The sequence below is a fragment of the Rhizobium sp. BK538 genome (genome assembly GCF_014197575.1).
Taxonomy (GTDB): domain Bacteria; phylum Pseudomonadota; class Alphaproteobacteria; order Rhizobiales; family Rhizobiaceae; genus Rhizobium.
The window spans coordinates 1-56,256 of the sequence record NZ_JACIFT010000003.1; the positions used below are offsets into that span (position 1 = coordinate 1).

The 56,256-nt window shown below is 61.4% G+C and carries 52 protein-coding genes and 2 pseudogenes (1 of these 54 only partly in view); 30 read left to right on the top strand and 24 right to left on the bottom strand.

The features are described from left to right. Positions 1-734 precede the first annotated feature (734 nt). Genes FHX09_RS30275 through FHX09_RS29630 form a run of 3 tightly spaced genes read left to right on the top strand, consistent with a single transcriptional unit; the run spans position 735 to position 1,944 of the window. A complete protein-coding gene (locus tag FHX09_RS30275; RefSeq protein WP_281040973.1) occupies positions 735-1,181 on the top strand; it encodes a reverse transcriptase domain-containing protein in 447 nt (148 codons plus the stop codon). Between the two features lie 26 nt (positions 1,182-1,207). Then, entirely contained in the window at positions 1,208-1,663 is a 456-nt protein-coding gene (locus tag FHX09_RS30280) for a reverse transcriptase domain-containing protein (protein ID WP_281414860.1), read from the top strand. Further along, positions 1,660-1,944 carry a group II intron maturase-specific domain-containing protein gene (locus FHX09_RS29630; RefSeq protein ID WP_246699390.1) on the top strand — a complete coding sequence of 95 codons (285 nt, stop codon included), beginning with the start codon at positions 1,660-1,662 and terminating at the stop codon, positions 1,942-1,944. The genes FHX09_RS30280 and FHX09_RS29630 overlap by 4 nt, the downstream gene beginning before the upstream one ends. A gap of 71 nt (positions 1,945-2,015) precedes the next feature. On the opposite strand, the gene FHX09_RS04155 is transcribed toward FHX09_RS29630, so the two are convergent. Further along, a complete protein-coding gene (locus tag FHX09_RS04155; RefSeq protein ID WP_183722892.1) occupies positions 2,016-2,852 on the bottom strand; it encodes an amidohydrolase in 837 nt (278 codons plus the stop codon). Positions 2,853-3,064: 212 nt separating this feature from the next. On the opposite strand from FHX09_RS04155, the gene FHX09_RS04160 reads away from it, so the two are divergent. The 3 genes from FHX09_RS04160 to FHX09_RS04170 all read left to right on the top strand — a co-directional run bounded on the left by FHX09_RS04160 (position 3,065) and on the right by FHX09_RS04170 (position 5,813). Next, positions 3,065-3,796, top strand: a complete 732-nt coding sequence (locus tag FHX09_RS04160; RefSeq protein WP_007802780.1) for an SDR family oxidoreductase — start codon at positions 3,065-3,067, stop codon at positions 3,794-3,796. A gap of 65 nt (positions 3,797-3,861) precedes the next feature. Further along, positions 3,862-4,536, top strand: coding sequence for a DUF1345 domain-containing protein (locus FHX09_RS04165; protein ID WP_132595271.1), 675 nt, complete (start codon positions 3,862-3,864; stop codon positions 4,534-4,536). 71 nt (positions 4,537-4,607) lie between these two features. Beyond that, the gene (locus tag FHX09_RS04170; RefSeq protein WP_184449316.1) at positions 4,608-5,813 is read left to right on the top strand and encodes an adenylate/guanylate cyclase domain-containing protein; all 1,206 of its coding nucleotides are present in this window, start codon (positions 4,608-4,610) and stop codon (positions 5,811-5,813) included. On the opposite strand, the gene FHX09_RS04175 is transcribed toward FHX09_RS04170, so the two are convergent. The 8 genes and pseudogenes from FHX09_RS04175 to FHX09_RS04210 all read right to left on the bottom strand — a co-directional run bounded on the left by FHX09_RS04175 (position 5,810) and on the right by FHX09_RS04210 (position 14,192). Continuing rightward, complete coding sequence (locus tag FHX09_RS04175; protein ID WP_007802774.1) at positions 5,810-5,983, bottom strand: DUF1328 domain-containing protein; 174 nt, start codon at positions 5,981-5,983, stop codon at positions 5,810-5,812. The genes FHX09_RS04170 and FHX09_RS04175 overlap by 4 nt on opposite strands. A 135-nt stretch (positions 5,984-6,118) precedes the next feature. Next, positions 6,119-7,546, bottom strand: a complete 1,428-nt coding sequence (locus FHX09_RS04180; protein WP_132595267.1) for a gamma-aminobutyraldehyde dehydrogenase — start codon at positions 7,544-7,546, stop codon at positions 6,119-6,121. 270 nt (positions 7,547-7,816) lie between these two features. Beyond that, positions 7,817-8,885 (bottom strand): annotated as a pseudogene (locus FHX09_RS04185) (IS110 family transposase). A gap of 141 nt (positions 8,886-9,026) precedes the next feature. After that, a complete protein-coding gene (locus FHX09_RS04190; protein WP_132589079.1) occupies positions 9,027-9,842 on the bottom strand; it encodes an ABC transporter permease in 816 nt (271 codons plus the stop codon). Beyond that, positions 9,832-10,806 (bottom strand): ABC transporter permease, encoded by a 975-nt coding sequence (locus FHX09_RS04195; RefSeq protein WP_184449320.1) that lies wholly within the window; start codon positions 10,804-10,806, stop codon positions 9,832-9,834. Before FHX09_RS04195 ends, FHX09_RS04190 begins: the two co-directional genes overlap by 11 nt. Continuing rightward, a complete protein-coding gene (locus FHX09_RS04200; protein WP_132589081.1) occupies positions 10,803-11,789 on the bottom strand; it encodes an ABC transporter ATP-binding protein in 987 nt (328 codons plus the stop codon). The genes FHX09_RS04195 and FHX09_RS04200 overlap by 4 nt, the downstream gene beginning before the upstream one ends. Before the next feature lie 201 nt (positions 11,790-11,990). After that, positions 11,991-13,151 (bottom strand): ABC transporter substrate-binding protein, encoded by a 1,161-nt coding sequence (locus tag FHX09_RS04205; RefSeq protein WP_132589225.1) that lies wholly within the window; start codon positions 13,149-13,151, stop codon positions 11,991-11,993. A 132-nt stretch (positions 13,152-13,283) separates the two neighbouring features. Beyond that, complete coding sequence (locus FHX09_RS04210) at positions 13,284-14,192, bottom strand: LysR family transcriptional regulator (protein ID WP_132589082.1); 909 nt, start codon at positions 14,190-14,192, stop codon at positions 13,284-13,286. 181 nt (positions 14,193-14,373) lie between these two features. Here FHX09_RS04210 and FHX09_RS04215 point away from each other — a divergent pair, with 181 nt between their 5' ends. Further along, complete coding sequence (locus FHX09_RS04215) at positions 14,374-15,078, top strand: hypothetical protein (protein WP_132589083.1); 705 nt, start codon at positions 14,374-14,376, stop codon at positions 15,076-15,078. A 64-nt stretch (positions 15,079-15,142) separates the two neighbouring features. Here FHX09_RS04215 and lysS read toward each other — a convergent pair whose 3' ends face one another. The 4 genes from lysS to FHX09_RS04235 all read right to left on the bottom strand — a co-directional run bounded on the left by lysS (position 15,143) and on the right by FHX09_RS04235 (position 20,735). After that, entirely contained in the window at positions 15,143-16,642 is a 1,500-nt protein-coding gene (lysS, locus tag FHX09_RS04220; protein ID WP_183722928.1) for a lysine--tRNA ligase, read from the bottom strand. Positions 16,643-16,655: 13 nt separating this feature from the next. Beyond that, positions 16,656-18,113: a glutamate--tRNA ligase gene (gene gltX / locus FHX09_RS04225; RefSeq protein ID WP_132589085.1), complete on the bottom strand. Its 1,458-nt coding sequence runs from the start codon at positions 18,111-18,113 to the stop codon at positions 16,656-16,658. 188 nt (positions 18,114-18,301) lie between these two features. Further along, positions 18,302-20,071, bottom strand: coding sequence for an SLC13 family permease (locus FHX09_RS04230; RefSeq protein WP_132589086.1), 1,770 nt, complete (start codon positions 20,069-20,071; stop codon positions 18,302-18,304). A 109-nt stretch (positions 20,072-20,180) separates the two neighbouring features. Beyond that, positions 20,181-20,735, bottom strand: coding sequence for a TetR/AcrR family transcriptional regulator (locus FHX09_RS04235; protein ID WP_007802747.1), 555 nt, complete (start codon positions 20,733-20,735; stop codon positions 20,181-20,183). A 99-nt stretch (positions 20,736-20,834) separates the two neighbouring features. Between FHX09_RS04235 and FHX09_RS04240 the strand changes: the two genes are divergently transcribed. Then, a complete protein-coding gene (locus tag FHX09_RS04240) occupies positions 20,835-21,875 on the top strand; it encodes an aldo/keto reductase (RefSeq protein ID WP_132589087.1) in 1,041 nt (346 codons plus the stop codon). 59 nt (positions 21,876-21,934) lie between these two features. Here FHX09_RS04240 and FHX09_RS04245 read toward each other — a convergent pair whose 3' ends face one another. Beyond that, positions 21,935-22,696 carry a DUF4239 domain-containing protein gene (locus tag FHX09_RS04245; RefSeq protein WP_132589088.1) on the bottom strand — a complete coding sequence of 254 codons (762 nt, stop codon included), beginning with the start codon at positions 22,694-22,696 and terminating at the stop codon, positions 21,935-21,937. 135 nt (positions 22,697-22,831) lie between these two features. On the opposite strand from FHX09_RS04245, the gene FHX09_RS04250 reads away from it, so the two are divergent. After that, positions 22,832-23,380: a glutathione peroxidase gene (locus FHX09_RS04250; protein WP_165933069.1), complete on the top strand. Its 549-nt coding sequence runs from the start codon at positions 22,832-22,834 to the stop codon at positions 23,378-23,380. Between the two features lie 158 nt (positions 23,381-23,538). Here FHX09_RS04250 and FHX09_RS04255 read toward each other — a convergent pair whose 3' ends face one another. After that, on the bottom strand, positions 23,539-24,288 hold the full coding sequence (locus FHX09_RS04255) for a TerC family protein (RefSeq protein WP_132589089.1): 750 nt from the start codon (positions 24,286-24,288) through the stop codon (positions 23,539-23,541). Between the two features lie 180 nt (positions 24,289-24,468). Next, positions 24,469-25,140 (bottom strand): TetR/AcrR family transcriptional regulator, encoded by a 672-nt coding sequence (locus FHX09_RS04260; protein ID WP_007802735.1) that lies wholly within the window; start codon positions 25,138-25,140, stop codon positions 24,469-24,471. 153 nt (positions 25,141-25,293) lie between these two features. Between FHX09_RS04260 and FHX09_RS04265 the strand changes: the two genes are divergently transcribed. The 8 genes from FHX09_RS04265 (at position 25,294) to FHX09_RS04300 (ending at position 34,066) form a co-directional block, all read left to right on the top strand. Next, positions 25,294-26,490 carry an HlyD family secretion protein gene (locus tag FHX09_RS04265; protein ID WP_007802733.1) on the top strand — a complete coding sequence of 399 codons (1,197 nt, stop codon included), beginning with the start codon at positions 25,294-25,296 and terminating at the stop codon, positions 26,488-26,490. A 19-nt stretch (positions 26,491-26,509) separates the two neighbouring features. Further along, complete coding sequence (locus FHX09_RS04270; protein WP_007802731.1) at positions 26,510-28,102, top strand: DHA2 family efflux MFS transporter permease subunit; 1,593 nt, start codon at positions 26,510-26,512, stop codon at positions 28,100-28,102. A 146-nt stretch (positions 28,103-28,248) separates the two neighbouring features. Beyond that, positions 28,249-29,274 (top strand): LacI family DNA-binding transcriptional regulator, encoded by a 1,026-nt coding sequence (locus FHX09_RS04275; RefSeq protein ID WP_132589091.1) that lies wholly within the window; start codon positions 28,249-28,251, stop codon positions 29,272-29,274. An 18-nt stretch (positions 29,275-29,292) separates the two neighbouring features. Then, entirely contained in the window at positions 29,293-30,747 is a 1,455-nt protein-coding gene (gene xylB / locus FHX09_RS04280) for a xylulokinase (protein WP_132589092.1), read from the top strand. Positions 30,748-30,784: 37 nt separating this feature from the next. Beyond that, positions 30,785-32,095 (top strand): xylose isomerase, encoded by a 1,311-nt coding sequence (gene xylA, locus FHX09_RS04285; protein WP_184449322.1) that lies wholly within the window; start codon positions 30,785-30,787, stop codon positions 32,093-32,095. Between the two features lie 170 nt (positions 32,096-32,265). After that, positions 32,266-33,042 (top strand): phosphodiester glycosidase family protein, encoded by a 777-nt coding sequence (locus FHX09_RS04290; RefSeq protein WP_007802723.1) that lies wholly within the window; start codon positions 32,266-32,268, stop codon positions 33,040-33,042. Positions 33,043-33,248: 206 nt separating this feature from the next. Then, positions 33,249-33,467 (top strand): hypothetical protein, encoded by a 219-nt coding sequence (locus FHX09_RS04295; protein WP_184449324.1) that lies wholly within the window; start codon positions 33,249-33,251, stop codon positions 33,465-33,467. Between the two features lie 128 nt (positions 33,468-33,595). Then, the gene (locus FHX09_RS04300) at positions 33,596-34,066 is read left to right on the top strand and encodes a cupin domain-containing protein (RefSeq protein ID WP_132589095.1); all 471 of its coding nucleotides are present in this window, start codon (positions 33,596-33,598) and stop codon (positions 34,064-34,066) included. A 90-nt stretch (positions 34,067-34,156) separates the two neighbouring features. On the opposite strand, the gene FHX09_RS04305 is transcribed toward FHX09_RS04300, so the two are convergent. After that, positions 34,157-35,188 carry a LacI family DNA-binding transcriptional regulator gene (locus FHX09_RS04305; protein ID WP_007802715.1) on the bottom strand — a complete coding sequence of 344 codons (1,032 nt, stop codon included), beginning with the start codon at positions 35,186-35,188 and terminating at the stop codon, positions 34,157-34,159. A 170-nt stretch (positions 35,189-35,358) separates the two neighbouring features. Between FHX09_RS04305 and FHX09_RS04310 the strand changes: the two genes are divergently transcribed. From FHX09_RS04310 to FHX09_RS04320, 3 genes are all read left to right on the top strand, one after another. Next, positions 35,359-36,882 carry a sugar ABC transporter ATP-binding protein gene (locus FHX09_RS04310; RefSeq protein WP_132589096.1) on the top strand — a complete coding sequence of 508 codons (1,524 nt, stop codon included), beginning with the start codon at positions 35,359-35,361 and terminating at the stop codon, positions 36,880-36,882. 78 nt (positions 36,883-36,960) lie between these two features. Continuing rightward, positions 36,961-37,965, top strand: coding sequence for an ABC transporter permease (locus FHX09_RS04315; RefSeq protein ID WP_132589097.1), 1,005 nt, complete (start codon positions 36,961-36,963; stop codon positions 37,963-37,965). An 89-nt stretch (positions 37,966-38,054) separates the two neighbouring features. Beyond that, complete coding sequence (locus tag FHX09_RS04320; RefSeq protein ID WP_132589098.1) at positions 38,055-39,002, top strand: substrate-binding domain-containing protein; 948 nt, start codon at positions 38,055-38,057, stop codon at positions 39,000-39,002. 64 nt (positions 39,003-39,066) lie between these two features. Here the strand turns inward: FHX09_RS04320 and FHX09_RS04325 are convergent, their stop codons facing one another. Further along, positions 39,067-40,842, bottom strand: coding sequence for a tetratricopeptide repeat protein (locus FHX09_RS04325; protein ID WP_184449326.1), 1,776 nt, complete (start codon positions 40,840-40,842; stop codon positions 39,067-39,069). Between the two features lie 293 nt (positions 40,843-41,135). Between FHX09_RS04325 and FHX09_RS04330 the strand changes: the two genes are divergently transcribed. The 4 genes and pseudogenes from FHX09_RS04330 to FHX09_RS04350 all read left to right on the top strand — a co-directional run. After that, the gene (locus tag FHX09_RS04330; protein WP_183722908.1) at positions 41,136-42,188 is read left to right on the top strand and encodes a sugar phosphate isomerase/epimerase; all 1,053 of its coding nucleotides are present in this window, start codon (positions 41,136-41,138) and stop codon (positions 42,186-42,188) included. A gap of 115 nt (positions 42,189-42,303) precedes the next feature. Then, on the top strand, positions 42,304-43,491 hold the full coding sequence (locus FHX09_RS04335) for a Gfo/Idh/MocA family oxidoreductase (protein WP_132589101.1): 1,188 nt from the start codon (positions 42,304-42,306) through the stop codon (positions 43,489-43,491). Between the two features lie 125 nt (positions 43,492-43,616). Next, positions 43,617-44,000 (top strand): hypothetical protein, encoded by a 384-nt coding sequence (locus tag FHX09_RS04340; protein ID WP_184449328.1) that lies wholly within the window; start codon positions 43,617-43,619, stop codon positions 43,998-44,000. 134 nt (positions 44,001-44,134) lie between these two features. Further along, positions 44,135-44,352, top strand: a pseudogene (locus FHX09_RS04350) (transposase); the annotation flags it as partial. Between the two features lie 13 nt (positions 44,353-44,365). On the opposite strand, the gene FHX09_RS04355 reads toward FHX09_RS04350, so the two are convergent. Beyond that, positions 44,366-44,659, bottom strand: coding sequence for a hypothetical protein (locus FHX09_RS04355; protein WP_184449330.1), 294 nt, complete (start codon positions 44,657-44,659; stop codon positions 44,366-44,368). Between FHX09_RS04355 and FHX09_RS04360 the strand changes: the two genes are divergently transcribed. Beyond that, positions 44,646-46,244 (top strand): ABC-F family ATP-binding cassette domain-containing protein, encoded by a 1,599-nt coding sequence (locus FHX09_RS04360; protein WP_184449333.1) that lies wholly within the window; start codon positions 44,646-44,648, stop codon positions 46,242-46,244. The two genes, FHX09_RS04355 and FHX09_RS04360, sit on opposite strands and share 14 nt — an antisense overlap. A gap of 15 nt (positions 46,245-46,259) precedes the next feature. On the opposite strand, the gene FHX09_RS04365 is transcribed toward FHX09_RS04360, so the two are convergent. Together FHX09_RS04365 and FHX09_RS04370 are read right to left on the bottom strand one after the other, a co-directional pair. Further along, entirely contained in the window at positions 46,260-46,988 is a 729-nt protein-coding gene (locus tag FHX09_RS04365; protein ID WP_132589104.1) for an alpha/beta hydrolase-fold protein, read from the bottom strand. Continuing rightward, a complete protein-coding gene (locus FHX09_RS04370) occupies positions 46,985-47,950 on the bottom strand; it encodes an acetylxylan esterase (RefSeq protein ID WP_132589105.1) in 966 nt (321 codons plus the stop codon). The genes FHX09_RS04365 and FHX09_RS04370 overlap by 4 nt, the downstream gene beginning before the upstream one ends. Before the next feature lie 167 nt (positions 47,951-48,117). Here FHX09_RS04370 and FHX09_RS04375 point away from each other — a divergent pair, with 167 nt between their 5' ends. The 3 genes from FHX09_RS04375 (at position 48,118) to FHX09_RS04385 (ending at position 52,450) form a co-directional block, all read left to right on the top strand. Then, positions 48,118-49,491 carry a GH1 family beta-glucosidase gene (locus FHX09_RS04375; RefSeq protein ID WP_132589106.1) on the top strand — a complete coding sequence of 458 codons (1,374 nt, stop codon included), beginning with the start codon at positions 48,118-48,120 and terminating at the stop codon, positions 49,489-49,491. Between the two features lie 43 nt (positions 49,492-49,534). Beyond that, positions 49,535-50,083 (top strand): NADPH-dependent FMN reductase, encoded by a 549-nt coding sequence (locus FHX09_RS04380; RefSeq protein WP_132589107.1) that lies wholly within the window; start codon positions 49,535-49,537, stop codon positions 50,081-50,083. Between the two features lie 156 nt (positions 50,084-50,239). Then, the gene (locus tag FHX09_RS04385; protein ID WP_132589108.1) at positions 50,240-52,450 is read left to right on the top strand and encodes an EAL domain-containing protein; all 2,211 of its coding nucleotides are present in this window, start codon (positions 50,240-50,242) and stop codon (positions 52,448-52,450) included. Here FHX09_RS04385 and FHX09_RS04390 read toward each other — a convergent pair whose 3' ends face one another. The 3 genes from FHX09_RS04390 to FHX09_RS04400 are packed head-to-tail and all read right to left on the bottom strand — an operon-like array spanning position 52,451 to position 54,813. Next, the gene (locus FHX09_RS04390; RefSeq protein ID WP_184449335.1) at positions 52,451-53,392 is read right to left on the bottom strand and encodes a rhodanese-related sulfurtransferase; all 942 of its coding nucleotides are present in this window, start codon (positions 53,390-53,392) and stop codon (positions 52,451-52,453) included. 46 nt (positions 53,393-53,438) lie between these two features. After that, complete coding sequence (locus tag FHX09_RS04395; protein WP_132589110.1) at positions 53,439-54,347, bottom strand: CHAD domain-containing protein; 909 nt, start codon at positions 54,345-54,347, stop codon at positions 53,439-53,441. Continuing rightward, complete coding sequence (locus tag FHX09_RS04400) at positions 54,325-54,813, bottom strand: CYTH domain-containing protein (protein ID WP_132589111.1); 489 nt, start codon at positions 54,811-54,813, stop codon at positions 54,325-54,327. Before FHX09_RS04400 ends, FHX09_RS04395 begins: the two co-directional genes overlap by 23 nt. A 155-nt stretch (positions 54,814-54,968) precedes the next feature. On the opposite strand from FHX09_RS04400, the gene FHX09_RS04405 reads away from it, so the two are divergent. After that, complete coding sequence (locus FHX09_RS04405; RefSeq protein ID WP_007802903.1) at positions 54,969-55,607, top strand: 2-dehydro-3-deoxy-phosphogluconate aldolase; 639 nt, start codon at positions 54,969-54,971, stop codon at positions 55,605-55,607. 108 nt (positions 55,608-55,715) lie between these two features. Then, positions 55,716-56,256, top strand: the 5' portion of a protein-coding gene (locus FHX09_RS04410) for a tellurite resistance TerB family protein (RefSeq protein ID WP_132589112.1). The gene runs 170 nt beyond the window's last position; 541 of the gene's 711 nt are visible here — the first part of the coding sequence; it begins with the start codon at positions 55,716-55,718; its stop codon lies off the right edge, out of view.

The following is a 56,256-nucleotide window of genomic DNA, read 5'->3' on the forward strand; positions in this document are numbered from 1 at the left end:
GGAACGACCCGACTTTCCTCCGCCAGAAATCCTGCAGCCAGAAAAATCCTATCCGAAAAACAAAACCCGCCGAAAAATCGACGGGTTTGTCAGCGCTCTGAGGGCGGCGCCATCGGCACCGCCCTTTTTCGTTGTGCGCCAGGCATGGCGCGTGGTGGGAGGGCACCGTTTGACCTGGATGGTATCCGGTCGATGACTTGGAGGTGCAAGTCCTCTGCGGGCCCTGGTGATGGGAACCGCTAGCCGAACAGCAAGGGCGTCGTCGCGAGGCGGGGTCTGAAGGAAGTTGTAAGCAAAGTGCCGGCCTGACGAACAGGAAGCGCATTGAGGCGTCCGCATCCGGGCGAGGGAGAAATGAAGCCCGAAGCCCGATATCACCCGGAGGGTGCGGCCGTAGATGCGCCAGGTATGTGGCACGAAGGTCACGCGTCTTACCCTGGGAGGTCTGCCGACCTGCCTCTGGCGGCAGATGTGCTACCGGCGTCGCCAGGCGCCGGGATGGGGCGGCAGGAGTCAGCAGATGCCGTAGTAGCCGGGCCAAGCGGCGAAGGGCTGAACATGGAGTGCCGGACGGAGGCCGGTCTGTCGATGATAAGAACAGACGCAGAAGACGGAGTTGGGATGCTCCTGCCCAAGCTGGGAGTAGCGGCCGGAAGTCGCGAGGGCAGGTCTTGGGTGCATCAGACACCACGGCAGGACCGTTATCCTCTCGACCGGAGGCGAATGAGCGACTGATGGAGATGATCCTCAGCCGCGAGAACATGATGGCGGCTTACCGCCGAGTGATGGCGAACAAGGGTGCGCCGGGCATCGATAAGATGTCTGTCGAGCAATTGAAGCCATACCTTGCGGAGCATTGGCCGCGCATCAGGGAAGACCTGCTGGTGGACGGCTACAGACCGGCGCCGGTGCGCGGGGTGGAAATCCCCAAGCCCGGCGGTAAAGGGATGCGGCAATTGGGCATCCCGACCTGTCTAGATCGGCTGATCCAGCAGGCGATGCATCAGGTGCTGATGCCGATCTTCGCCCCGGATTTCTCCCCCTCCTCCTACGGCTTCCGGCCGGGGCGGAGCGCTCACGACGCGGTTCTCGCCGCTCGGTCACATGTGGCCGACGGTCGCCGTTTCGTGGTCGATCTTGATCTGGAGAAGTTCTTTGACCGAGTGAACCACGATGACTGATCCGTCGCTACCTGCAGGCTGGGTTGATGACGGGTGGGATGGAAACGGCACGCCGTGAAGGGACCCCGCAAGGGGGTCCCCTTTCGCCGCTGATGTCAAATATCCTGCTTGACGATCTCGACAAGGAACTGGAACGGCGGGGCCACGCCTTCTGCCGCTACGCTGACGACTGTAATGTTTATGTGCAGTCCCAACGTGCCGGCGAGCGGGTCATGGCTTCGCTTACTCGTTTCCTTGCCGAACGGCTGAAGCTCACGGTCAATAGTGCCAAAAGCGCCGTCGACCGAGCGTGGAAGCGCACGTTCCTTGGCTATAGCATGACCTTCCACAAGGCGCCGCGTCTACGGATTGCGGCGTCGAGCGTGGCGAGGTTCAAGGGGAAGCTAAAGGCGGCCTTCCGGACGGGGCGCGGTCGCGCCCTGGTGCCACCATCAAAGACCTCACCCCGATCCTGCGTGGCTGGATTGCCTATTTCCGGCTGACCGAAGGCAAGGGGATCCTTGAGGAGCTGGATGGCTGGCTGCGGCGCAGGTTGCGCTGCATCCAGTGGCGGCAATGGAAGGAACCGGCCACGCGGGCCATGCGGTTGATGCAGCGGGGTCTGACGGAACAGCGCGCCCGTGAATCGGCCTGCAATGGCCGCGGCCCCTGGTGGAATGCCGGGGCCAGCCACATGAACGATGCCTTCCGCAAGGCCTTCTTTGACCAACTCGGGCTGATCTCTCTCCAGCAGGAACTCAGACGTCTAAACAACGCTTCATGAACCGCCGTGTACGGAACCGTTCGCACGGTGGTGTGGGAGGAGGGATGCCGAAAAGCTCCCTCCTACTCGATTCACATCGACCAGATGCGCTTGGCGTTGGCCTGATAGAGCTTGTCGCGCTCCTCAGGGCTGCAGCCTGCTGTCAGCGCATGGGTGGCAGCGACCCAGGGTGTCAACCCGCCGCCCAGCGTGCAAACCGGCCAGTCGCTGCCCCAGACGACGCGATCCCAGCCGAAGCTCTCGATCGTATGCTCGACATAGGGACGCAGGCTGTCGACCGACCAGTTTTCGAGATCGCCATACGCGATAACGCCAGAGATCTTTGCGGTCACATTCGAGCGGCGCGAGAATTCCGTGACACTCTTGCGCCACACTTCGCTCATGCCGTCCTTGATCGGCGGGTTGGCGCAATGGTCGAGAATGAAGCGAACATCCGGGCAATGATCGACAAGCGCGAGGATGGTTTCGAATTGATGCGGGAAGACACAGAGGTCGAACGTCATGCGCGTTGTGGATAGCCGCTTGATGTTTTCGCGGAACAGTGGCCGTACGGCTGTATCGTCGGGCGCCACATGCAGAACGCGGCGGAACCCCTTCACGAAGGGATCGGCAAGTGACCGTTCGAGACAAGCCGCAAATCCATGCTCCTCCGGCCGGCAGGCGGCGATGACGCCGCGCACCAGGCTGCCCGGGCGGCGACTGACCTCCCTGACATAATTGGTTTCGTCATCGATGCGCGCGGGTGCTACGTCGACTTCCATATGCAAGACATTGGTGATGCCGCAGCGCATCGCATCACGCGCGTAGTCCTCGTAGAGACTGTCCCGGTTGAGGTCGCCCGCGCCGGAGAGCCAGGGATAGTCGAGCGCCTGCCGATCGACGACGTGCAGGTGTGTATCGAAAAGCATGCGGTTCCTCCCATTCATGCCATGTTGTCTGCGCCGAATTGCGGTATCCGCGCGGTGATACCTTGATGGTCAGATTTCCCATGCCCGTCGGCACGAGATCGACTAGGGTTTCTCCGGCGAGCGAAGCGTGCTTATACAGGTTGACGCCAATTTGAATATATTGTTTGCATATGAATGAATGCGCCGCAAGCGCTGGAATTTTGGGAGGATGTATGAGCCACGGTCTGGAAGGCAAGAAGGTCGTCATCACGGCGGCAGGACAGGGTATCGGTCGAGCGAGCGCTGAGCGCTTCCTTTCGCTTGGCGCGCATGTCTATGCGACCGATATCAACGAAAAGACGCTTTCCACGCTGGAAGGCGCTGAGAAGCACGTTCTCAACGTGCTCGATGGTGATGCCGTCCGCGCCCTCGCAGCCGAGATCGGCCCGATCGACGTTCTCTTCAATTGCGCCGGCTTCGTTCATGCCGGCTCGATCCTCGAATGTGACGAGAAGGACTGGGACTTCTCCTTCAACCTGAACGCCAAGGCGATGTATACGACCTGCCGTACTTTCCTTCCCGGGATGCTGGAGAAGGGCAAGGGGTCCATCGTCAACATGGCCTCGGTTGCTTCCAGCGTGAAGGGCGTTCCCAATCGTTTCGCCTATAGTGCATCGAAGGCAGCCGTGATCGGTCTCACCAAGTCGATTGCCTCTGACTTTGTCGCCAAGGGCATCCGCGCCAACGCGATCTGCCCCGGCACGGTGGACAGCCCCTCTCTGCACGATCGCCTGCGCGCCACTGGCGACTACGAAAAGGCGCTGAAGGATTTCATCGCCCGCCAACCGATGGGACGCATCGCAACCCCAGAGGAAATTGCTGCTCTCGTGACCTATCTCGCTGGTGACGAATCCGGCTTCACGACAGGTCAGATCCATGTCGTCGACGGTGGCTGGACCGGCTGAGATCATATTGCTCCCGCTGCCATCAAGCTGATATCAAGGGGCGATCTTGCAGCGGTAGGACAGTGATGGCGGAAGGTGCGGGGGACCGGGAAAGTCGGCTCATGGGGCAAGTGCGCAAGCACATGGTGTTCGTCGTTGCCGTGGCCGCCGGGCTGGTGACGTTCCTGCTGCTCACCAGTCGCCAGGTCAACCCGCAGAACCTGATTTTCGGCTGGAACGTGAGCGCCATCGTGTTTACGGCGCTCACCTGGCGCCGGATGTTGCGTGCGAGCGTTGCCAGCATCCGCAAGCGGGCGGAGGATCTCGACTTTTCAGACGTCTTCCTGCTGGCACTCTCGATCCTGGCGGCGCTCGCCAGCATCGCCGGCATCGCCCTGGAGCTTCATACAGCCAAGGAGGCTGAGGCCGGCGAAGCACTCGTACGAGCGCTTGGTGCAATCGTCACGATTCTGATCTCCTGGGCATTCCTGCATACCTTGTTCACTGTACACTACGCGCATCGCTTCTATGGCGGGGAGGACAAGGGGGAAGGGCTGAAGTTTCCGGAAGGCAATGACGAGCCGGTCTATTGGGACTTCCTCTACTACTCCTTCACTATCGGCGTCGCCTCGCAGACGGCCGACGTCGTGACAACATCGGTGACCATGCGCAAGCTGACGCTGCTGCATTCCATCCTGTCGTTCCTTTTTAACACGACGATCCTGGCGCTTGCCATCAATGTCGGGGCGAGCCTCCTCTAGCCCATTTGGCTGCGTGGAGGGGCGCGTCAATCTGATGTATGAAGCAATCTCTGCCGCCAGAGGTTGCTGTCATGGAAGCGTTGCCGCGCGAGAGATTGTTGGTGCTTGCCGGCTGCGACGATGCCAGCCTCAGCGATCTCGAGCGCCTGCAGGTCATCACGCCTGGAGTCACCGGCTATGCGCCGAGCGAGGTCAGCCGGCTTCGGCTGATCCTCGCGCTGCGGGACGCTGGCATCGGCGTCGATGTTCTTGCCGAGGGATTGAAGCGGCAGATATTCTCGTTTGAGTTCGCAAGCCAGTTGATATTCGAGCCGGTGACGATGAGCGAGGCGGCGGTCTCGGTCGAGGTGACGGCGGGACAACTCAACCTCGACATGCTGAACGCTCTGAGGGCGAATGCCAGCCTGCCGCTTCAGGCGGATCAGCTGCTTCGCGAAGACGACGTGGAGTTCATCCAGCGTGTGGCGCAGTGCACGCAGCTCGGCGCCTCGGCCGCCGGGATGGAACGGGTGCTGCGCGTCTTCGGTCATTCGGTTCGCCGCTGCGTCGACACGATGCGCGACCTCTTCCGCGGTGAGGTCGAGGAGCCCATGCTGAATGCCGGCCTGAGCTACCACAAGCTTCTGGAGATCTCTGCCGCCAAGCGGCTGGCGCTGCAGCGGATCGGTTTGCGGATACTCTTCCCGCTGCAGCGACGGATGCTGGAAGAAGCGGTTTTCGACAATATTGTCGGGAGGCTGCACGACGCTCTGCGCGAGCACGGCTTGGAATCCGGTGACGAGGCGAGCTTGCCTGCTGTCGCCTTCGCCCATCTCTCCGGCTTCGCGGGGCTAACGCAGGAGATCGGCGATGTGCCGGCCGCCGAAAAGGCCGCACGGTTCGAGGCGATCGCACAACGCCTTTCACGCAGCTTCGACGGGCGCATCATCAAGCCACTGGGGGATGGCGTGATGATGCTGTTTCCGGATGCGGCCTCGGCCGTGGAAGCATCGCTCTCGTTGGTGGAGCAAAGTCGGTCGGATGAGTTACCTCCGGTGCCGGTTGGTGTCGCGACGGGACAGGTGGTGCCGCGCGACGGCGATATCTTCGGGCGGACAGTCAACCTTGCAGCGCGCGTTTCGGCCCTTGCGGGACCTTCGCAGACGCTTGTTTGCTTCAATACGCGTGCTGCGGCTGAAGCATCGGCGCGCGGGCTTGCCTTCCAGGGCCTTGGCGCGGTGTCCCTGAAAGGCTTCAGGGATTCGGTGCCTCTCTTTTCCGCACAACGCGCGGGCTAAAGCACCGCATTGCCGGCGATCAGCGCCAGGACGAGGAAGATCAGGAAGATCACCAGCGCAATGCCGAAGAGAACGCGAGCAATCGTCGCCGTTGCGGCCGATATGCCGGAGAAGCCGAAGAAACCGGCGATTAGCGAAACAACGAAGAATATAAGGGCCCATTTAAGCATTGGAATTTTCCTTTCTGCTCATCGCGTAGATGACGAAGTACGAGGAAAATTGTTCCACATCGCTTAAGGCGAGGTGTGGCCGAAACCGAAAGGACGCCGCCGCGTGTTGCAGCGGCGGCGCGAGGCAGCTCCGGCTCAGCCGTGATTGATCATCACGTGGCGGACGGCAGTGTAGTCCTCCAGCGCGTAGACCGACATGTCCTTGCCGTAGCCGGACTGCTTCAAGCCGCCATGCGGCATCTCGTTGACCAGCATGAAGTGGGTGTTGATCCAGGTGCAGCCATATTGCAGTCGGGCGGCCGTTTTCATGCCGCGGCTGACGTCCTTGGTCCAGACCGAGGAGGCGAGCCCATAATCGCTGTCGTTTGCCCAGGTGACGGCATCCTCGACATCAGTAAAGCGGGTGACCGAGACGACGGGGCCAAACACCTCGCGGCGAACGATTTCGTCGTCCTGCGTGGCGCCGGCGATGACCGTTGGTGTGTAGAAGAAGCCTTTCTCGCCCGAAGTCTTGCCGCCGGTAGTGATTTCCATGTGCTTGTGTTCGGCAGCGCGTGTGACGAAGCTCTCGACGCGGTCGCGCTGGCGCTTGGAAATCAGCGGGCCGATCTCGTTTTCGGTATCGTCGGCCTGGTTGAACCTGATCGAGGAGACGGCTGAGGAGAGGTCGGCGACGAACCTGTCGTAGACCTTGGCGTCGGCATAGATGCGGCAGGCGGCGGTGCAATCCTGGCCGGCATTGTAGTAGCCAAAGGTGCGAATGCCTGAGACGACGGCGTCGATATCGGCGTCGTCGAAGACGATGACCGGTGCCTTGCCGCCGAGCTCCAGATGCGTGCGCTTGACGGTCTTGGCGGCTGCCTGCAGCACCTTCTTGCCGGTGGCAACATCGCCGGTGATCGACACCATGCCGATCTTTGGATGGTTGATCAGGGCATTGCCGACGCTCTCGCCGCGGCCGAGGACGACGTTGACCACGCCTTCGGGCAGGATATCGGCAAGCAGCTTGGCCATCTTCAGCGCGGTCAGCGGCGTCTGCTCGGAGGGCTTGAAGACGACAGTGTTGCCGCCGGCGATCGCGGGCGCCAGCTTCCAGGCCATCATCATCAGCGGGTAGTTCCACGGTGCAATCGAACCAACGATGCCGACCGGATCGCGGCGGATCATCGAGGTATGGCCCGGCAGATACTCGCCGGCGACCGGACCGTGCAGGTTGCGGACGGCACCGGCAAAGAAGCGGTAACAATCGACGATCGCAGGTATTTCATCGTTCAGCACGGCGTTGATCGGTTTGCCGCAGTTCAGCGCTTCGAGTGCGGCAAACCCTTGCGCGTCCTTCTCGATCGCATCTGCGATCCTCAAGAGGTAGCCCGAGCGTTCAGCGGGCGTCGTCTGCGACCAGCTCCTGAAGGCGCTTTCCGCGGCATCGACGGCGGCGTCGATCTGGCCAAGCGAGGCTTCCGGCAGGTCAAGCACCGTCTCGCCCGTCTTCGGGTTCAGGATGTGCTCTTCCGTTTCCGTGCCCGCTTCGAAGCGGGATCCAATCAGCATCGCGGTGTCCATGATGTTCTCCAATGAAAGAACACAAGGGGCAAGACGCCTCGAACTGGCGGCTTTTCCTTGGGTTCGGTTACGTTTCGACCGGCATTCGTGCCGATCGGCAAAGTCCTTCTTTCCGCCGGACAAATAGCTTTTGCTGTCCTGCGGTTTTCGAACCAATCTCCAATGCGTGACCTGATGCGTTGGCTTCGGTCACAGAATGGCGTTCGGCTCCCGGTTTCCCATTCTCCTTGAGGAGCGCAGCCCAGTCCTGCCGGGCTCGCTAGGCTGTCATCAGGACAACCGGGATATCGCCGACCGCGCCTTCCATGGGGCTGGTGCCGCGCGGCTCGTCAGCGCGCTGATCACGCAGGATCTGGAAGGCGATCGTCAAAAGCTTGCGCGCGAGGGCCACACGCGCCTTGTTAACTCCCCTGATCTTCAGGTGTTCGTATTGGGCGCGAAGCTGCGCATTGCTGACGATGGCAGGTGTGACGGCCTCGACGAAAGCCCAACGCAGCCACTTGTTGCCCTGCCGGATGATCTTGCCGTGGAAGGTCTTGCCGCCACTCGAATAGGTCGACGGCACCAGCCCGGCATAGGCGGCGAGCTTCTTCGGGTTGCGGAACCGCGAGATGTCGTCGATCTCCGCATCGATCAACCTTGCAAAGAACTCGCCAATGCCGGGGATCGTCCTCAATAGCTTCACATTGGCATTGGCCTTGGTCATTGCCCGGATCGTCGCCTCCGACTGCTTGATCCGCCCATCGATGTCGCCGATGAAGGCGAGACCGCGGTCGATCTGGATGCGGTCGATCTCAGAGACCTTGACCTGGGCAAGCTGGACGCGGCCGGCCTTGCCGAACAGGTCACCGAGCTTTTTCAACTGCGCCGTCTGCTCCGGATAGCGGTCGAACACCGTGACGATCCGGTTCTTTGTCATCGTCCGCAGCCGCACGTAAAACATCCGCTCGCGCAGCGCGACACGCAGCTCGCGGGCCTTGTCGCTCGGTGCCCAGGCCTGCGGCACCAGGTCGGCTCTGAGCAGATGCGCCAGCACCGTCGCGTCGATCTTGTCGGTCTTGATCTTGGCGTCGGCAATTGCCTTGACCTTCCATGGATGGGCGAGAACGACATCATCACAAATGTCGTCGAGCCAGTCATACATCACCATCCAGTTGCGCGTCGCCTCGACCACCGCGTGGCTGTTCTCCCGGTAGCGCTCGAGAAAGCCGCCGAGCGACTGGCGGTCGTTCTTCACCCGGCCGGATCTGAGCGTCTTGCCGCCCGAATCCTGCACCACCAGGTGGCTGTAGGATTTGTGGTAGTCGACGCCGATATGGTAATCATATGAGGCAGTCATGCTTCCAACTCCCTTGTTGAGATCTGCAAAACCCCAACAGGATAAGCCGAAAGGCCGGAAGCGTGACTGTCCCTCAATCATCACCTGCATCTCAGTGATCCGTTCTCTCCGGAGGCGACCTCTTTCATGTCACCTCCCTCATTATTTGCCGGCTCCGGCGACCTGATCGCCGTCGCGGGTGAGGTAGTAGGCTGCCAGGATCGGCAGGAAAGTGACGAGCACGACGACCATTGCGACCACGTTGGTGACCGGGCGCTGGCGCGGGCGGATGAGTTCTTCGAGCATCCAGATTGGCAGTGTGGATTGCTGACCGCCGGTGAAGGTGGTGACGATGACTTCGTCGAACGACAGCGCAAAGGCGAGCATGCCGCCGGCTAGGAGCGCCGTGCCGATATTCGGCAGGATCACGTGGCGGAAGGTCTGGAAGCCGTCGGCGCCAAGATCCATCGACGCCTCGATCAGCGATCCGGAGGTGCGACGGAAGCGGGCGACGGCGTTGTTGTAAACGACCACGACGCAGAAGGTCGCGTGGCCGAGCACGATCGTCCAGACCGAGAAGGGGATGTCGAACAGGCTGAAGGCCGAGCGCAGCGAAATGCCGGTGATAATGCCGGGCAACGCGATCGGCAGGATGACCAGAAGCGAGATCGCTTCACGACCGAAGAACTTCGTCTGGCTGACAGCGGCGGCGCAAAGCGTGCCGAGCACCAGGGCGATGGCCGTGGCGATTACGGCGACCTGTACGGAGAGAGCGAGTGCTGCCCAGAGGTCGGGGCGGTTCCACGCGACGGCGAACCACTGCGTCGTCAGGCCCGGCGGCGGCCACTGATAGCTCTTCTCCTCGGTGGTGAAGGCGTAGACGAAGATCAGGAGGATCGGCAGGTGCAGGAAGAGCAGCCCGCCGGCGGCAGCGATCTTCAGAGGGAGCGGAGAGGACTGGTTACGATCAGAGCGCATCGAAGGCCCCCTGTTTCTTGGCTAGCCAGAGATAGATGGCCATGATGACGATCGGCACGACGGAGAAGGCGGCAGCCAGCGGGACGTTGCCCGCCGTTCCCTGCTGAGCATAGACTGCCTGGCCAATGAAGAGGCGCGATGAACCGATGATCTGCGGAATGATGTAGTCGCCCAACGTCAGCGAGAATGTGAAGATCGAGCCTGCGACGATACCGGGCAGCGCCAGCGGGAAGAGCACGGTGCGGAAGGTCTGGCTCGGCGTCGCGCCGAGGTCAGACGAGGCCTCGATGAGGTTGCCCGGGACGCGTTCGAGAGCTGCCTGCGTTGGCAGGATCATGTAGGGCAGCCAGACATAGACGAAGACGAGAAAGGTGCCGAGATAGCTGACCGACAGCGAATTGCCGCCGATAACGGGCAGGTTGAGGACACCGTCGAGCAGCCAGGAGAGGTGCAGCTTGGCGAAGATCCAGGTCAGGATGCCTTCCTTGGCAAGAATGAGTTTCCACGCGTAGATCTTCACGAGATAGCTCGACCAGAGCGGCAGCATGATACCGAGATAGAACAGCGCCTTCCATTTACCCTGCGCATAGCGGGCGGCGTAGTAGGCGATGGGAAAGGCGATGATGGCAGACGCCAGCGTCACGATCGCCGCCATGGCGATGGTTCGGATGATGATGTCGAAGTTCGTCGGACTGAACAGCTGCGCGTAGGTCGCGAGCGTGAACTCGTAGTTCACCACACCGGAGAAATCATCGATCGAGAAGAAACTCTGCAGGAGCAACGCAATCAGCGAGCCGATGTAGATGATGCCGAGCCACAGCAGCGGCGGTGTCAGCATCAGGAAGAGCAGCAGCTTTGGACGCCGCCAGAAGGCATCGGAGAGCCTGCCGAAGAAACCGCCGCGACCGGGAAGGATCGAGGTTTCGCGCAATTGGGCCGGCTTGGCGAGGGCAAGCGCTGTCATGCTGCGTCATCCATGTAATGCACGTCGACGGGCTGCCAGGCGAGGCGGACGCTTGTGCCGACATCCGGCACGTTGGCGCCGGCCGGCAGCATGACGTGCAGCCGGCTGCCGCGAATATCGACCGAGAGGCGGGTCGACGAGCCGAGGAAGCTTGCATGCTCGACGCGCGCCTCGACGCCTTCGCCGGCGAGGTGGATTGCTTCCGGGCGTAGGCTCGCCCAACGCTTCTCGCCGCCGAGCGAGGTCATCAGATCGGGTGCGATCACATTGGAGGACCCGACGAAATCGGCCACGAAGCGGGTCTTCGGGCGGCGATAGATGTCGTGCGGGGTGCCTTCCTGGACGATGCCGCCATTGTTGAAGACGGCGACGTGGTCGGCCATCGACAGGGCCTCGCCCTGGTCATGGGTGACGAAGATGAAGGTGATGCCAAGTGCGCGCTGCAGGCTCTTCAGCTCTTCCTGCATCTGCTCGCGCAGCTTCAGGTCGAGCGCGCCGAGCGGTTCGTCGAGGAGGAGGACCTTCGGCTTGTTGACGAGGGCGCGGGCGAGCGCCACGCGCTGCCGCTGGCCGCCGGAAAGCTGTCCGGGCCTGCGCGCGCCATAGCCGGGAAGCTTCACCAGTTCCAGCGCCTGTTCAGCGGCTTTGGTGCGTTCGGCCTTGCCGACGCCCTTGACCATCAACCCGTAAGCGACGTTGTCGAGGATATTGAGATGCGGGAAGAGCGCGTAGTCCTGGAAGACGGTATTGACGTTGCGGCGATAGGGCGGAATGCCCTCGGCCGTCTCGCCGAAGATTTCGATGTGACCGCCCGTCGGCTGCTCGAAGCCTGCGATCAGGCGCAGGCAGGTGGTCTTGCCGGATCCGGAAGGGCCAAGCATGGCGAAGAATTCGCCGGGCGCGATTTCGAGATCGACGCCGTCAACGGCGCGGACCTGCCCGAAATAGCGCGAGACCTTTTGGAAACGGACGGCGGGTGTCATGACAAGCTCCGGAATGTGGTGTCTGTTTTGTCTTCTTCGCAGCGGGAAGAAGGTGGCCCAGAAGGCTCCAACGAGGGGACAACTCGGCGTTCCGTCATCGCGCCCCCGCGCTGACGTCCGCTCTTTTGCACGGTTGCCCCCTCGTCTGCCCTCGCAGGGCGTTTCTCCCCGAGCGAGGAGAAGAAGAGGTTGCGGACGGGATTATCGTCCGCCGATCACGCCGATATAGTCCGAGACCCAGCGATGATAGGGCACGCATTCGTTCTGCGTCGTGCACTTCGCGGTCGGTGTCCTCCAGAACCTTATCTTCGCGAAGTTTTCGTAGCCGTTGGTGGCGCAACCGCCGTCGGTCAGCAGCTCGTTGCCCTTGCAGGCAGCGGGAACGGACGGTACGGCGCCGAACCAAGCAGCGGCGTCGCCCTGCACCTTGGCCTGCAGCGAGTGTTCCATCCACATGTAGGCGCAGTTCGGATGTTGACTGTCGGCGTGCAGCATGGTCGTGTCAGCCCAGCCGGTCACGCCTTCTTCCGGGAAGGTGGAGGCGATCTTCTGCTTGTCGGCCTGCATCAGGTTGACCTGGAACGGCCAGGACCCGGCGGCCACGACGCCTTCGTTCTTGAAGTCGTCGATCTGGATCATCGCGTCGTGCCAGTAGCGCGAAACGAGCTTGCGCTGGCCGCGCAGCAGGTCGAGGGCGGCCTTGTACTGGTCTTCGTTTAGCTCATAGGGATCCTTGATTCCAAGGTCCGGCTTGTGAGCCATCAGGTAGAGCGCGGCATCAGCGACATAGATCGGTCCATCATAGGCCTGAACGCGACCCTTGTTGGACTTGCCGTCCGGAAGGGTCTCCTCCTCGAAAACGACCTTCCAGCTGGTCGGTGCCTTACCCTTGAAGGCATCGGTGTTGTACATCAGCACGTTCGGGCCCCAGAGGTAGGGAACGCCGTAGTGAACGTCGTTGACCGTGTACCAAGCGCCCTTCTGCAAGCGCGGATCGACGTTCTTGAAGCTCGGGATTAGGTCGGTGTTGATGGGCTGCACGCGCTTGCCAGCGATCAGGCGAAGCGATGCATCGCCGGAGGCGGTGACGAGATCGAAGCCTCCTTCATTCATCAGCGAGACCATTTCGTCGGAGGTTGCCGCGGTCTTGACGGAGACCTTGCAGCCGGTTTCTTTTTCGAAGGCGGTGACCCAGTCGTAGCTCTTGTCGGTTTCGCCGCGTTCGATATAGCCCGCCCAGGCCACAATGCTGACCGCACCCTCACCCTTGCCCAATGCCTTCAGCGGTTCGGCGGCGGCAACCTGCGTCAGCAAGCTTAGGCTCGCTAGGGCAGTGGTGCACGATTTCAGAAGATATTTCATCATCTGTCTCCCGGTTGTGCCACTTTTCGTAGCGTTATGTTCCCGGTTGAAAAAATGCGCCGAATTTTCCGGTTTCGCAAATTCATTTATCAGAAAGGCGATATCGGAATTTCCGATATCGCGACTGAATGGCTAGCGAGGTCGGCCGGATCGCAGTGCTTCCGCAATGCCCACGAAGTCGCGCGCCGCCTGCGGCAGGCTGGAGCCCTTGCGCCAGACCATGCCGACCTGGACGACCGGCAGCGAGCCGGACACGTCGCGGCTCTCGATGCGATCGCCTTCCAGCGACCAGGGGCGGTAGACGAGATCGGGCAGAAGCGCCACGCCGGCGCCGGTGGCGACCAGGCTGCGCACTGCTTCGACGGAGCGGGTGCGGAAGGCGACATGCGGGCGCGCGCCCAGCGCCGACAGCAGCTTCCCGGTGTTCTCCTCGATTTCGTCAACCGTCAGCATGATCAGCGGCTCGCGAGCGATATCGGCGACGGAAATGATGTCGGCGGAGACGAGTGGATGGCCCATGGGCAGCCAAAGACGATAGGGCGAGGTCTCCAGGATTTCCGCCTGCAAGGCCATGCGATCGCGCAGGTTGGAGATGACCATGACCGCAACATCCAGCTCGCCGCCGACCAGCAGGTGCTCGAGATAGCCGCCATTGTCCTCGATGGCACTGACTTCGACGCCGGGGCAGGCGCGGCGATAGCGGGCCAAGAGGTCGGAGAGCACGTAGCCCGCGACGAGCGAGGTCACACCGATGTTGAGCGTGCCGGAGAGCTCGTTCTCCTTGCCCGAGAAACTGGTGCGCGCATCCGATACGCTCGCCAGGATTTTCGTCGCATGACGGAGGAACTGATGGCCATTGTGAGTGATCGTGAGGCCACGCGGATGGCGCTCGAAGAGCTCGACGCCGAGGTCGGTTTCCAGCTCCTTGAGGGCTTCCGTAACCGAGGATTGCGAGATCGAAAGGTTCTGCGCAGCGCGCGTTACGGAGCCCTGCTCGGCGACGGCGACGAAATACTGGATCTGGCGAAGCGTGAAGGCCATGCGTCGTTAGAGCATGGCCGCGAGGATATTGGCAAGCACAGGGAAAGCTTGGACCTTTTTTGGTACTAAGCCCATACTGACGCAAACTTGGAGGCCGCATTTAAGTATTCGGAAACGTCATTTCTCTAGCGTCGAAACCACTCGTATTGCGTTGGAGCTTGTTAATGGCGGAGCAGTTGGCGTGAAGGCCCTACTGCGCATCTTCCGGCCCTCCCGGAAATTGGTGTTTATCATCGCTGGAGTCGCTCTCCTTGGGGGCGTCTCCGGCGGTGCCGCGCTTTATATCGGCAAAGACAAGATCCTCGGCCTGTCCGCAGAAACGACGAACGGTCTCTCCTGCACCGATGTCAATCTCGTCACCATCAAGAAGCAGAACCGCGTCTGGATCCGCAAATATATCAAGACCGAGCCGACCGACGGCATGACGCGGGTCAAGACTGCGCTTCGCGTGGCCAAGGCGGTCTACGACGCGCAGAAGCCGGATCTGGTGCAGGTCGTCGTCCTCGATACCAATGGGCCGACGCTGCGATCCGACATTCGCGGCCGGGCGATAGGCGCCGACGTCGTCTACATTCCACATCCCGATCCCGTCCTCGAAAGCGCGGAGGCCAAGACGTACACCGCCCGCTATTACGACGGGTCGGCTGCCGCCAATGGGCTGTTCTTCGGCGAACGCGTCGATTTGCCTGAAGAAGAAATCACCGCCCTGAACGCATCCTTCAAGGAATACTCCGACTGTATCGATCTGATCGCTGTCGCTGCCACGAAGGGTGGCGAGAGCAAGGATGAGACGATAGAAGCGGCGAAGGAAGAAAAGCCGGCCGAGGGCGGCGGGCACGGCTCGGCGCCTGCGGCGGAGAAAGCGGCACCGGCTGCCGGTCACTAACGTTTCGAAAAAAAAGGCGGCGAGCCCAGCGGGCCGCCGCCTTTTCTATTCCATATGAGCCGGGTCAGTCAGCCTTGCTGCGGCGAGCCGGGAAAAGAATGACGTCGCGGATCGACGGGGCGTCGGTCAGGAGCATGATCAGACGGTCGACGCCGATGCCGAGGCCACCGGCCGGCGGCATGCCCTGGTCGATCGCATCGAGGAATTCGTCGTCCAGCTGCTTTTCCTTTTCACCGCGGGCATGAGCCTGCTCCAGCTGCTCGACCATGCGGCGGCGCTGTTCTTCCGGATCGTTGAGTTCCGAGAAGGCGTTGCCGAGTTCCCAGGCGTTGCAATAAGTCTCGAAGCGTTCGACGAGGCGCGGCTCCCCCGGCACTTCCTTGGCGAAGGGCGAGATGTCCTTCGGGAAATGCGTGACGTGCGATGGCTGGATGAGCGTTGCCTCGACCTTCTCCTCGAAGATGAAGGCAAGGCATTCGCCCCAGGTCCAATCCTTCTCGACCGCGAAGCCGGCAGCCTTGGCGGCGGCGCGGGCTTCCTCGTCGGTCTTGATGGCGAGGAAGTCGATGCCGGTGACTTCCTTGACGGCATCGGGCATCGGGACGCGCTTGAATGGCCCCTTGAAGGAGATCGTCTTGTCGCCGAAGGGGAATTCCGTCGTGCCGTGGATCGACAGCGCCAGGCTTTCGAACAGCCGCTCGACGAGGTCCATGATGTCCTCGTAGTCGGCATAGGCCCAGTAGCACTCCATCATCGTGAATTCAGGATTGTGCCGGGTCGAGACGCCTTCGTTGCGGAAGTTGCGGTTGATCTCGAACACCTTGTCGGTGAGGCCGGAAACCAGCGTACGCTTCAGGAACAGTTCCGGCGCGATGCGCAGGTACATGTCGAGCTTCAGCGTGTTGTGATGCGTCTTGAACGGCTCGGCGGTGGCGCCGCCATAGACCGAATGCAGCATCGGCGTCTCGACTTCCATGAAGCCGTCGTTTTCCATGAAGCGACGGATGCCGGAGACGATCTTCGAACGCTGCTGGAAGCGCAGTTTCGATTCCTCGTTGGTCATGATGTCGAGATGACGCTTGCGATAGCGGATTTCGACGTCGGAAACGCCGTGCCACTTCTCCGGCATCGGTAGCAGCGACTTCGTCAGCATGATGATTTCGCGGGCGTTGATCGACAACTCGCCGCGCTTGGTGCGGCGCACGGTGCCCGTCACGCCGATGATGTCGCCGATATCGATCATCGCAAGCATGTTGCGCGCTTCCTCGGGCGTCACATCCTTGTGGCTGAAGATCTGTATCTTGCCGGAGGCGTCATGAATATCCATGAACATGCCGGAGTTCCGGGAGGAATAGACGCGGCCGGCGACGGTCACGATATCCTGCGTCTCCACGTCTGATTCGAGGTCCTTGTACTTCTCCGCCAGTTCGGCATTGGTCATGGTCCGGTGGAAATGCGCCGGATAGACGTCGCCGATCTGCTCGCGCAGCAGCTTCAGCTTCTGGGCACGGACTTCGGTTGCGTCTGAGGAAAGGGTCGCTGTTTCGGTCTTTTCGGTCATGATGCAAACGTCCGGTTCAGTTCTTCGGGCCGACGAGGGAAGCGACTGCCTGGGCGGCTAGTTTCAGCCGCTGGCGCACGACGGAGCGACCAAGGATAGCCATAGAGTCGAAGAGCGGCAGCGAGCGCGACGAGCCGGAAACGGCAACGAAGAGCGGTGCTACAACGACCTTTAGCTTCTTGCCGATGCGCTCGGCAATCGCGCGCAGTTCAGCCTCGATCGTTTCGACGTTCCATTCGAGGATCTTTTCGAGGTCCGGCTGAACGGTGTTGAGAATCTCGAGGATCTCTTCCGGCGGCGACTTGATCTTGGCGAAGGCCGAAGGATCGACGCCGAGATCGGATTTCAGCAGGAAGCCGGCGAGATCGGGCAATTCGCCGAGCTTGGAGATACGCGACTGCGACAGGCGAAGACCGGCCTTCAGGCGGTCGTTCTCCATTGCCCAGTCGAGCACGCGGGCCTGGAATTCCTCTTCTGACAGCTTCTCGCGGATCCAGCGGCCGTTCAGCCAGTCGAGCTTCTGGATGTCGAAGATCGCGCCGGCCTTGGAGAGGTTCTCGGGGTCGAACTTCTCGGAGAGCTCGTCCATCGTCAACAGCTCTTCGCCTTCAGCGATCTGCACGAAGAACAGGCCGAGGAAGTTCATCAGCGCTTCCGGGATATAGCCGAGAGCGGAGTAATAGGAGATCGAGGTCGGGTTCTTGCGCTTCGACAGCTTCGACTTGTCGGCGTTGCGCATCAGCGACAGGTGCATGAACACCGGCTGTTCCCAGCCGAAATAGCGGTAAAGCAGGATGTGCTTTGGCACCGATGCCAGCCACTCTTCGCCGCGCGCGACGTGGGTGATCTTCATCAGATGGTCGTCGATGACGTTTGCCATGTGATAGGTCGGCATGCCGTCGCCCTTAATCAGGACCTGCATGTCGACCGAATCCCACGGAATGCTGACATCGCCATAGACGCCGTCGGTGAAGTCGCAGGAGCCCTCGGTCGGGATCTTCATGCGGATGACCGAGCCTTCGCCAGCTGCCATCTTGGCGCTGACTTCTTCGGCCGAGTATTTCAGGCAGAGACCGTCATACTTCGGTGCCTTGCCGGCGGCGCGCTGCTCTTCGCGCATCTTTTCCAGACGCTCGGGCGTGCAGAAACAGCGGAAGGCATGGCCCTTGTCCAGCAATTCCTGGCCGTAGGGGGTGTAGATGTCCTTGCGGTCGGACTGGCGGTAGGGGCCATAGGGGCCGCCGATATCCGGGCCTTCCTTCCATTCGAGGCCGCACCATTTCAGCGCGTCCAACACCTTCGTCTCGAATTCCGGGGTCGAGCGCGTGGCATCGGTGTCTTCGATGCGCAGGATGAACTCGCCGCCGTTCTTCTTAGCGAAAAGATAATTGAAGAGTGCGATATAAGCAGTGCCGACATGCGGCTCGCCGGTCGGCGAGGGAGCAATGCGGACGCGGACGCCGGAAACTGTCATTTTATGTGCCCGTCAAATGATGCCGGGCGGCTTTCCAGAGAAAGCGACGCTCGGCCGGAAGGAATGCAGATAACTGGATCAGGAAACCGGCCGGAAAAGGGCGTTGCCCCCGTTCATCGCCGATTGCCCATTTGGCTGGCCTTAAGGCCATATTCGACCGCGCGCGTCAAGGAAAATGGGCAATCGTGTCAGTGGACGGGCCAGACATAAAGCAGCGCGGGTACGCTGAAGAGGACGATGATGAAGGACAGCGGCAGGCCGAGACGGGGGTAATCGCTGAAGCGATAGCCGCCGGGACCGAAGACCAGCGTGTTGCACTGGTGGCCGATCGGGGTCAGGAAATCGCAGCCGGCGCCGATGGCGACCGCCATCAGGAAAGCCTCAGGCCTATAGCCGAGCGTTTGGGCAAAGCTCGCCGCAATCGGCGCCATGACCAGGACCGTCGCCGCATTGTTGAGGAACGGTGTCACCGCCATGGCGGTAATCAGGATCAGCGCCAATGCCCCGTAGGGCGGCATCTGGGCCGCAAAGTGGCCAAGCCATCTGGCAATCAGATCGCTGCCACCGGACGTTCGCAATGTGTCGGAGACGGGGATCAAGGCCGCAAGCATAATCAGGATTGGCCCGTCCACCGCTTTGTAGACTTCGGCGAGCGGGATCACCCGGAAGACGACCATCGCCAGCGCCGCACAGAAGAAGGCAACCGAAACCGGGACCATTCCGGCCGCCGTTACACCCATCGCGGCCGCGAGGATCAGCAGCGGCATATAGGCCCTGCGCGGCGTGCCGAGCATGATGTCGCGTTGGGCCAAGGGAAGGCACGAGAATTCCTGCAGGAAGGCAGGCAGGTTTCGGCGGCTGCCCTGCAGCACAAGCACATCGCCGGCGCGCAGCGTCACTTCGCTCAGCCGCTCCGTCAGCCGGTGGCCGTGGCGGCTGACGGCAAGCAGGTTGATCCGACGACGGTTCCACAGTGAGAGCTGCCGCGCGGACCAGCCGATCAGCACAGACTCCGACGAGACGACGGCTTCGATGGAGGTGACGTCTCCCTCGTCTTTCGCCTCGGGTATCGGCTTGCCGGCAAGCTTGAGTTTGGCGTTGGAAACGACGCGGTCGAGCGCCTCCGGGCGCCCCTCCAGTAGGATCGTGTCTCCTGCTTTCAGGAGGATGTCAGGGAATGGTGAGAGACGCGAATGCCCGCGCAGGATTGCCGTTGCGACCACTTCTCCATCGCCGAGCTGCAGGATGCCGTTGAGTTCCATGCCCTCAAAGCCCGAGCCCTCCACCACCGTCGCTTCGGAGAAGTAGTTCTTAAAGTCCAGCGCTTCCTCCAGCGACGGGTTCTCGTTCTGCCGCTCGGGAACGAGCCGGCGGAAAAAGATCAGAAAGACAATACCGACCAGCGTGAGCGTCGCGCCGACGGGCGTGAAGTCGAACATGGTGAAGGGCGCGCCGGTAATCTCGCCGCGAAGCCGAGAGACCACGATGTTCGGCGAGGTGCCGATCTGGGTCATCAGCCCGCCGAGAAGGGCGGCAAAGCTCATGGGCATCAGGTAGAGCGATGGCGATCTCCCGGTTCTGCGGGCAAACTGGAAAGCGACCGGGATCATGATCGCAAGCGCGCCGATGTTCTTGATGAAGGCGGAAAGAACCGCGACGACAATGAGCAGCAGGGCGAGCTGCGCATGCAGCTTGTTCAGGTTGGGGAAGAAGCGCTTGATCGTCGTATCGACGATTCCCGAGCGCGCGACGCCGGCGCTGACGATAAGCGCACTGCCGACGATGATGACGATGTCATCGCTGAAACCCGAAAATGCCCTATCGAATGGAACGATGCCGACCGCCACCGCCAGGACAAGCGAGCAGCAGGCAACCAGATCATAGCGGAATCGGTCCCAGATGAAGACTGCCATCATCAGGCCGATGACGCCGAAGGCGAGGATCTGATGCGTTGTCATGCGACTCCGGCGACTTGAGGCTGGGCGACGGACAACGGGCGGCTGCCCGCCGCATTGGTATCTGTAAGCCTTCCCGGACTAATCAATGCTGCGCCGAGTGCAAAAGTTCCTAGTCCTGCTCGGAAAGGACGCAGATGGTTTGCGCGAGGATTTCGTCGGAGAGGGCAGGATCGTCGACGGCACGCGCCATGACGAGAGCCCCGACGAGGCTTGAGAGATCGGCTATGGCCTTGCCGCGATCGACCGTTTCGCCTTGCTGCGTCTGGATTTGTTCAACCTGCTCGATGCGTGCACGAACGTAGTCGGCGATGCCGCCACGCTGTCCCTTCGGGAGACGGGCGATTTCGGGGCCAAGAGCCGCGACGGTGCAGCCGTTCTCGGCCGCATCGCGATGAGCCTTCGACAGATAATTCTTCGCCAAGGCACCGAGTGTGGCATAGGCAGGCTCGGTGCGCAGGCTCTCCTGCAAGGCGTGGCTGACCGCCTCCGCGGCGAGGTCGCCCTTCGACTTGAAGTGGCCGTAGAAGCCGCCATGCGTCAGCCCGGCGCCCTTCATGACTTCATCGACGCCGACAGCGTGAATTCCCTTCTCGCGAAACAGCCGGCCGGCCGTGTCGACGATCCGCTGGCGGTTTTGGTTTGCCTGTTCCTTGGTCGGGCGCATTCTAGGTTCTCATCATCTGCTCTTGACAAATTATATGACGTCCGTCATTTAAATGCAAATGAATGACGACCGTCATTTAAAAATAGATGAGGGAAGGCAATGACAATGCGCTACAGGATCTTCGGCCGGACCGGCCTTCGCGTCTCCAGCATGGCACTCGGCACTGGCAACTTTGGAACGGGCTGGGGCTACGGATCGGGCCGAGAAGAAGCCAAGGTCGTGTTCGATGGTTACCGCAATGCCGGCGGCAACTTTGTCGACACGGCCGACCAGTACCAATTCGGCCAGTCGGAAACGATGCTTGGCGAATTCATCGCCAGTGACCGCGACGACATCGTCGTGGCGACGAAGTTCTCGCTTGGCGATCGTCATGGGGCGGGGCTGCAGGGTACCGGCAACAGCCGCAAGGCCATGGTGCAGTCGGTGGAGGCAAGCCTGAAACGGCTCGGCACCGATCGGATCGATCTCCTCTGGGCACACATGCCGGATGCCGTGACACCGATCGACGAGATCATGCGCGGTTTCGACGATCTCGTCCGCTCGGGCAAGATTCTCTATGCTGGCCTTTCAGACTTTCCGGCCTGGCGGGTGGCGACGGGTGCCACGCTTGCGGAACTGCGCGGCTGGGCGCCGCTGTCGGCTCTGCAGTTGGAATACAGCCTTGTCGAGCGCACGGCCGAGCGCGAACTTCTGCCGATGGCGGCGGCCTTTGGTCTTGGCACCGTCGGCTGGTCGCCGCTCGGCGGTGGGTTGCTGACCGGTAAGTACCGCAAGGGCGAAACCGGCCGCAAGCAGGGGCTCGGCGTCGTCATCCACTCCGAGAGCGATGCGCGCAAGACGGCAACGGTCGACGCCGTGCTTGCCATCGCCGAGGAAACCGGCGTGCCGGCCGGCCAGGTGGCTATTGCCTGGGTACTGCACAAGGGCACGCTCCCGATCATCGGACCGCGCACGGCAGCGCAGCTTTCCGACAACCTCGCAGCGCTCGACGTGAAGCTTACTCAAGATCAGGTCCGGCGCCTCGACGACGCGAGCGCCATGCCGCTCGGCTTCCCCCACGACGTCGTGTCCCGCAGCCGCGAGACGCTTGCCGGAGCCAAGGCCGATCTCATCGATTGGCCGACGGTTGCTGTCCGCTGAGTTTGATTGCAGAGTCAGGCGTGCTGTCTTGTTCAAGGCGGCGCGGCATTTCGGAATTGCTATTGCCGGAGCTCGGCCAGCGCCCTGTGAAGAGGCGTGTCGGAGATCTGGATCCAGCCCGCGAACGGGATGTCCATATCCAGCACGACGAAGATTGATAGCGATATGAGAAGCGCGGAGATGGTGAACATCACGACGACGATGATATTTCTCGGCGCGCGATAGCCGAAGCTGGCAAAGATCAAGGTCAGCCACGCTGTCAGCATGCTGATGAGCGGCCTTGGAATGACACCTTCCGACTGTTCGACGATAACCCAGCGCTGCTCGACGATCCTTTGGTACTGCTGGCGGGCGTCGTTCCAGAGTGCAACATGCCCTGGGTCGGACGGCCTGATCAGCGAAAGACTGTCTCCGACGGCATTGAGTGCAAATTCGGTCGTGCGGTCACTTTTAACCAATGGGTCGGGGGCGGCGCGGGCCGGATTGGTCAGGGCCTTTTCGACGTATTTTTCCAGACGCTTACGGGTTTCGTTGGCTTCGAGGCCATAGGTGCGCAGGGTTCGATCGAGAAGGATGATCTGCGTTGCGAAGGCGTGCACATTCTTGTCGATCTCGGCAAAGGTGTTCTTTGAGGAATTAATCATCAAGCCAAAGACCAGAGAGGTCATGACGACGAAAATGTTGGCGACCAGCCGGACGACGGTATTGGTTTCGTCCTGACGGTGATGCACCGGCAGCTTCGAGTAGGTCAGCATCGTTCCGATCGAGGCTGTCATAAGCAAAGCGAAGACAACGACCGCCACCAGCAATTCCGGCACCATCTTCCGTCGCGCCCTCCCGTGCTCTCGGGCCAAACTAGCTGTTTTGATTGATTTTGCCAGTGGACTGCATCTGCCCGCTGGACAAACGCATGGGGGGGTATAGCTTCCGCGGCGAAATTCACGCTGGAGATGGTGATGACTGATCTTTTGAATATACCCGTGAAGCTGGCTGATGGTCGCGAGACGACGCTGAATGATCACCGCGGCAAGGTGATCCTGGTCGTCAATGTGGCCTCCAAATGCGGCCTGACAGTCCAATATGAAGGGCTCGAGAAGCTCTATGAGGACAAGCGCGAGCGTGGTTTCGTGATTGCCGCCTTTCCGGCGAACAATTTCAAGGGGCAGGAGCCGGGCACGGATGCCGAGATCATTGAATTCTGCACCCTGACGTATGACGTCAAGTTTCCGATCTTCTCGAAGATTTCGGTGAAGGGCGAGGACCAGCATCCGCTTTACCAGCAGCTGACGGCCGCTGTCGAGACCGCCGTTGGCGAAGGCCCGATGCGGGAGCGGCTGCGCAACAACGGCCTTGCGACCGGCGACAACAATGAAATCCTCTGGAACTTCGAAAAGTTCCTGATCGGTCGCGATGGCAAGGTTGCTGCGCGATTTGCGCCGGATGTGACTGCCGAGGACCAGCGGCTGGTCTCGGCGATCGACAAGGAGCTTGCAAAGACCGCCTGAGGCCGGTCTGCGCGGCTATTGCGCCGGAACGACTGCCGCGCCGTCAGAATGTCGATGATGAAATCGACGCCGTTGGAGCAATCACTGGCGCTTGGGGATATGCTTAGGCGCGCGGCTGGGTTTGGCCGCGCGCCTTGATTCTGCAGGCCAGTCGGCGGTTAGTGTCCGCCGGCCTTCTTTCGCTGACGGGCGTTGCGGGCGAGCATGTTGAGCACCTCCACCAATGCTGAGAAGGCCATTGCAGCGTAGACGTAGCCCTTCGGCACGTGGAAGCCCATGCCCTCGGCGATCAGGGTCGTGCCGATCATCATTAAGAAGGCGAGGGCCAGCATGACGATAGTCGGGTTCCTCTCGATGAAGTTCGCGAGCGGCGTTGCCGCGACCAGCATGACGGTCACGGCTGCAATCACAGCGACGACCATGATCGGCAGATGCGGCGTCATGCCGACGGCGGTGATGATGCTATCCACCGAGAAGACGAGGTCGAGCAACAGGATCTGGCCGATCGCGGCCGTAAAGCCGGCCGTCGCTGCCGTGGCAATGAAATCCTCGTCGTGATCGGCCGGATCGACGTTGTGGTGGATTTCTTTCGTCGCCTTCCAGAGCAGGAAGAGACCGCCGGCGATCAGGATGATGTCCTTCCAGGAGAAGCCGTGGCCGAACAGTTCGAAGATTGGCGTCGTCAGCTTCACGATCCAGGCAATGGTGCCAAGGAGGGCAAGTCGCATCACAAGGGCGAGGCCAATGCCGACCTTTCGTGCTTTCTCGCGATGCTCAGGCGGCAGCTTGTTGGTGAGAATAGAGATGAAGATGAGGTTGTCGATCCCGAGGACCACTTCCATCACCACGAGGGTGACGAGGGCCACCCAGGCGGCCGGGTCCTGAACGAGCATCATGATGTCTTGCATTGGCGTATATCCCCTTGCGCCACATAGATTTGACGCTCGCAATGTACGGACGCCGCCTACCTTGGCAAGCGCGCAAGGGGATATACGAAAGCCAGACGAATTTTATTCCTTGATGGGGATGCAGATTTTCGACATGCCCATCCGCGCATGAGGGCCGAACGATCGTCGCAGCGCTCGGGTTCAGGACTGCTTCTTGACGCCGTAGGCCGCAGTGAAAACGCGGATGGCGCCATTGACCACGCGATCCATCTCCTCGCGCGGAGGCGGGGCGTCCATGTCGCCGAACAGGCGCAGCTTGAAGAAGCTTCCACCGCAGAGTTCCAGGAACTGGCGGGCGGCAAGCTCGATGTCGTCGATCTCGAAACGGCCAGCCTCGACCTGGCTTGTCAGGAAGTCCTTCAACACCGTCCGGATGTTCTCCGGGCCGGTGAAAAAGCGCTGACAGAGGTGCGGCATGCGGTCGCGCACGCCGATGACGGTGCGCATCGCGTTGATGACCTTGTCCTCGGTCAGGTGGCTGACAAAGGTCATCCCAAAGTCATGCAGGGCGACGTCTGGATCGCTGGATTGCTTGAGAGTATTGCGCACGCTGGCGACGAAAGCCGCTCGCTCGCTCTCCATCATTGCCGTGAAGAGCTCTTCCTTGTTGGCGAAGTAGACATAAAGCGTTCCCTTTGAAACTCCGGCTTCGCGCGTTACATCGTTCATGCTCGCGGCATCGAAGCCGAGCTTCATGAAGACGCGGCGGGCGCCGTCGAGAATTTGCTTGCGCTTGGCAGGGTCTTCGCCCGCGGCCCATCGGCCGCCTGTCGAGGGAGACTCGTCTGCGCGCGTATCGGAAAGCTCTGTCATCGCTCCTTAACCATATTCGCATCCGCGAACGTTTCGTTAACAAAATCGAACCGGGCGGTTCGATACATCTTGATATGAATGCAAAAAGGTTCTATGTCAACTGAACCGAACCGTTCAGTTCGATTAAATTTCACTCCATTACCGGTAGCCCCTATGTCGTCCAGCCCAAAAGCCACTGTTGCCCGCATCGTCAGCGAACCCGCTGAAGCCGAAGGCCGGGCTCAGGAAGCAGTTGTTCCCACCGCCGAAGCACCGCGTGCGCCGCAAGCTCCCGCCGATACGCAGGCGGCTCCGGCCGAGCAGAAGAAAAAGCGCGGCTTCGCATTGCCGATCATAGGCCTCGCGCTTCTGGCGGGCGCTGCCTGGTACGGCTACGATTGGTGGACGACGGGCCGTTTCCTCGTCTCGACGGACGATGCCTACATCGAAGGCGACATCGCGACCATTTCGCCGAAGGTTACGGGCTATGTCGCCAAGGTGAATGTCGTTGCCAACCAGAAGGTCAAGGCGGGCGATGTTCTGGCGTCGCTCGACGATGGCGACTACAAGCTCGCCCTCGACCAGGCGGTCGCTTCCCTCGATACCGAAAAGCTCTCGCTGCAGCGCATCGATGCGCAGATCGCCGGTGGAGAGGCAAGCCTCGATCAGGCCAAAGCCCAGAAGACGGCTTTGGAAGCCACTGTTCGCGGTGCGCAGATCACTCAGACCCGTGCCGCCGAACTGCAATCCAAGTCGGTCGGCACCACCGCTAACCTCGATGCCGCCAACATCGCGCTCGACCAGGCCAAGGCGAACCTCATCGGCGGCGATGCAGCGATCGCATCCGCGCAGGCAAATATCACCCTGCTGCAGGCGCAGCGCCGCGAAGCGGAAGGCACGATCCGCCAGCTCGAGCTTTCACGCGACAAAGCTGCCCGCGACCTCTCCTTCACGGTGCTGAAGGCGCCATATGACGGCGTCGTCGGCAACCGTTCGGTCCAGGAAGGCGATCTTGTGTCGCCCGGCCAGCGCCTGATGGCGCTCGTCCCTGTCCGCGAACTCTTTATCGACGCGAACTTCAAGGAAACGCAGATCCAGCATCTGGTTCCGGGCTCGAAGGTCAACGTCCACGTGGATGCCTATGACGATCACCCGATCGTCGGCACGGTCGAATCGATCTCGCCGGCATCCGGCTCCGTCTTCTCGCTGCTGCCCCCGGAAAACGCGACGGGCAACTTCACGAAGATCATTCAGCGCGTGCCGGTTCGCATCTCGCTGCCGCAGGACGCTCTCGATAGCGGCCGTCTGCGCGCCGGCCTCAGCGTTGTCGTCGACGTCGATACGCGCACAGCGCCGGATGCGGCCAAGTAAATCCCGACGAGGTAGGCCCATGGCCGCGAGTGCAACAGTTGGAACAATCCCGGCCGCTCCGGCGGCCGCGGAGCAGATGGACCCGCGCAAGCTCATCGCCTTCTTCGCGATGGTGGTCGGCATGTTCATGTCGATCCTCGACATTCAGATCGTATCGGCGTCTCTGGCCGAGATTCAGGCGGGCCTCAGCGCCGGCTCGGACGAGATAGGCTGGGTGCAGACCTCGTATCTGATCGCCGAAGTCATTATGATTCCGCTCTCCGGCACGCTCGCGCGCATCATCTCGACACGATACCTCTTCGCGATTTCGGCGGCCGGCTTCACGCTTTCGAGTGCGCTCTGCGCGACGGCGACGAATATTGACCAGATGATCGTCTATCGCGCCATCCAGGGCTTCATCGGTGGCGGTATGATTCCGTCGGTCTTTGCCGCCGCATTCACGATCTTCCCGCCTTCCAAGCGCAGCATCGTGTCGCCGATCATCGGCCTGATCGCCACGCTTGCCCCGACGATCGGCCCGACTGTCGGCGGCTATCTCAGCCACGCCTTCTCCTGGCACTGGCTGTTCCTGGTCAACATCGTTCCCGGCATCATAGTGACGATCGTTACCTGGAATTTCATCGATTTCGACAAGCCGGAATTCGCGCTGATCAAGAAGTTCGATTGGTGGGGGCTGCTGTCGATGGGGGTCTTCCTCGGCGCCCTTGAATACGTCCTGGAGGAAGGCAACTCCAACGACTGGTTCAACGATAATTACATCTTTATGGGCGCGATCGCCTCTGCAATTGCAGCCGTCGTCTTCTTCTATCGGGCCTTCACCGTGGAATTCCCGGTGGTCGACCTTAGGGCCTTCTCGAACCGGAACTTCGCCTTCGGCTCCGTGTTCTCGTTCGTCATGGGCATCGGTCTCTACGGCTTGACCTATATCTATCCCGTCTATCTCGGGCGCATCCGCGGCTACGACTCGCTGATGATCGGCGAGACCATGTTCGTGTCCGGCCTTGCGATGTTCTTCACGGCGCCAATCGCCGGAAAGCTGTCGACGAAGATGGACCTGCGGCTAATGATGGTGATCGGCCTCGCGAGCTTCGCAGCCGGCACCTACATCATGACGCATCTGACCCAGGACTGGGACTTCTACGAGCTCTTCATTCCCCAGCTCTTCCGTGGTTTCGGGCTGATGATGTGCATGGTGCCGATCAACAACATCGCGCTTGGCACGATGCCGCCAGCCCGTATGCGCGGTGCATCCGGGCTCTTCAACCTGACGCGCAACCTCGGTGGCGCCGTCGGTCTGGCGGTCATCAACACGGTGCTGACGAACCGGCAGGACGTTCACTACGAGCGGCTGCGCGAGAATTTCGATTGGAGCAGCCCGGCGGCGCTCGACCAGCTGAAAAACATGACGGCGAAATTCGACACCTATGGCATGGATGGCGCTGTGGTTGCGATCAAGCAGATGGTCGGGCTCGTGACCAAGCAGGCGATGGTACTGTCGTTCAGCGACATCTTCCTGTTGTTGACAGTGCTATTCCTGGCAATGATCCTCGGCGTTGCGATGCTCGACAAACCTGCGCCCCAAGGTGGCGGCGGTGGTGGCGGAGGCCACTGATTCCCTTTTTAGATCAACGTCAAGGCCGGCCCGGCATACCAGACCGGCCTTTGTTTTTGTACAAAGATTTGACGTGAACGGAAACGTTTGCAAATTTTGATTTACGTACATCAGATTTGGAGCTAAAGGTCTCGTCAGGAGGAAAGATGAGACCAACAGTCCACGATATCGCTGCTGCGGCAGGCGTCAGCCTGGCGACCGTCGACCGGGTTTTGAACCAACGTCCGGGCGTGCGCCACGTGACGCGCGAGAAGGTCGAGAACGCCATTCGCGAGATCGGTTACATCAGGGATGTCGCTGCTGCCAACCTCGCCAAAGGCCGCACTTATCCGCTCGTCTTCATCCTGCCGGCCAGCGACAATTCCTTCATGCACGGGCTGAACAACGAGGTACGTGCGGCCGCCGCGCGTTCGTCCGTGGAGCGAACGGATATTCGCACCCTCGAGGTGCCGGCGTTCGATCCCGCTGCACTCGTGAAGGTTTTGGATGAGCTGAGCGAACAGCGACCCTCGGGGATCGCGCTTGTCGCCACCGATGCGCCTGAAGTCCGCGACGCCGTCGACCGACTGGTGAAGGACGGTATTCCCGTCGTGACGCTGGTCTCGGATCTCACTGGTTCGCAGCGCCATCACTATGCCGGCGTCGACAATATTGCCGCGGGCCGCACGGCCGCACGGCTTCTCGGGCGGTTCCTCGGCGGCGCCAAGGGTGAGATCGCTGTGCTTGCCGGCTCGATGCTGGTGCGCGACCATCGCGAACGCCTCGAGGGTTTCGTCGCCGTCACGGCCGAGGAATTTCCTTCGCTCTCCATCCTGCCCGTCATCGAAGGCCGCGACGATCCGGAGATGGCCCATATGCTGGTGGCAGATGCGTTGTCGAAGAAAAGCGGCATCATCGGCGTCTACAGCCTCGGCGCCGGCAACCGCGGGCTGATTAGGGCACTGAAGGAGAAGGTGGTCGATCGGTCGCTGACGGTTATCGCCCATGAATTAACGGCGCATACCCGCGCCGCACTCCTCGACGGAACGATCGACGCAATTCTGAACCAGGATGCGGGCCATGAGGTGCGCAGCGCCATCCGCGTCCTCAAGGCGAAGGCGGACGGGCTCCCCGTCATCGCGGCGCAGGAGCGCATTCGTCTCGACATATTTCTAAAAGACAATCTGCCGTAACGGCAAAGGGAGAAACACATGTATCTGGGTCTCGATCTCGGAACCTCCGGCGTCAAAGCCATGCTGATCGACGCCGATCAGAAGATCATCGGCTCGGCCAATGGTTCGCTCGACGTCTCGCGCCCGCATTCCGGCTGGTCGGAGCAGGAGCCATCGTACTGGATCCGCGCGACGGAAGAGGCCGTTGCCGCGCTGAAGGCAAAGCATCCGCAGGAGCTCGCCGCCGTGATGGGCATCGGCCTCTCCGGCCAGATGCACGGGGCGACGCTGCTCGACGCCGACGACAAGGTGCTGCGCCCCTGCATTCTCTGGAACGATACGCGTTCCTATGTCGAAGCGGCTGCTCTGGATTCCGATCCGCGTTTCCGCAAGCTGACCGGCAATATTGTTTTCCCCGGCTTCACCGCGCCCAAGCTTGCCTGGGTTGCCAAGCATGAGCCTGACATTTTCGCGAAGGTCGCCAAGGTGCTACTGCCGAAGGACTACCTGCGTCTTTGGTTGACTGGCGAGCACATCTCCGAGATGTCCGATTCGGCCGGCACCTCCTGGCTCGATACCGGAAAACGCAAATGGTCATCGGAGCTTCTTGCGGCCACCGGCCTTGATGAAAAGCAGATGCCTCTTCTGATCGAGGGCACGGAGCAGGGTGGCAAGCTTCGCGGCGAGCTGGCCGGCAAGTGGGGTATTTCGGGAGGCGTCGTCGTTGCGGGCGGCGCGGGCGACAACGCGGCTTCGGCCTGCGGTATGGGCACGGTCAGCGATGGCGCGGCCTTCGTGTCGCTTGGCACCTCGGGCGTTCTCTTTGCGGCCAACGCCGCCTATCTGCCGAAGCCGGAAAGCGCCGTGCATGCGTTCTGCCATGCGCTGCCTGGCACCTGGCATCAGATGGGGGTCATTCTCTCTGCGACGGACGCGCTGAACTGGCACTCCAGCGTCACCGGCAAGTCGGCGGCGGATCTGACCACTGAACTCGGTGAAACGCTGAAGGCGCCTTCGGGCGTCACCTTCCTTCCCTATCTCTCCGGCGAGCGCACGCCGCACAACGATGCCGTCATCCGCGGCGCGTTCATCGGTCTCGAGCATGAGAGCAGCCGCGTGGTGCTGACCCAGGCCGTTCTTGAGGGCGTTTCCTTCGCCATCCGCGACAATCTGGAAGCGCTACGCTCGGCGGGCACGGATATTTCCCGCGTTACCGCCATCGGCGGCGGCTCGCGCTCGCGCTACTGGCTGGCCTCGATCGCCACGGCGCTCGGCGTGCCGGTCGATCTGCCTGCCGATGGCGATTTTGGCGCGGCATTCGGCGCGGCGCGTCTCGGCCTGATCGCGGCGACCGGCGCTAATCCGGTTGCCGTCTGCACACCGCCGAAGACGGCGGGCACGATCGAGCCCGTCGCGGCGCTCTCCGGCGCTTATGAAGATGCCTACAATCGCTATCGCGCGCTCTATCCGGCGATCAAATCGCTGCAGCATTGAACCCAGAACAACAAATCGAAACCTGAGGAGACACGAGATGAGCACCGGATTTTTCGGCGACATCCAGAAGATCAAGTATGAGGGCCCGGACAGTACCAATCCGCTCGCCTTCCGCCACTACAACAAGGACGAAGTCGTTCTCGGCAAGCGCCTGGAAGACCACCTGCGCTTCGCCGTCGCCTATTGGCACACCTTCGCCTGGCAGGGCGGCGACCCCTTCGGCGGCCAGACCTTCCTGCGCCCGTGGTTCGAGGACACGATGAAGGCTGCCAAGCTGAAGGCCGACGTTGCGTTCGAACTCTTTCAGCTGCTCGACGCGCCGTTCTACTGCTTCCATGACGCGGACGTGCGTCCGGAAGGCAAGAACTTCGCAGAAAACACCAAAAACCTGAACGAGATCGTCGACTACTTCGCCGAGAAACAGGCCGCCACCGGCGTCAAGCTGCTCTGGGGCACGGCGAACCTCTTCTCGAACCGCCGCTTCATGTCGGGTGCCGCGACCAATCCCGATCCGGATGTTTTCGCTTACTCCGCCGCGACGGTGAAGACCTGCATGGACGCCACGGCCAGGCTCGGCGGCGCCAACTACGTTCTCTGGGGCGGCCGCGAAGGCTATGAGACCCTGCTCAACACCGACCTCAAGAAGGAACTGGACCATCTCGGCCGCTTCCTCAACCTCGTCGTCGAGTACAAGCACAAGATCGGCTACAAGGGCACGATCCTGATCGAGCCCAAGCCGCAGGAGCCGACCAAGCACCAGTACGACTACGACGTCGCGACGGTCTACGGCTTCCTCAAGAAGCACGGCCTCGAAAACGAAGTGAAGGTCAACATCGAGCAGGGCCATGCGATCCTCGCCGGCCACTCCTTCGAGCATGAGCTGGCGCTCGCCAACGCCCTCGGTATTTTCGGCTCGATCGACATGAACCGCAACGACTACCAGTCGGGCTGGGATACCGACCAGTTCCCGAACAACGTTCCGGAGATGGCGCTCGCCTACTACTACGTCCTGCAGGGCGGCGGCTTCACCACCGGCGGCACCAACTTCGACGCCAAGCTGCGCCGCCAGTCGCTCGATCCGGAAGATCTGCTGATCGGCCATATCGGCGGCATGGATGCCTGCGCCCGCGGTCTCAAGGCTGCCGCCAAGATGATCGAGGACAAGGCACTCTCCGGCCCGCTCGACGCCCGCTATGCCGGTTGGGATTCGGCCGAAGGCCAGAAGCTTGCCCGCGGCGAATACTCGCTCGAGCAGATCGCCGAGTGGGTCGAAGCCAAGGACATCAACCCACAGCCGAAGTCCGGCAAACAGGAACTGCTCGAAAACATCATCAACCGTTACGTCTGATCGGCGGTTGACTGTGGGGGAGAAGGCCGGGGAGCGAAAGCTTTCTGGCCTTTTTCGTTGATCGCGGCGGCCCGCGGCGATGGCCTTGAAGCGTGCGGCGAGATACGCTGCTGGCGCTCGGGCGCATTTGCGGGCGGCCGAAGGGATCCGACAGAAAGGACATGGCAGCGATGGCCTATCTCAGACAAGGCATGCTTGCCGCGGCCACGATGCTTGCTGTAGCGACATCTACGAACGTGGCTTCCGCCCAGCCCTGCGGGCAGGACACCTTCGAGGGGGAGGCGTATATCGTCTGCACAATCGAGAAAGGAAAGGGCGATCTCCGCTTGTTCTGGAAGAGCGCGGATGGGGAGCCGTACCGCTATTTCGCCAGCGTTGCCGAGGCCGTTCGCGGCAAGGGGCGGACTTTGGCGTTTGCGGTCAATGCCGGCATGTATCTGCCCGACTTTTCGCCGATCGGTCTTTATGTCGAGGATGGCCGAGAATTGCGACCTGCCAACAGGGCGCGTAGCGATGGATCCGCCGCTGGTTCGGTGCCGAATTTCTATAAAAGGCCGAATGGCGTGTTCTTTCTCGATGGCGCCGGCGCCGGAGTACTTCCTACGCAGGAATTCCTGAAGCGCCGTCCCGCGGTCCGTTTCGCCACCCAGTCCGGTCCGATGCTTGTCATCGACAATAAACTAAACCCGATCTTTATCGTCGGATCGACGGACCGGACTCGTCGCGGCGGAGTCGGCGTCTGCGGCGATGGCGCGGTGCGCTTCGCGGTCAGCGAAGACGAGGTGAATTTCCATGATTTCGCGCGGTTGTTTCGCGACCATTTGGCGTGCCGCGATGCGCTGTTTCTCGATGGTGGTCGAGGTGTCGGCTTCTATAGTCCGGAGATGGGGCGCAATGACAAATCCTGGCATGGCGGGTTCGGCCCTATGTTCGGGCTTGTCGAGTAGCACGACGACGGCGATGCAAGCTGCCGGATGGCGCGTCCCGCGTATCTTCGGCTCGATCGACATGAACCGCAACGACTACCAGTCTGGTTAGGATATCGACCAGTACCCCACCTCGGCACAGCGAGGTAACACCAACCATCATTGTGGCTTGCGCGGCAAGCGGCGGTGAGCGTAGACCACCTTGCTGCAAACGGGAGGGCTGATACATGGGCGACAGTGAACGTGATTGGACCGCCCTCGTGCAGGCGGTCGCAGACAGCCCCAAGCGCGACAACAGCGTCTATCACACGGCAATGGCCGAGGCGCGGCAGGCGTTTGAAGCCGGCGAGGCGGCTCTGGGAGGGCCGGTCCAGGTCAAGACGAAAACGAAGATGAAGCGAAGCGGCGAATACGTCGTGAAATGGGTGATCAAGCGGGTGAAATGACTTGCCGACATTCGATCGGATGACCGAGGAATGCTTGCTTAGGGATGGTCCGCGGACGTATCCTTAGCTTTCGCGAGCCTGCCCCAGCATGCGGCCGAGGTGAAGGGCCCGGGAAGAGGGAGGATATCATGAAAATCGCATCGATATTCGCACTCGGTTGGATTGGCTTCTGTGGGACCGCTGCCTTTGCCTTGGCAGAGGATGCGCACACAATGTTCGCTCCCGCTGATGTCAAATGGATCGAGGCGCCCAAAACGCTTCCTGCCGGAGCGCAAGCGGCGGTCTTGTTCGGCAATCCCACCAAGAAAGGCTTGTTTGCCCTTCGGCTCAAAGTGCCGTCGGGGTATGCGATCCCACCGCACACGCATCCAGGCTATGAAGTGGTCACGGTCATATCCGGGGCTGCCAAATTGGGCATGGGCAAAACTGCCGATCGGAGCGCCACGAAGGCACTGCCTGCGGGCAGTTTCTTTGCCTTGCCGCCGGGCACGGCGCATTTCGTTTACTTCGACGATGAGACTGTCGTCCAAATCAACACCAACGGCCCATGGAGCATTAAGTACGTCAACCCGGCGGACGATCCTCAAAAGTCGCAATAGCCGATAGCCAGTTGCGGCACGAAGGCCACTGTTCCCGCCGCCAGTGCGGCGGGACGTCCGTGCCAGCGTCCGGAGGCTTAGCTGCTGGCGTCAGCGTTTCGTCCACCGACGCGAAGGCGCTCCAACGGAATTGCGCACCACAAGGTCCGGCCGCAGCAGGATTTCGGTCTCCGCCGGCTGGCCGTCGGAGAGAAATTCCAAAAGGAGCGCCATGGCTTGTTTGCCGATCAATGTCCGCGGCTGGCGGATGGTGGTCAGCGGCGGCGACATGAAGACGGCCTGTGGCACATCGTCAAAGCCGGTCACCGAGAAGTCGTTCGGGATATCGTAGCCGCGAGCGCCAAGGCCGATCATCACGCCGATCGCCGTCTGGTCGTTCACGCACATGAAGGCAGTCGGCAGCGTGTCGCGCATGAACAGCTGTTCGACGGCATGGCGGCCGCTTTCCAGTGTCCCGTCGCCTTCCAGCACGATGCGCATATCGGGTGCAACGCCCGCCGCATCGAGTCCCGCATCATAGCCCTGACGCCGCCGGCTATAGGCAAGGCGCGTGCGCGAATCGCCGATGAAGGCGATCTTGCGGTGGCCCTCGGCCAGCAGCAGGTCGACCGCCTTTCTGGCGCCCTCCACGTCGTCGACGCCGACATAGGGGATGCCGCCGTTGAAAACGGGCTCGAAGACGCCGACGCTCGGCGGCAGGCGGGCGGTCATCGTTTGGTGGCCGAAGGGCAGGATGCCGGTAAAGAGGATCAGCCCGGCGGCCTGGTTCGAATTCAGGAACTTCAGATATTCAAGGCCGCGTTGCGCGTCATTCTGCGTATGGCCGATCAGAATGCCGTAGCCATGAGCGCGGGCCTCGTTCTCCAGGCCGACGAGAATGTTGGAGAAGTTCGGGTCGCCGATATCTGGGGCGACCACTAGAATCATGTTCGACCGGCCGAGCCGCAGGCTGCGTGCCATGAAGTTGGTGGTGTAACCGGTGATGGCGATCGCCTGGTTGACTTTCAGGCGCGTGGAGTTGGCGACTTTCTCCGGCGTGTGGATCGCCCGCGATACCGTCGCGATCGAAACCTCGGCGATCCGAGCGACGTCTTCTATGGTTGCGGGCGTGGAATTCGACACTGCGTCCTGCCTTGGGATGCCTTCGCCGCGACACTACACAGACTTGCCGAGAGGTCAAACGCCGGGACCGGCAGATCTGTGCGTAACAACGATGTAAACCTTTACATGCATCGTGTAAAGGTTTACATATGGCTTCAAGCGGATGGGAACCGCAGGGAGGAAGCCAGTCAATGAGTGTGGATTCTGTCGACGCCGCGCCTGTGGTGTTGTCCGCGCGGCGCATCTGCAAGTCGTTCAGCGGCGTGCAAGTCCTCTTCAGTGTCAATTTCGATCTGCGTGCCGGTGAGATCCATGCTCTCATGGGCGAAAACGGCGCCGGCAAATCGACGCTGGTCAAGGTAATGTCGGGGTTCGAGCAGCCGAGTTCGGGCGACATCTTGCTCGACGGCAAGCCGGTCGTACTGCCGGCCAATGGTGCGGCCGAAGCGCTCGGCATCGTGCTCATCCATCAGGAATTCAATCTCGCCGAGCATCTCACTGTCACCGAGAGCCTCTACCTCGGTCGTGAAGTCACGCGTTTCGGCGTGCTCGATCGCAAGTATATGCGTGCCGAGACCCGCAAGGCGCTCGATCTCCTCGGTTCGCATGTCGATGAGAATGCCATCGTCGGCACGCTGTCGATCGCTGACAAGCAAATGGTGGAAATCGCCAAGGCAATCAGCCGTGATGCCCGCGTCGTCATCATGGACGAGCCGACAGCCGTGCTCTCGCGGGAAGAGACGAATTTCCTGTTTCGGCAGGTGCGCAAGCTGCGCGACAAGGGAACGAGCTTCATCTTCGTGTCGCACAAGCTCGATGAAGTGATGGAGCTCACCGACCGGGTGACAGTGCTGCGCGACGGGCAATGGGTCAAGACGGCCCCCACCTCGATGCTCGACGGCGAATCCATCGCCCAGCTGATGGTCGGGCGCGAGCTTTCAAGCCTCTATCCGACCAAGGTGGAGCCCAATGTCGACGAGGAAGTCGTCCTTCGGGTCGAGGGCGTTTCGACGGGCTACGTGCAGAATGCCAGCTTCGAGGTCCGGAAGGGTGAGATCATCGGATTTTCCGGGATGATCGGCTCCGGCCGCACGGAGCTGATGGAGGCGATCGCCGGGCTTCGCGCCCGCGCGTCCGGCGAGGTCGTCATTCGCGGCGAAACCGTGCTTTCGGGCGATGTGCATGCCGTCAACGGCGCCGGGCTTGCCTACATGACGAAGGATCGCAAGTCGAAGGGCCTGCTCCTGCGTTCGGGCATGATGACCAATCTGACGCTTCAGTCGCTCGGCCAGCATTCGCGGCACGGCTATCTCAGCCCGAGCAGCGAGGCGGCGGCGCTCGCCAAGGCGCGGCGGCGCTTCGATATTCGCGTTCGCGACACCAATATCGTTGCCGGCCGTATGTCCGGTGGCAATCAGCAAAAGCTGCTGCTTGCCAAGGTCATGGAGACCGAGCCCGAGATCATCATCATCGACGAGCCGACGCGCGGTATCGATGTCGGCACCAAGCAGCAGATCTATCATTTCATCTCGGCGCTGGCGCGCGACGGTCGATCCATCATTGTCGTCTCCTCAGAGATGCCTGAGGTGATCGGGCTCTGCACACGCGTCGCCGTGATGCGTGAGGGGCGGATCGTCGGCGTGCTCGAGGGCGACGAGATCTCCGAGCAGGAGATCATGCGCTACGCAGCCGGATTGAAGAAGAAAGCCGCCTGACGCTGGCGGGAGGCGGCTGCGCTCAGCGCCGCACAGGTATGATGCCCATCAAAATTGGGGCGGGAGGTTAGTTTGGAGATGAGTGTGCACGAGGAGACCAGGGAAATCAGGCGTCGCCCCTGGCGGGATATCGATCTGCGGGCGGTTGCGCCCTTTGCAGCCCTGATACTGCTGTTGATCGTCGGCGCGCTGGTCAATCCGAACTTCATTGGCATCACCAACCTTTTGAACGTCGCGACGCGCTGCGCCTTCATCGCCATCATTGCCGTCGGTGCCACCTTCGTGATCTCCGCGGGCGATCTTGATCTTTCTGTCGGGTCGATGGTGGCCTTCGTCGCCAGCCTGATGATCCTGTTGATGAATTCCGGCGTGATTGCCGATCCGACGTTGATGCTGGCCGCTGCGGTCTTGTTCACGCTGGTTGCTGGCGCGCTCTGCGGGCTTGCAAATGGTCTGATCACCACGGTCGGCAGGATCGAGCCGTTCATCGCCACGCTCGGCACCATGGGTATCTATCGCGGCCTGACGACGTGGCTCAGCCAAGGCGGGGCGATCACGCTGCGTTCGCCCGACATCCAGACGCTCTATCGCCCGGCCTATTTTGGCAGCATTCTCGGCGTGCCGGTGCCGATTGTCGTGATCCTGGTCGTGACTGCAGTGGCAGCCTTCATCCTCTACCGCACACGCTACGGCCGCCATGTCGTCGCCGTCGGTTCCAACAGCGATGTGGCGCGCTACTCCGGCATTGCGGTCAATCGCGTGCGCACGATCGCCTTCGTCATCCAGGGGCTCTGTGTTGCCATCGCCGTGCTGCTTTATGTGCCGCGCCTTGGATCGACCTCGGCAACGACCGGTATCTTGTGGGAGCTGCAGGCAATCACCGCCGTCGTCGTCGGTGGTACGGCGCTGAAGGGTGGTGCCGGCCGTGTCTGGGGCACGATCTGCGGCGCCTTCATTCTCGAGCTCGTCGGCAACATCATGCTGCTGTCGAACTTTATCAGCGAATATCTCATCGGTGCGATCCAGGGTGCGATCATCATTATCGCCATGCTGGTGCAGCGCTCGCTGGTCCGCAAATCGTAGGCGGACTGGCTCCAGGAATTGGCCGGGATCACAGGGCGTCCGGTTGACGGGTAGGAAAAAGTCCCTGACGTTTATTGGGAGGAAATAGAATGCGCAAACTCATGTTGGGTCTTGCGGTTGCGGCCGTCACGCTGGCGGGTACCGCATACGCACAGGACAAGAAGTTCACCATCGGCGTCTCCATTCCGGCCGCCGACCATGGTTGGACCTCGGGCGTCGTGTTTCATGCCGAACGCATCGCCAAGAAGCTGATGGAACAGCATCCGGGCCTGAATGTCATCGTCAAGACCTCGCCGGATGCCGCCAGCCAGGCCAACGCCGTGCAAGATCTTGACACGCAGGGCATCGATGCACTCGTTATCCTGCCGTCGGATCCGGATCCGCTCGTCAACGCCATCAAGGAAGTCAAGGGCAAGGGCAAGTACGTTGCTCTTGTCGACCGTGCGCCATCGACCAACGATGACACCGTCCGCGACCTTTACGTTGCTGGCAACAACCCGGCGCTCGGCGAAGTCGCCGGCAAGTACATCGCTGCCCAGACGCCGGACGCCGAAGTCGTCGTCATCCGCGGTCTGCCGATCCCGATCGATCAGCAGCGCCAGGACGGCTTCGACAAGGGCATTGCCGGCTCCAAGGTCAAGGTTCTTGACCGTCAGTACGGCAACTGGAACCGCGACGATGCCTTCAAGGTCATGCAGGACTACTTGACGAAGTATCCGAAGATCGACGTGGTCTGGTGCCAGGATGACGACATGGCTGTCGGCGTGCTGCAGGCGATCGAGCAGGCCAAGCGTACCGATATCAAGTATGTCGTTGCCGGCGCTGGCTCCAAGGACATGGTCAAGAAGGTCATGGACGGCGATAAGATGATCCCGGTCGACGTTCTCTATCCGCCGGCAATGGTCGGCACGGCAATGGAGCTGACGGCTGCCGGCCTCTATGGCCAGGTTCCGGTGCGCGGTACCTTCGTCCTCGACGCGACGCTGGTGACGAAGGATAACGCCAAGGATTTCTACTTCCCGGACTCTCCGTTCTGATCTGAAAAATTCAGTGCGGCGCCCGTTCGACAGGACGGGCGCCTTTCCTTGATCGTGCCACTTGCTAGTCAGGCAGGCCGGCGTTGGCGAGATCGGCGATGAAGCGGTCGATGAAGCCTTCGGTCATCACAGGATTGTCACCGAAATAGAATTCCCGCCGGGCGTCGGCACAGCTCATACCCGGCCGGAAACGATGAAGCCTGGAAATTGCTTCTCGGGCCTCGTTTATTTCGCCTTGCCTTCCGAGGGTCGCAACCAGAACGATCGCCGGCCAGAAGGTGGCATTCGGTGAGCGGAGCGATGCGCGGGCTGCTTTGGCCGCTTCCGCCATGTCGCCCAATTGATAGTTCGCGATCGCGAGAATGTTATGGAAGGTCCAAAGATGCGGATCGCGAGGACTGAGACGGAACGCTTCCTTGATCTCGGCGATGCCTTCCGCGGGGCGCTCGACGTAGCAGAGGACCTGGCCGAGCGCGAAGTGAGCCTGCGCAAAACTCTGATCCAGCTGCAAGGCGTTGCGCAGATGCGCTATTCCCGCCTCCGTCGCCCCATCAAGCGCAAGCGCTCTGCCCAAGGCGAGGTGCGCGGCGGGTTCCTTCTGATCCAGTCCGATCGCCCGTTCGGCAAGGTCGATCGCCTCGCAGATGCGCTCGGCTCGCTCGTCGAGAGGGCCATACCAGCCGAGCTGAATGTGAACGTAGGCCAAGCGGGCCTGCGCCTGCGCGAAGGTCGGATCAATGCCGATTGCCTGCTCGAAAAGCGCCTTGGCGGTCTTCAGTTCGTCAAGCGTGAACCGGTACAGATGCCAGAGTCCCTTCAGGTAGATTTCCCAGGCATCCATGTCGAACACCGTGCGGCCACGAAGGGCGGCGAACTCGATGGAGCCCAACTCCGGTTCGATCGTTCCGGTGATCTCAGAAGCGAGCTGGTCCTGAACCTCGAAGATGTCGGCCAACGTTCGGTCGTAGCGTTCCGCCCAGAGCAGCGTGCCATCCGTACCGTTCAGCAATTGCGCGGTGATACGAACGCGATCGGCCGCGCGGCGCACGCTGCCTTCGAGCACGTATTTGACGCCAAGGTCCTCCGCCACCTGCTGCGCATTGGGCTGCCGGCCCTTGTAGCTGAAGGAGGAGTTGCGGGCGGCGACCAGCAACCAGCGACAGCGGGCCAGCGTGGCGATCAGCTCGTCCGTGAAACCGTCCGAGAAATGTTCCTGTTCCTCGATGCTCGACATGTTGCTGAAGGGCAGCACGGCGATCGAGGGGCGATTGCGCACGGGTCGGGCGGCCTCTTCCTTCGGCGCGGCAAGCGATGGAAGCTGTTCGCTTTCCGTCGTCCACCGCCAGACGCGGATCGGCCGCTCGATGTTCTTGAGCTTGCGGTTGCCGAAATCGATTGCCCGGAAGTCGAGCTTCGACCGGATCTGGTCGTTGACCTGTTGAGAGACGCAGATTCCGCCCGGCGGCGCCAGCGCCTGCAGGCTTGCGGCGACGTTCACGCCATCACCGAAGATCTCCTCGTCCTCGACCAGTACGTCATCAACGTGGATGCCAATTCGCCACAACATGCGTTGATCCGGCTCGATGGCCTCGTTGCGTTGAAGCAATGCTCTCTGAATTTCCATAGCGCAGCCGACGGCATCGACCACGCTCGCAAATTCCGCCAGCGTGCCGTCGCCGACAAATTTGACGACGCGTCCATGATGCCTGCCAATGCTGGGGACGATGACTTCGCCGTTGTGCGCTTTCAGCGTCGCGAAAGTGCCGGTTTCGTCAAAGCCCATCAGCCGGGAGAAGCCGACAACATCCGCATCCAAGATCGCTGCCAGACGCCGCGTCATGCGCCAACCTCCTGGTCCAAAGACAGTAGCACGGCACGGCGTGATGTCTACCGCCGCAAGGCCCGATGGGGGCGCTCGGATCGAAAGCAGATGGTATAGGCGTGACGTGGTGGAAAGGGCAAATGCGGTACGTACATCTTGCGGCTCGAGGCAGGCCGTGGTTAAGTCGGCCGCCTTCGATTTTCGCCCGGCCGGCAAATTTGCAGTTTCGCCGAAATCGGCTTGCAGACTTCAAATCGCGTGCTAGAACTCTACCAGAAACGTTTACGGTCATCTTTTAGGGAGGAATTGACATGAAAACGATCAAGGGCCCAGGCCTGTTCCTTGGACAGTTCGCGGGCGATGCCGCGCCTTTCAACTCGTGGGATTCGATCACCAAATGGGCGGCCGACATCGGTTACAAGGGCGTGCAGGTTCCGACCTGGGCCGGCCAGCTGATCGACCTTAAGAAGGCGGCTTCCTCGAAGGATTATTGCGACGAATTCGCCGGCGTGGCACGGCAGAACGGCGTCGAAGTCACCGAGCTTTCCACCCATCTTCAGGGCCAGCTTGTCGCGGTGCATCCGGCCTACGACGAAGCGTTCGACGGCTTCGCGGCACCCGAGGTGCGCGGTAATCCGAAGGCGCGTCAGGAATGGGCTGTCGAACAGGTCAAGATGGCGCTGACGGCCTCGAAGCACCTCGGCATCAAGGCACATGCGACCTTCTCCGGCGCGCTCGCTTGGCCGTTCGTCTATCCGTGGCCCCAGCGCCCCGCCGGTCTCGTCGAAACCGCCTTCGACGAGCTTGCCCGCCGCTGGAAGCCGATCCTCGATCACGCCGACGAGAACGGCGTCGACGTCTGCTACGAAATCCATCCCGGCGAAGACCTGCACGATGGCATCACCTACGAGATGTTCCTGGAGCGCGTCGGCAACCATCCGCGCGCCAACATGCTCTACGATCCGTCGCACTACATCCTGCAGTGCCTCGACTATCTCGAGAACATCGACATCTACAAGGACCGGATCAAGATGTTCCACGTCAAGGATGCCGAGTTTAACCCGACCGGCCGCCAGGGCGTCTATGGCGGTTACCAGGGCTGGGTGGAACGCGCCGGCCGCTTCCGCTCGCTCGGCGACGGTCAGGTCGATTTCGGCGCGGTCTTCTCGAAGATGACGGCCAACAACTTCGACGGCTGGGCCGTGGTCGAGTGGGAATGCGCGCTGAAGCATCCGGAAGACGGCGCACGCGAAGGCGCCGAGTTCGTCAAGGCGCACATCATCCGCGTCACGGAAAAGGCATTCGACGACTTCGCCGCCGGCGGCACGGACCAAGCGGCCAACCGACGTATGCTCGGTCTCTAAGGCCGCGGCCCTTCTCTACAGGAAGGGCCGCTTGGAACGCAGCGGGAAGGGGTTCTCCCTTCCCCAGCCACCGAGGAACGGGCTGTTTTTGCCCTACGCATTTTTGGAGGAACCAATGACAATTGAAGCATTCACAGAACAGGCGCGAGAACCGCGCATCCGTCTCGGCATGGTCGGCGGCGGTGCAGGCGCGTTCATCGGCGCCGTCCATCGCATCGCTGCCCGCATCGACGACCAGTACGACCTGATCGCCGGCGCGCTGTCGTCGACGCCCGAGAAGGCGATCGCATCGGGCCGCGACCTCGGCCTCGATCCGTCGCGCACCTATTCGAGCTACCGCGAAATGGCGATCCGCGAAGCGAAGCTGAAAAACGGCATCGAGGCCGTTTCGATCGTCACGCCGAACCATGTACACTATGACGCCGCCAAGGAATTCCTGCGTCGCGGCATTCACGTCATCTGCGACAAGCCGCTGACCTCGAACCTTGCCGACGCCAAGAAGCTGAAGAAGGTGGCCGACGAAAGCGGCGCTCTTTTCATCCTGACTCACAACTACACCGGCTATCCGATGGTTCGTCAGGCACGCGAGATGATCGCCACTGGCGAGCTGGGCGATATCCGCATCGTCCAGGCGGAATATCCGCAGGACTGGCTGACGGAAGCCGTCGAGCAGACGGGTGCCAAGCAGGCTGTCTGGCGCACCGACCCGGCGCAGTCGGGTGCCGGCGGTTCGACCGGCGATATCGGCACGCATGCCTATAACCTCGCCTCCTTCGTGTCCGGCCTCGAACTCGACAGCCTTGCCGCCGATCTCGACAGCTTTGTGCCCGGCCGCCGGTTGGACGACAACGCCCACGTGATGCTGCGCTTCAAGGCAAAGGGGAGCGAAAAGCCGGCCAAGGGCATGCTCTGGTGCAGCCAAGTGGCGCCGGGCCACGAGAACGGCCTGAAGGTCCGCGTCTACGGGACCAAGGGCGGTCTCGAATGGGTTCAGGCCGATCCGAACTACCTCTGGTTCACGCCGTTCGGCGAGCCGAAGCGCCTGATCACGCGTAGCGGCGCCGGTTCCGGCCCGGCCGCAGCCCGCGTTTCGCGCATCCCGTCCGGTCATCCGGAAGGCTACCTCGAAGCCTTCGCGACGATCTATACCGAGGCGGCACATGCGATCAACGCCCACAAGAAGGGCAAGGCCGTCGACAAGGCGGTTGTCTATCCTACCGTAGATGACGGTGTGAAGGGAGTTGCCTTCGTCGAAGCCTGCGTTGCTTCCTCGAAGAAGAACGGTGCCTGGGTCAAGGTCTGACCTTTACTCCACCAGACTGACTGATACAACTAATGAGCGCGCTTCCTGCAATATTAGGGAGTGCGCTCATTGTCGTTTAACAATGCTGTGGCAGAAATGAGTGCAACCAGATGGAGAGACGTTCGATGAAAGCTTCTTCGAGAGTTTTGACATGCGCCTTTGCGCTCGCGGCTTTTCCGGCGCTGTCGCAGGAGGTCCCCAATCGCGTGCCGAACTTCTATGCCGGCCAGCGTGTTCCCGGCATGGTGAACGTGCAGACGACTGTATCCCTGTCGGTGCCTGTCGAGGCCGGGCAGGAAACCGGTGAACAGATCAAGGCCGCCCAGAAAGGGTTCTACCTGATGGCGGGAGGGCAGTGCGATCTCATCCTGCAGACGCTGGCAGAGAGCTGCCAGATCATTAACCTCACGAGCAGCGCGGATCTCAATCGTGGTTCGCGAAACGACATTATCGTGCGTGGCACCGTCTCGATGGCCGTGAAGCTCAAGGACAGCGCGCAGAAGCCCTAGCCGTTTATCGGCATCGTGGCTCGAAGCGGCAAATCTGCCGCCTCGAGCCAGGCATTTGTTAGGCCGCGGCCTGCTTGCGCTTGGTCAGCGCGTCAACGCTGAAGGGGCCGCCGCCGGCTGCAACCAGATAGAGAAAGAACGCTGGTGCTCGGCTCTGGTACCTGCCGCCATACTCCCCGACCTCAACCCGATTGAACAGGCTTTCGCCAAAATCAAGCACTGGATGCGCCTGGCTCAGAAGCGAACCATCGATGACACCTGACGCCACGTCGGACACCTCGTCACAACCATAGAGCCCCGCGAATGCAGCAATTACTTCGCCAATGCCGGATACGCTTCCGTCAAAACCTGAAATGCTTGCCCCCTTACCAGCATCGCAAATTCACGACTTCTGATGTCGGCGCTATCAGCGTTTTCAATATGATAGAAATGTTGCGGCCGGTCTTCATCCGTATCCGGCCGAATCGTCGCTGATTGCTGGCCGGCGCAGCTCCAATGATGTCGGTTCGGTCGTCCGCCGCCTTGATTTCGGCGTGGTGCCCACCTAGATTGCGGCCATCGCCAATACCAACAGGATGTGTGCAGCAATGGATTTCACCCCGATCGCAACGCCAGTTCGCCTTGCCATTCGGGAGCCCTTTATCCATGCCTGCATCCATTACCCTGTCCAATCTTTCGTGGTCCACGCCTGACGGGCGGACCCTTCTTTCCAATCTCGATCTGAGCTTCGGCGCCGAGCGAACCGGTCTCGTCGGTCGCAACGGCGTTGGCAAGACGACGCTGCTCAAGCTTGTGGCGGGCGAATTGCAGCCGCAATCCGGCAGCATTGCCTTCGGCGGGCGGCTCGGCATCCTGCGCCAGGCGGTGCAGGTGGAGGAGGGCGCAACGGTCGTCGACTTCTTCGGCGCCAGCAATGCTTTGGCCATCTTACGTCGAGCCGAGGCCGGTGAGGCCACTGCCGACGAGATTGCCGTGGCAGATTGGACCGTCGAAGCGCGCATCGCTGCAGCACTCGAGCGTGCCGGGCTCGATGCCCAGCCGGAGACCCTGCTTGCCTCGCTTTCCGGCGGGCAGCGGACGCGCGCCGCTCTCGCAGCGCTCGTCTTCTCCAACCCTGATTTCCTTATCCTCGACGAGCCGACGAACAATCTCGACCGGGATGGGCGCGAGGCGGTTATCGCACTGCTTGCCGGCTGGCGTGCCGGCACCATCGTCGTCAGCCATGATCGGGAACTGCTCGAGACCATGGATGCCATCGTCGAGATCACGACGCTCGGCGCCCGGCGATACGGTGGAAACTGGAGCGCCTTTCGGGAGCGCAAGGCCTTAGAGCTGGCCGCCGCCGAACACGATCTCGCGGATGCGGAGCGGCGCGTGGCCGATGTGGTCCGCAGCGCTCAGGTCACGGCGGAGCGGCAGGCCCGCAGCGATCGCAACGGCCGCAAGAAGGCGGCAAGGGGCGATATGCCCCGTATCGTCGCCGGTGGTCTCAAGCGGGCGGCGGAAAACACCAGCGGCAACAAGGTTCGCCTTGGCGAACGACGCCGTGAGGAGGCGATGGAAGAGGCGTCCGCTGCGCGGCAGCGGATCGAGATCCTTCAGCCCTTCTCGGCGCAGCTTGCGCCAACGGGGCTGCCGCCGGGCAGGGATGTTCTGCGGCTGGATGGCGTCACCGCCGGCTATGGGCCGGGCGAGCCGATCATCCGAAACCTTTCCTTCGCCATGACCGGCCCCGATCGCGTCGCGATCGCCGGTCCGAACGGCTCTGGCAAGACGACGCTGCTGGCGCTGATCACGGGCACGCTACAGCCCTGGTCAGGCACGGTCGCCGTCATGACCGGCTTTTCGCTGTTCGATCAGAGTGTCAGCCTGCTCGATCGATCACTGTCGATCCGCGAGAACTTCCGCAATCTCAATCCCGATGCCAATGAGAATGCCTGCCACGCAGCGCTGGCGCGTTTCATGTTTCGGGCGGATGCCGCCCTGCAGCAAGTTTCGACGCTCTCTGGCGGGCAGTTGCTGCGCGCTGGCCTTGCCTGTGTGCTTGGCGGTGCAAAGCCGCCGCTGCTGATCCTCGACGAGCCGACGAACCATCTCGACATCGATTCCCTCGCCGCCGTGGAGGCGGGTCTGCAAGCCTATGACGGTGCGCTGCTTGTCGTCAGTCACGACGAGGTGTTTCTGGAGAATATCGACATATCTCGGCGGCTTCAGCTTCCGCTTGGCGAAGAGGTTCTCCTCTAGGCGCTGAGTGCGGTGTCAAATATAGAGGCCCGCCATCTTGCGCCAGGCACCTGCCCGGTGAGCACGGCCTTCCCAGACATGGAGCTGATGGCCGACCTGCTTTTCCGCAAGCAGACGGCTGAGGTGATAGTTGTTGTCCAGGAAAGGGTCGGCGTCACCGATGGTCAGGACAATCTCGACCTCGCGCAGCTTCGCCAGCTGCCGGCCGCCATGGAGCCCCGGCAGGAAGTGCGTCGGCGTGTGGAAATAGACCGCATCATCGTAATAGCCGTCAAACAGATCGCCGAAGGATTCGACCCCTATCGTCAGGTCGTAGCGGCCGGAAAAGGCGACGAGCTTGCGGAACAGGTGCGGATGCCGAAAGACGAGGCTCGCGGCCTGGAAAGCGCCGAGGCTGCAGCCATGCACGATGGTGCACTCATGTCCGTTTTTCGACGCCATGAGCGGCAGGACTTCATTCAGGATATACTCTTCGAAGGCCGTGTGGCGACGGATGCGTTCGGCCGGATGCCGGTCGTAGCCGTAGAAGGTCTCTGCGGCCAGCCCCTCGATGCAATAGAGTTGCAGTTGGCCGGCTTGCAGCTTGTCGGCAAGGCTTTCAACAAGACCGAGCCTCTCATATTCCCAGAAACGTCCCTCGCGCGTCGGAAACATCAGCACCTTGGCGCCGGCATGGCCGAACACCAGTAGCTCCATTTCGCGATGCAGGCGCGGACTATGCCAGCGCAAATATTCCCGGTTCATAACACCTTGAAAAAATCTCGGACTTTCTCACGCAGAATCGCGTTCTGCTCGGTGCTTCCAGGATAATCGAAGTGTCCAGCGTCCAATATGAAGGTTTCATTATACTTTGATGTCGGCAGGGCGTTGGCCACCGCGTACTGGCAGGGCGGCGCGACGGCGGGGTCGAAGAGGGCGACGGCTGCCAGCATCGGCACCTTGATCCGGCTTGCGGCAGTTGCCGCGTCGAACATGCGCAGGGTCTTAAGCACGCTTCCATGAGTCTTCTGATAGGTCTGCACGGAAAAGGCGCTGCCGACGGTCGGCAGGGTCAGCCATTGCTCCCGGTCGCCGAAGGTTGGGACGACGAGGTGGCCGCGGCTGATGCGCGGATCGAATGGGATCGCCAGTGCACCGATGCCGCCGCCGAAGCTGATGCCGCTGTAACCGATGTGACCGGCAAGCCACGGATAGAGCGTCAGGAGCGTTGAAACGGCGAGCCAGAGATCATCGACACAGCCACCGATGATGTAGGTGTCCGGACGGTCTATGCCCTGCAGGACGTGGCCAGACGCATCAAGCGGGATTGGCGGGCGGGCGCTAAGCGACAGGCCGCGGGAGCAGGGGAAGAGAATGGCCGCCTCCTCGACCGGCAGGTCGAAATCCGGCGCGTCGCGACCGCCGTAGCCGTGGCCCACCACCAGCCCGCGGCGCACCGGCCGTTCGCGCGGCAAAAGCAACCAGCCGCCGATCTCGAAGCCACCGGTGGAGGTGTAGGCGATGTCGACAACCTGCCAGTCAGGATGCGTCAGCTTGCTCTTTCTGAGCACCGGCTGCGGGTCGGTAGCGATCGCCTTTTCGTATCGGGCCTGCCAGAACCCGTCGAAGCCCGCCGGCGCCTCCGGCGGGACGATTGCCTTTAAGTCGGCAGGCGTCATGCCGTAGGTGGGGTCGAAGGCGAAAGGATGTGTCGCGGGAATGCTCATGAGAGGGTTGTTTCGCGAAAAGACGCGTAATGCAAGGCAGTGGCATCGGCAGCACGCGGAACGGCGGCAAGGGCGCGACTGAAACGTTACAGCGCTGTCATTTCCACCCTGTACAACGCCCGCTCGCTTGGCTAAACCGCCCTCGAAACCAAAAGAATGGGATTTCCATGATCGATCCGAAGACCCTTGCTGCCTGCTTCCCGGGCGATTTCACCTTTGGCGTTGCGACGGCAGCGTTCCAGATCGAGGGCGCTTCCAAGGCAGACGGCCGCAAGCCTTCCATCTGGGACGCCTTCTGCAACATGCCGGGCCGCGTCTTCAACCGCGACAACGGCGATGTCGCCTGCGATCATTACAATCGGCTCGATCAGGATCTCGATCTCATCAAGTCCATGGGCGTCGAAGCCTATCGCTTCTCGATCGCCTGGCCACGCATCATCCCTGACGGCACCGGTCCGGTGAACGAGGCGGGGCTCGATTTCTACGATCGTCTCGTCGATGGCTGCAAGGCGCGCGGCATCAAGACCTTCGCAACGCTCTACCATTGGGATCTGCCGCTGCTTCTCGCCGGCGACGGCGGCTGGACGGCGCGCTCGACGGCCTACGCGTTCCAGCGCTACGCCAAGACCGTGGTGGCCCGCCTTGGCGACCGCCTCGACAGCGTCGCGACCTTCAACGAGCCGTGGTGCATCGTCTGGCTCGGCCACCTCTACGGCATTCATGCGCCGGGCGAGCGCAACATGCAAGCCGCGCTCCACGCCATGCACCATATGAACCTCGCGCATGGCCTCGGCGTCGAGGCGATCCGGGCCGAGGCGCCGAACGTGCCGGTCGGGCTCGTACTCAATGCGATGTCCGTCATGCCGGGCTCTGACTGCGCAGCCGACAAGGCGGCGGGCGAACGCGCGCACCAGTTCCATAACGGCGCCTTCTTCGATCCGGTCTTCATGGGCGAATATCCGAAAGAGTTCCTGGAAGCGCTCGGCGACCGCATGCCGGTCGTGCAAGAGAGCGACCTCAGGATCATCAATCAGAAGCTCGACTGGTGGGGTCTCAACTACTACACGCCGCTACGCGTTGCCGACGATCCTGATAAGAACGGCGACTTCCCCTGGACGGTCGAGGCGCCGCGCGCCAGCGACGTGAAGACCGATATCGGCTGGGAAGTCTACGCGCCCGGCCTGAGGAACGTCGTCGAGGATCTCTATCGCCGCTACGAGCTGCCGGAGTGCTACATCACGGAGAACGGCGCCTGCTACGACATGGGCGTCGTAAACGGTGAGGTCGATGACCAGCCGCGCCTCGACTACTATAGCGAGCACCTCGATGTCGTCGCCGACCTGATCAAGGACGGCTATCCGATGCGCGGCTACTTCGCCTGGAGTCTGATGGACAATTTCGAGTGGGCAGAGGGCTATCGCATGCGCTTCGGTCTCGTGCATGTCGACTATGACACCCAGGTCCGCACCGTGAAGAAGAGTGGCAAGTGGTACAGCGAACTTGCCGCACAGTTCCCGAAGGGCAACCACAAGAGCAGCTGACGAGCGCATGGCGCGAATCGGCGCCGTGGCTTAAACCGGGCGCATGGAAAAGCCGCTCTTCCTCTATGCGCTCTGCGGCAGCCAGCGAAAGGCTTCGACCAATCGCCGGCTGCTCGAAGCGCTGCGCGACAATGCGCCGGCAGGCGTTTCGATTGAGATCAGCGAGCTCATCGGCGAGCTGCCGATCTTCAACCCTGATCGCGAGGGCGAGAACACGCCTGTCGTTGTTGAAGAATTCGCGGCCAAGGTCCGTGCGTGCGATGGCATCGTCATCGCCTGCCCGGAATATGCCCATGGCCTGCCGGGCGGACTGAAGAACGCGCTGGATTGGCTGGTCTCCCGCGACGAGGTGCCGTTCAAGCCCGCGATGATCGCGCATGCCTCGCATCGCGGCGATTTCGCGCTGGACCAACTGACCGAGGTCGTGAAGACAATGTCGTTTCGGCTTGTCGACGAGGCCTTTCTACCGATCTCGTTGCTCGGCAAATCGGAGGACGTACAGGCCGCCGTCCTCGCCGAGAGCGTCCAAAGCGGTCTTCTTGTATCAGCGCTTGTAAAATTCTGCGCTGCAATCAATCGCGCCGGGATCTAGCTTGTTTTCTCAAGCTTTTGAAACTATTGAGAAAATATGCGCGTGTCTGCGTTATTCGCACGCTTTTGCCAAATCGTGGACGATTAATCGTTATATCGCCCTTTAACCGTTTTTTGAGCCATTCGCTGGCAGACTTCCTTGATCGGGGAGCAGTGAATGCGGGCATTTTTCGAGGGCGGCAGAAAAATTTCGGGCATCGGTCGTCATGCGACCGTTGCCGGCGTGCTTTTTTCTTTTGCCATTGTCGTCGCGATTGTCACGGTCATGGTGCTCAGCGCGCTTGAACGCGTTGCGGAGCGATCGAATGTGCTGGACGACGAGCGCTCGTGGGAAACCATATCCGGCGCACTGAAGACCTTCGAGATGCAGTTGGGCGCGACGCTCAACGACTACGCGGCCTGGGACGATGCCGCGGTGAACGTCTATACGGCCGATGGTATGGCCTGGACGATCAGCAACTACGGCGAAATGTCGGTCAACAGCTCCCTCTTCGACATGGCGATCGTCATCGATGATGAGAAGAAACCGATCATGGCGTACCGGGAAGGCAAGCCGATGGACGGCTCGCTGGACGAATTCTTCTCCCCATCGCTCTGGATGCTTTTCAACAAGGCAAAGGCTGCGGGGCCACAGAACAATCCGGAAGCGACGGGCTTCATTGGCACCAAGGCCGGTATCGCGGCAGTCGGTGTGGCGCTCGTTCGCGAGAAATCCGGTGCGCTTGACGTGCCGGCCGGAAAACATCGCTACCTCATATTCGTGCGGCACCTTAGTGCCGACAAGGTCGCCGAGCTTGGTGCGACTTATGTTATCGGTGGGTTGAAACTGGTCGCTCCGAACTTCGAAGCCCCCTATTCGGTGACAATCTCGGACGCGCAATCGGTTGCCCTTGGAAAGCTTATCTGGATGTCGCGGGCTCCCGGCGATATCGGCTATGGCGAAGTTCGTCCAATGGTCGTCGAGGCGCTCGGGCTTGTCGGCCTGTTCTTCGTCGTTCTGCTCATCATCGGCTGGCTGGCGCTGCGGCGCCTCAAGGCGGAAGAAATCAATGCCCGCGAGGAAGCCAATCGTGATCGGTTGAGTGGCCTGCTGAACCGCGACGGGCTTGGAACGGCAATCGACGCCTTCGTTGACGAGGCGGCACAGACACGTCGCAACGTGCTTATCCTCTATCTCGATCTCGATGGCTTCAAGGAAGTCAACGACGCTTATGGCCATGGCACCGGCGACCAGCTGATCCGCGCGGTCGCCGCTGGCCTTAACGTGCTCATTCCGGAGAACGCCGTTCTCGCCCGTATCGGCGGCGACGAGTTTGCCATTGCTTTTGTTTCCGAGAGCGAACAGGCGGTTGCCCTGCAGCTTTCCGAGCAGATACTGGATTTCCTGGCCGAGCCGCTGGAGATCGGTCGACGCGTCGTCGTCATCGGCGCGAGCATCGGTATCGCGATGTCGGAAGGTGGCACGATCGACCGTGAAGAGCTGGTGCGCCGGGCCGACCTTGCCATGTATAAGGCCAAGGAAGCTGGCCGTGCACGCATGACACTTTACGACCCCGCCATGGACGCCGATCGCGAAGAGCGCAATGCGCTGGAACTCGATTTGCGCATGGCGATCGAAGGCGGCGACTTGCAGATCGCCTATCAGCCGCTGATCGATGCGGCGACCCATGAAATGACCGGCGTCGAGGCATTGGTGCGGTGGAACCGACCGGGTCACGGACCGGTCTCGCCTGAAGTCTTCATTCCTGTCGCGGAAACCAGCGGGCTTATCGAGGCGCTAGGGCTTTTCGTGCTGCGCAAGGCCTGCGAAACCGCCAAGCAGTGGCCGGAACTGCGTATCTCGGTCAACGTTTCTCCGGGGCAATTCCGCAACCCCGCCTTTGCCGACTATGTCCGCTACGTCTTGAAGCAGACAGAGATCGAGGCCAAGCGGGTGACGCTGGAAGTCACCGAAGGCTATATGATCCAGAACCCGCAGCGCACACGCCAAGCGATCGAGCGGCTAAAGGCGCTGGGTGTCAAAATTGCGCTTGATGACTTCGGTTCGGGCTTCTCGTCCATCGGTTATCTGCGCCAGTTCGGTTTTGACCGGATCAAGATCGACCGCTCGCTGGTCATGGATATCCTGGAAAGCGACAGCCAGCGCGAAATGCTGCAGGCAACAGTGGCGCTGGCCCGCTCGCTCGATATACCGGTCACGGCCGAGGGTATTGAGACCGAGGAGCAGGGCATTGCGGTGCGGCTCTTCGGCTGCGACACGTTGCAAGGCTACTTCTTTGGCCGGCCGATGCCGGCCGATCAGATCACCGAGCGGCTGATGCAGGCGCGCGCGGCGAAGGTCACAACGCGCCGCACCAATGCAGCCTGATCAGGTTCCGATGTGCTTCTGACCGCGCTTCTTGGCAAGTGCGATCTGATGCTGTCTTTGGCGGTAGCGCAGGCGGTCGTCCTCACTGCGCGTGCTGTAACAGTTGCTGCAGGAGACGCCTTCCTCGTAGTGGGGTGAAGTAGTCTCTTCAGCAGTGATCGGATTGCGGCAGGCGTGGCAAAGCTTGTGCTCGCCCTCCTTCAGCCCGTGCTCGACCGACACGCGCTCGTCGAAGACGAAGCAGGCGCCGTCCCAGAGGCTTTCTTCCTGCGGGATTTCCTCGAGATATTTCAGGATACCGCCCTTGAGGTGGTAGACCTCGTCGAAGCCCCGTTCCTTCATGAAGGCGGTGGCCTTCTCGCAGCGGATGCCGCCGGTGCAATACATGGCAATCCTCGGCTTGTTGCGGAGGCCTGTATTGTTGCGCACCCAGTCTGGAAACTCGCGGAAGGTCTTGGTCTGCGGATCAAGCGCGCCGCGAAAAGTGCCGATCGCCGTCTCGTAATCGTTGCGCGTGTCGATGACGATGGTATCCGGATCGGAGATCAGCGCATTCCAGTCCTGCGGTGCCACGTAGGTACCGACCACCTTGTTGGGGTCGATGTTCTCGACGCCCATGGTGACGATCTCTTTCTTGAGCTTCACCTTCATGCGCAGGAAGGGCATCTTCGATGCGCGGCTCTCCTTGTGCTCGAGAGCGGCAAATTCCGGCTGCGCACGCAGATAGGCGAGCACTGTCTTGATACCCGCGTCCGGTCCGGCGATCGTGCCGTTGATCCCTTCATGCGCCAGAAGCAGCGTCCCCTTCACGCCGTTTTCTTCGCAAAGCGCCTGCAGCGGCTCGCGCAAGCTTTCAAAGCGCGGCACGGAAACGAAATGATAAAGTGCCGCGACGAGGAAGGGGCTCGCCGCTGCCGTCGATTGGGTCAGCGTGTCTGTCATGCGGCTGCAAATACAGCTTTCGGGCCGTCTGCGCAATTGGGGCGTTTCAGCTCACCTGAGCTCGCCAGAGCAATTCGATCCGGTCCGCTTCCTCCTGCGGATCATCGGCGAAGGCGTCCTCTGCCCGTTCCAGTGCCGCATGTCGGTCCTCCTGCTGGCGGAAGATGACCGCATCGAGCAGGCGCGCGAGATCGTCGGCATTGGGAAAATGTTGCGGCTCGGCCTCCACCAATGCGCAGAGCACGTCGAGGTCATGGATATGACCGAGCAGATCGATCAGGCTGCTCGTCACCTCGTATTTCGCCTTCATCGCTGCCGGCCAAAGCGGCCGAAGCAGCCGATGGTATGCCCGGTAGTCCTGTGCCCGCTTGCGCAATGTGTGAAAGGCTTCCGCTGAGGCCTCGGCCTGGCAATGCTCGATGGCTTTCCTCGCCTTCAGCGTTGTCTTGCCCCAGCCCCTGGCGACAAGCTGTGCATTCCGACGCGGGCCGCCGTTGAAGTGGACCTCTTCCAGCGCTGCAATGGCGTCCCTCAGCACCTCCGGCGCTTTAGTGAGCTTCCTGTCGATATCCACCTCGGCGTCGGCCATGTGGTCGCGCCGGCTTTCCAGTGCTGCGACAATGCGGCCAAGTGCTTTCGCCTCTCCTATGTTGCGGGCGTTTTTCTTCAGGTAGGCGGCGGTTTCGATCAGCGCTGTCGCATCTCGGATCGCCGAAAGAGACATCGCTACATCACGAAGCCGAGCGTTCTCGTGTTCGCGAAACGCCGAGACTTCGCTGGCCACCAGGCGATAAAGGGAGCGCACACGCTTCAGGTTTTTGCGAAAAGCGTGGATCGCCTCGTGCTTGCCCTCTGGTCTTTCTTCAAGCGTACGGATCGCATGAGAAAGCTGGCCGGCAGCGGCCTTCCTGAACTCTGCAGTGAAACTGTGGTCAGGCCGTATGCGAAAGGGCATGCCGATCGTGCTCGTATTCAGTGGCAAGCGCCTGGTTTGAATAGCGGAAATCTCCTGTCACCTCGCGGCCGATCCATGAAGGCAGCGCGGGGTTGTCGCTCTCCGAGCGCATCTCCACTTCGGCGATCACCAAGCCACGGTGCTGTCCGGCAAACACGTCAACCTCCCAGACAAAACCGCCGTGGGGGACGCGATAACGGGTTTTCTCGATGATGATGCCGATCGCGTCGTCAAGCAACTGTTCGGCGTCGGCGACGGGGATATCGTATTCGAATTCCTCGCGGGTCATCGTGCTGCGGCCGATCTTGACCGTCAACCGTGCCTTCACGTTGTCGAGCACGCGCACGCGCACGGACCGATCATCCATCGAGGCGATATAGCCTTGTTTTAAAAGGGATTTCGTCTCCGCTCCAGAGCGCCAGGCATCGCTGTGCACCAGAAACTTCCGCTCGATTTCTTTCGCCATTCCCGGTGAACCTTGTGTGACGATTTTATTACGCTAGCCCAATTTTATCGCCATGGGTACCCATTCTATTCCAAAGAAGGGTTTCGGCTCGACAAAGCTTACCCTTAGGGTTATTTCGGTCCCGAATTCAATCGGTTCAAAAGGATCACGCGGCCATGGGCGAGAAGACAGAAAAGCTCCTTTCCATCCTGAAACTCCAGCCTGTTGTCCCGGTCCTGATCGTCGACGACGTCAAGTCCGCCGTTTTGCTGGCGCGTGCCCTTGTCGCAGGCGGTCTGAAGGCAATCGAGATCACCATGCGCACGTCGGCCGCACTCGATGCCGTCCGCGCCGTTGCCGACGAGGTCGAAGGCGCCGAGGTCGGAGCCGGCACCATCCTCAATGCCGCTCATTGGGACGCCGCGGTCGCTGCCGGCTCGAAGTTCATCGTCAGCCCCGGCGCGACGCAGGAACTGCTCGATGCCGCAAGCGCTTCGTCCGTTCCCCTGCTGCCGGGTGCTGCGACCGCCAGCGAAGTCATGGCGCTGCGCGAAGAAGGCTATCAGGTCCTGAAGTTCTTCCCGGCAGAGCAGGCCGGTGGCGCCGCCTATCTCAAGGCACTGTCCTCGCCGCTCGCCGGCACCGTTTTCTGCCCGACGGGCGGCATCTCGCTGAAGAACGCGATGGACTACCTGTCGCTGCCGAACGTCATCTGCGTCGGCGGCTCCTGGGTTGCGCCGAAGGAACTGATCGCCGCTGGCGATTGGGCCGGCATCACCAAGCTCGCGTCGGAAGCGGCAGCGTTGAAGGGCTGATTTCGGAGAAAACTGCGTTCAATGCAGGCGGATGCTCCACCTGCATTTGGTATTTTCGCTGCCGATACCTATCTCCCCTCTGGCCTCTAGACAGGGAGATGATGAGGAATGTTCGACGCGAAGAAGCTTCTTGAGCAGTTCTTGGGTTCGCAGGTGCCGGGTGTCGGCGGTTCTGTCCGGGACCGGGCGGGTGACGCGGTCCAGATGGCCAAGGACAATCCGTGGAAGGCAGGCGCGCTGGCAACCGTGCTTCTGGGGACCAAGACCGGCCGCAGCATGGCCGGCAATGCGCTTGCTATCGGCGGTCTCGCCGCGATCGCGGGTCTCGGCTACCAGGCCTACAAGAACTATCAGGCAGGGCAGGCACCGGCGACGCCATCCGATGCGCCGCCGCCAAAGACGGCTGTGCTGCCGCCGCCCGCCGAGTCGGGGTTCGGTGCGGCCTCGCCTGCGCAAAGCAACGAATTCGTGCTCGTTCTCATCCGCGCCATGATCGCGGCGGCAAAGGCCGACGGCCATATCGACGACGGCGAACGCGCCCTCATTCTCGACAAGGTCAAGGCCGCGGATGTCAGTGGTGAAGCTGCCATCTTCGTCGAACGGGAGCTGTCGCAGCCGACGGATATCGATGCGCTGGTCGCAGCCGCCG

Coding starts and splice junctions, on each gene's coding strand:
- FHX09_RS04265 (WP_007802733.1), top strand. CDS start 25,294: ATGTCGTCCAGCCCAAAAGCCACTGTTGCCCGCATCGTCAGCGAACCC.
- FHX09_RS04290 (WP_007802723.1), top strand. CDS start 32,266: ATGGCCTATCTCAGACAAGGCATGCTTGCCGCGGCCACGATGCTTGCT.
- FHX09_RS04340 (WP_184449328.1), top strand. CDS start 43,617: ATGAAAGCTTCTTCGAGAGTTTTGACATGCGCCTTTGCGCTCGCGGCT.
- FHX09_RS04375 (WP_132589106.1), top strand. CDS start 48,118: ATGATCGATCCGAAGACCCTTGCTGCCTGCTTCCCGGGCGATTTCACC.
- FHX09_RS04395 (WP_132589110.1), bottom strand. CDS start 54,347: ATGCCCTTTCGCATACGGCCTGACCACAGTTTCACTGCAGAGTTCAGG.
- FHX09_RS04355 (WP_184449330.1), bottom strand. CDS start 44,659: ATGGATGCAGGCATGGATAAAGGGCTCCCGAATGGCAAGGCGAACTGG.
- FHX09_RS04325 (WP_184449326.1), bottom strand. CDS start 40,842: ATGACGCGGCGTCTGGCAGCGATCTTGGATGCGGATGTTGTCGGCTTC.
- FHX09_RS04155 (WP_183722892.1), bottom strand. CDS start 2,852: ATGCTTTTCGATACACACCTGCACGTCGTCGATCGGCAGGCGCTCGAC.
- FHX09_RS04370 (WP_132589105.1), bottom strand. CDS start 47,950: ATGAGCATTCCCGCGACACATCCTTTCGCCTTCGACCCCACCTACGGC.
- FHX09_RS04170 (WP_184449316.1), top strand. CDS start 4,608: ATGGAAGCGTTGCCGCGCGAGAGATTGTTGGTGCTTGCCGGCTGCGAC.
- FHX09_RS04250 (WP_165933069.1), top strand. CDS start 22,832: ATGACTGATCTTTTGAATATACCCGTGAAGCTGGCTGATGGTCGCGAG.
- FHX09_RS04245 (WP_132589088.1), bottom strand. CDS start 22,696: ATGGTGCCGGAATTGCTGGTGGCGGTCGTTGTCTTCGCTTTGCTTATG.
- FHX09_RS04365 (WP_132589104.1), bottom strand. CDS start 46,988: ATGAACCGGGAATATTTGCGCTGGCATAGTCCGCGCCTGCATCGCGAA.
- FHX09_RS04230 (WP_132589086.1), bottom strand. CDS start 20,071: ATGACAACGCATCAGATCCTCGCCTTCGGCGTCATCGGCCTGATGATG.
- FHX09_RS04405 (WP_007802903.1), top strand. CDS start 54,969: ATGGGCGAGAAGACAGAAAAGCTCCTTTCCATCCTGAAACTCCAGCCT.
- FHX09_RS04275 (WP_132589091.1), top strand. CDS start 28,249: ATGAGACCAACAGTCCACGATATCGCTGCTGCGGCAGGCGTCAGCCTG.
- FHX09_RS04310 (WP_132589096.1), top strand. CDS start 35,359: ATGAGTGTGGATTCTGTCGACGCCGCGCCTGTGGTGTTGTCCGCGCGG.
- FHX09_RS04320 (WP_132589098.1), top strand. CDS start 38,055: ATGCGCAAACTCATGTTGGGTCTTGCGGTTGCGGCCGTCACGCTGGCG.
- FHX09_RS04360 (WP_184449333.1), top strand. CDS start 44,646: ATGCCTGCATCCATTACCCTGTCCAATCTTTCGTGGTCCACGCCTGAC.
- FHX09_RS04235 (WP_007802747.1), bottom strand. CDS start 20,735: ATGCGCCCGACCAAGGAACAGGCAAACCAAAACCGCCAGCGGATCGTC.
- FHX09_RS30280 (WP_281414860.1), top strand. CDS start 1,208: ATGACGGGTGGGATGGAAACGGCACGCCGTGAAGGGACCCCGCAAGGG.
- FHX09_RS04165 (WP_132595271.1), top strand. CDS start 3,862: ATGGCGGAAGGTGCGGGGGACCGGGAAAGTCGGCTCATGGGGCAAGTG.
- xylA (WP_184449322.1), top strand. CDS start 30,785: ATGAGCACCGGATTTTTCGGCGACATCCAGAAGATCAAGTATGAGGGC.
- FHX09_RS04160 (WP_007802780.1), top strand. CDS start 3,065: ATGAGCCACGGTCTGGAAGGCAAGAAGGTCGTCATCACGGCGGCAGGA.
- FHX09_RS04315 (WP_132589097.1), top strand. CDS start 36,961: ATGAGTGTGCACGAGGAGACCAGGGAAATCAGGCGTCGCCCCTGGCGG.
- FHX09_RS04195 (WP_184449320.1), bottom strand. CDS start 10,806: ATGACAGCGCTTGCCCTCGCCAAGCCGGCCCAATTGCGCGAAACCTCG.
- FHX09_RS04180 (WP_132595267.1), bottom strand. CDS start 7,546: ATGGACACCGCGATGCTGATTGGATCCCGCTTCGAAGCGGGCACGGAA.
- FHX09_RS04385 (WP_132589108.1), top strand. CDS start 50,240: ATGCGGGCATTTTTCGAGGGCGGCAGAAAAATTTCGGGCATCGGTCGT.
- gltX (WP_132589085.1), bottom strand. CDS start 18,113: ATGACAGTTTCCGGCGTCCGCGTCCGCATTGCTCCCTCGCCGACCGGC.
- FHX09_RS04335 (WP_132589101.1), top strand. CDS start 42,304: ATGACAATTGAAGCATTCACAGAACAGGCGCGAGAACCGCGCATCCGT.
- FHX09_RS04300 (WP_132589095.1), top strand. CDS start 33,596: ATGAAAATCGCATCGATATTCGCACTCGGTTGGATTGGCTTCTGTGGG.
- FHX09_RS04175 (WP_007802774.1), bottom strand. CDS start 5,983: ATGCTTAAATGGGCCCTTATATTCTTCGTTGTTTCGCTAATCGCCGGT.
- FHX09_RS04270 (WP_007802731.1), top strand. CDS start 26,510: ATGGCCGCGAGTGCAACAGTTGGAACAATCCCGGCCGCTCCGGCGGCC.
- xylB (WP_132589092.1), top strand. CDS start 29,293: ATGTATCTGGGTCTCGATCTCGGAACCTCCGGCGTCAAAGCCATGCTG.
- FHX09_RS04255 (WP_132589089.1), bottom strand. CDS start 24,288: ATGCAAGACATCATGATGCTCGTTCAGGACCCGGCCGCCTGGGTGGCC.
- FHX09_RS04400 (WP_132589111.1), bottom strand. CDS start 54,813: ATGGCGAAAGAAATCGAGCGGAAGTTTCTGGTGCACAGCGATGCCTGG.
- FHX09_RS04390 (WP_184449335.1), bottom strand. CDS start 53,392: ATGACAGACACGCTGACCCAATCGACGGCAGCGGCGAGCCCCTTCCTC.
- FHX09_RS04295 (WP_184449324.1), top strand. CDS start 33,249: ATGGGCGACAGTGAACGTGATTGGACCGCCCTCGTGCAGGCGGTCGCA.
- FHX09_RS04380 (WP_132589107.1), top strand. CDS start 49,535: ATGGAAAAGCCGCTCTTCCTCTATGCGCTCTGCGGCAGCCAGCGAAAG.
- FHX09_RS04240 (WP_132589087.1), top strand. CDS start 20,835: ATGACAATGCGCTACAGGATCTTCGGCCGGACCGGCCTTCGCGTCTCC.
- FHX09_RS30275 (WP_281040973.1), top strand. CDS start 735: ATGGAGATGATCCTCAGCCGCGAGAACATGATGGCGGCTTACCGCCGA.
- FHX09_RS04190 (WP_132589079.1), bottom strand. CDS start 9,842: ATGCGCTCTGATCGTAACCAGTCCTCTCCGCTCCCTCTGAAGATCGCT.
- FHX09_RS04330 (WP_183722908.1), top strand. CDS start 41,136: ATGAAAACGATCAAGGGCCCAGGCCTGTTCCTTGGACAGTTCGCGGGC.
- FHX09_RS04210 (WP_132589082.1), bottom strand. CDS start 14,192: ATGGCCTTCACGCTTCGCCAGATCCAGTATTTCGTCGCCGTCGCCGAG.
- FHX09_RS04205 (WP_132589225.1), bottom strand. CDS start 13,151: ATGAAATATCTTCTGAAATCGTGCACCACTGCCCTAGCGAGCCTAAGC.
- FHX09_RS04200 (WP_132589081.1), bottom strand. CDS start 11,789: ATGACACCCGCCGTCCGTTTCCAAAAGGTCTCGCGCTATTTCGGGCAG.
- FHX09_RS04260 (WP_007802735.1), bottom strand. CDS start 25,140: ATGACAGAGCTTTCCGATACGCGCGCAGACGAGTCTCCCTCGACAGGC.